This window comes from Pseudomonas sp. Pseusp88, assembly GCF_047303955.1.
Taxonomy (GTDB): Bacteria; Pseudomonadota; Gammaproteobacteria; order Pseudomonadales; family Pseudomonadaceae; genus Aquipseudomonas.
This window is the reverse complement of the sequence record NZ_JBGLYM010000001.1, coordinates 225,868-281,645: the sequence shown is the minus strand read 5'-3', so window position 1 is coordinate 281,645 and position 55,778 is coordinate 225,868. Positions and strand designations below refer to the sequence as shown.

The 55,778-nt window shown below is 59.9% G+C and carries 53 protein-coding genes and 1 other RNA gene (2 of these 54 only partly in view); 25 read left to right on the top strand and 29 right to left on the bottom strand.

Annotation, left to right across the window (positions count from 1 at the left end):
- The 4 genes from ACCD02_RS01350 to ACCD02_RS01335 form a co-directional block, all read right to left on the bottom strand.
- Positions 1-438, bottom strand: partial view of a cytochrome b gene (locus tag ACCD02_RS01350; RefSeq protein ID WP_413298142.1) — the 5' portion only. Its footprint begins 108 nt before the window's first position; 438 of the gene's 546 nt are visible here — the first part of the coding sequence; it begins with the start codon at positions 436-438; the stop codon falls past the left edge of the window.
- A complete protein-coding gene (locus ACCD02_RS01345; RefSeq protein WP_413298141.1) occupies positions 435-1,520 on the bottom strand; it encodes a catalase family peroxidase in 1,086 nt (361 codons plus the stop codon). Before ACCD02_RS01345 ends, ACCD02_RS01350 begins: the two co-directional genes overlap by 4 nt.
- Positions 1,521-1,740: 220 nt before the next feature.
- Positions 1,741-2,484, bottom strand: a complete 744-nt coding sequence (locus ACCD02_RS01340) for a YkgJ family cysteine cluster protein (protein WP_413298318.1) — start codon at positions 2,482-2,484, stop codon at positions 1,741-1,743.
- Positions 2,485-2,717: 233 nt separating this feature from the next.
- The gene (locus ACCD02_RS01335; RefSeq protein WP_413298140.1) at positions 2,718-2,996 is read right to left on the bottom strand and encodes a DUF2790 domain-containing protein; all 279 of its coding nucleotides are present in this window, start codon (positions 2,994-2,996) and stop codon (positions 2,718-2,720) included.
- A gap of 232 nt (positions 2,997-3,228) precedes the next feature.
- Between ACCD02_RS01335 and ACCD02_RS01330 the strand changes: the two genes are divergently transcribed.
- The 3 genes from ACCD02_RS01330 (at position 3,229) to ACCD02_RS01320 (ending at position 5,820) form a co-directional block, all read left to right on the top strand.
- On the top strand, positions 3,229-4,638 hold the full coding sequence (locus tag ACCD02_RS01330) for a coniferyl aldehyde dehydrogenase (protein ID WP_413298138.1): 1,410 nt from the start codon (positions 3,229-3,231) through the stop codon (positions 4,636-4,638).
- A 360-nt stretch (positions 4,639-4,998) separates the two neighbouring features.
- Positions 4,999-5,478 (top strand): pantetheine-phosphate adenylyltransferase, encoded by a 480-nt coding sequence (gene coaD, locus ACCD02_RS01325; protein ID WP_259101130.1) that lies wholly within the window; start codon positions 4,999-5,001, stop codon positions 5,476-5,478.
- Positions 5,479-5,568: 90 nt separating this feature from the next.
- Positions 5,569-5,820, top strand: a complete 252-nt coding sequence (locus tag ACCD02_RS01320; protein WP_413298137.1) for a YfhL family 4Fe-4S dicluster ferredoxin — start codon at positions 5,569-5,571, stop codon at positions 5,818-5,820.
- A gap of 10 nt (positions 5,821-5,830) precedes the next feature.
- Here the strand turns inward: ACCD02_RS01320 and ACCD02_RS01315 are convergent, their stop codons facing one another.
- From ACCD02_RS01315 to ACCD02_RS01305, 3 genes are all read right to left on the bottom strand, one after another.
- The gene (locus ACCD02_RS01315) at positions 5,831-6,187 is read right to left on the bottom strand and encodes a multidrug transporter (protein WP_413298136.1); all 357 of its coding nucleotides are present in this window, start codon (positions 6,185-6,187) and stop codon (positions 5,831-5,833) included.
- Positions 6,188-6,303: 116 nt separating this feature from the next.
- Entirely contained in the window at positions 6,304-7,116 is an 813-nt protein-coding gene (gene mutM, locus ACCD02_RS01310; protein ID WP_413298134.1) for a bifunctional DNA-formamidopyrimidine glycosylase/DNA-(apurinic or apyrimidinic site) lyase, read from the bottom strand.
- Between the two features lie 30 nt (positions 7,117-7,146).
- On the bottom strand, positions 7,147-7,959 hold the full coding sequence (locus ACCD02_RS01305) for an HDOD domain-containing protein (RefSeq protein WP_413298317.1): 813 nt from the start codon (positions 7,957-7,959) through the stop codon (positions 7,147-7,149).
- A 312-nt stretch (positions 7,960-8,271) separates the two neighbouring features.
- Between ACCD02_RS01305 and ACCD02_RS01300 the strand changes: the two genes are divergently transcribed.
- Positions 8,272-9,468, top strand: coding sequence for a class I SAM-dependent rRNA methyltransferase (locus ACCD02_RS01300; protein ID WP_413298133.1), 1,197 nt, complete (start codon positions 8,272-8,274; stop codon positions 9,466-9,468).
- 120 nt (positions 9,469-9,588) lie between these two features.
- On the opposite strand, the gene ACCD02_RS01295 is transcribed toward ACCD02_RS01300, so the two are convergent.
- Positions 9,589-11,271 (bottom strand): DUF4153 domain-containing protein, encoded by a 1,683-nt coding sequence (locus tag ACCD02_RS01295; RefSeq protein ID WP_413298132.1) that lies wholly within the window; start codon positions 11,269-11,271, stop codon positions 9,589-9,591.
- A 323-nt stretch (positions 11,272-11,594) separates the two neighbouring features.
- Here ACCD02_RS01295 and ACCD02_RS01290 point away from each other — a divergent pair, with 323 nt between their 5' ends.
- Positions 11,595-12,110, top strand: a complete 516-nt coding sequence (locus ACCD02_RS01290) for a dermonecrotic toxin domain-containing protein (protein WP_413298131.1) — start codon at positions 11,595-11,597, stop codon at positions 12,108-12,110.
- Between the two features lie 329 nt (positions 12,111-12,439).
- Positions 12,440-14,287: a dihydroxy-acid dehydratase gene (gene ilvD / locus ACCD02_RS01285; RefSeq protein WP_413298130.1), complete on the top strand. Its 1,848-nt coding sequence runs from the start codon at positions 12,440-12,442 to the stop codon at positions 14,285-14,287.
- A 1,095-nt stretch (positions 14,288-15,382) separates the two neighbouring features.
- Here ilvD and ACCD02_RS01280 read toward each other — a convergent pair.
- Together ACCD02_RS01280 and ACCD02_RS01275 are read right to left on the bottom strand one after the other, a co-directional pair.
- Positions 15,383-16,450, bottom strand: a complete 1,068-nt coding sequence (locus tag ACCD02_RS01280; RefSeq protein ID WP_413298129.1) for a haloacid dehalogenase-like hydrolase — start codon at positions 16,448-16,450, stop codon at positions 15,383-15,385.
- A 161-nt stretch (positions 16,451-16,611) separates the two neighbouring features.
- Positions 16,612-17,124 carry a dihydrofolate reductase gene (locus ACCD02_RS01275; RefSeq protein ID WP_413298128.1) on the bottom strand — a complete coding sequence of 171 codons (513 nt, stop codon included), beginning with the start codon at positions 17,122-17,124 and terminating at the stop codon, positions 16,612-16,614.
- Positions 17,125-17,304: 180 nt separating this feature from the next.
- Here ACCD02_RS01275 and ACCD02_RS01270 point away from each other — a divergent pair, with 180 nt between their 5' ends.
- The 3 genes from ACCD02_RS01270 (at position 17,305) to ACCD02_RS01260 (ending at position 20,575) form a co-directional block, all read left to right on the top strand.
- Positions 17,305-18,669, top strand: coding sequence for a DUF2868 domain-containing protein (locus tag ACCD02_RS01270; protein WP_413298316.1), 1,365 nt, complete (start codon positions 17,305-17,307; stop codon positions 18,667-18,669).
- A complete protein-coding gene (locus ACCD02_RS01265; protein WP_413298127.1) occupies positions 18,662-20,038 on the top strand; it encodes a GTPase/DUF3482 domain-containing protein in 1,377 nt (458 codons plus the stop codon). The genes ACCD02_RS01270 and ACCD02_RS01265 overlap by 8 nt, the downstream gene beginning before the upstream one ends.
- An 81-nt stretch (positions 20,039-20,119) precedes the next feature.
- Positions 20,120-20,575, top strand: a complete 456-nt coding sequence (locus ACCD02_RS01260; protein WP_413298126.1) for a YkgJ family cysteine cluster protein — start codon at positions 20,120-20,122, stop codon at positions 20,573-20,575.
- 223 nt (positions 20,576-20,798) lie between these two features.
- Here the strand turns inward: ACCD02_RS01260 and typA are convergent, their stop codons facing one another.
- Positions 20,799-22,619, bottom strand: a complete 1,821-nt coding sequence (typA, locus tag ACCD02_RS01255; protein WP_413298125.1) for a translational GTPase TypA — start codon at positions 22,617-22,619, stop codon at positions 20,799-20,801.
- Positions 22,620-22,762: 143 nt separating this feature from the next.
- Complete coding sequence (gene thiI, locus ACCD02_RS01250; protein WP_413298124.1) at positions 22,763-24,217, bottom strand: tRNA uracil 4-sulfurtransferase ThiI; 1,455 nt, start codon at positions 24,215-24,217, stop codon at positions 22,763-22,765.
- 331 nt (positions 24,218-24,548) lie between these two features.
- Here thiI and glnA point away from each other — a divergent pair, with 331 nt between their 5' ends.
- From glnA to ACCD02_RS01215, 7 genes are all read left to right on the top strand, one after another.
- Positions 24,549-25,955 carry a type I glutamate--ammonia ligase gene (glnA, locus tag ACCD02_RS01245; protein WP_413298123.1) on the top strand — a complete coding sequence of 469 codons (1,407 nt, stop codon included), beginning with the start codon at positions 24,549-24,551 and terminating at the stop codon, positions 25,953-25,955.
- A gap of 143 nt (positions 25,956-26,098) precedes the next feature.
- The gene (locus tag ACCD02_RS01240; protein WP_413298122.1) at positions 26,099-26,653 is read left to right on the top strand and encodes a chorismate mutase; all 555 of its coding nucleotides are present in this window, start codon (positions 26,099-26,101) and stop codon (positions 26,651-26,653) included.
- 205 nt (positions 26,654-26,858) lie between these two features.
- Positions 26,859-27,380: a DUF4124 domain-containing protein gene (locus tag ACCD02_RS01235; protein ID WP_413298121.1), complete on the top strand. Its 522-nt coding sequence runs from the start codon at positions 26,859-26,861 to the stop codon at positions 27,378-27,380.
- Entirely contained in the window at positions 27,364-27,975 is a 612-nt protein-coding gene (locus tag ACCD02_RS01230; RefSeq protein WP_413298120.1) for a DUF4124 domain-containing protein, read from the top strand. Before ACCD02_RS01235 ends, ACCD02_RS01230 begins: the two co-directional genes overlap by 17 nt.
- Before the next feature lie 353 nt (positions 27,976-28,328).
- Positions 28,329-29,414: a nitrogen regulation protein NR(II) gene (gene glnL / locus ACCD02_RS01225; protein ID WP_413298119.1), complete on the top strand. Its 1,086-nt coding sequence runs from the start codon at positions 28,329-28,331 to the stop codon at positions 29,412-29,414.
- Positions 29,411-30,847 (top strand): nitrogen regulation protein NR(I), encoded by a 1,437-nt coding sequence (ntrC, locus tag ACCD02_RS01220; protein WP_413298118.1) that lies wholly within the window; start codon positions 29,411-29,413, stop codon positions 30,845-30,847. Before glnL ends, ntrC begins: the two co-directional genes overlap by 4 nt.
- Positions 30,848-30,992: 145 nt before the next feature.
- Positions 30,993-31,313: a DUF2388 domain-containing protein gene (locus ACCD02_RS01215; RefSeq protein WP_413298117.1), complete on the top strand. Its 321-nt coding sequence runs from the start codon at positions 30,993-30,995 to the stop codon at positions 31,311-31,313.
- A gap of 134 nt (positions 31,314-31,447) precedes the next feature.
- Here ACCD02_RS01215 and gcvH read toward each other — a convergent pair whose 3' ends face one another.
- From gcvH to ACCD02_RS01175, 8 genes are all read right to left on the bottom strand, one after another.
- Positions 31,448-31,831 carry a glycine cleavage system protein GcvH gene (gcvH, locus tag ACCD02_RS01210; protein ID WP_413298115.1) on the bottom strand — a complete coding sequence of 128 codons (384 nt, stop codon included), beginning with the start codon at positions 31,829-31,831 and terminating at the stop codon, positions 31,448-31,450.
- 46 nt (positions 31,832-31,877) lie between these two features.
- Positions 31,878-32,960: a glycine cleavage system aminomethyltransferase GcvT gene (gene gcvT, locus ACCD02_RS01205; RefSeq protein WP_413298114.1), complete on the bottom strand. Its 1,083-nt coding sequence runs from the start codon at positions 32,958-32,960 to the stop codon at positions 31,878-31,880.
- 163 nt (positions 32,961-33,123) lie between these two features.
- The gene (locus ACCD02_RS01200) at positions 33,124-34,740 is read right to left on the bottom strand and encodes an ABC transporter permease (protein WP_413298113.1); all 1,617 of its coding nucleotides are present in this window, start codon (positions 34,738-34,740) and stop codon (positions 33,124-33,126) included.
- 158 nt (positions 34,741-34,898) lie between these two features.
- Positions 34,899-35,897 (bottom strand): extracellular solute-binding protein, encoded by a 999-nt coding sequence (locus ACCD02_RS01195; protein ID WP_413298112.1) that lies wholly within the window; start codon positions 35,895-35,897, stop codon positions 34,899-34,901.
- Between the two features lie 246 nt (positions 35,898-36,143).
- Positions 36,144-37,364, bottom strand: a complete 1,221-nt coding sequence (locus ACCD02_RS01190; protein WP_413298111.1) for a 2-octaprenyl-3-methyl-6-methoxy-1,4-benzoquinol hydroxylase — start codon at positions 37,362-37,364, stop codon at positions 36,144-36,146.
- A gap of 46 nt (positions 37,365-37,410) precedes the next feature.
- Positions 37,411-38,598, bottom strand: a complete 1,188-nt coding sequence (gene ubiH / locus ACCD02_RS01185) for a 2-octaprenyl-6-methoxyphenyl hydroxylase (RefSeq protein WP_413298110.1) — start codon at positions 38,596-38,598, stop codon at positions 37,411-37,413.
- A complete protein-coding gene (gene pepP / locus ACCD02_RS01180) occupies positions 38,595-39,929 on the bottom strand; it encodes a Xaa-Pro aminopeptidase (RefSeq protein ID WP_413298109.1) in 1,335 nt (444 codons plus the stop codon). The genes ubiH and pepP overlap by 4 nt, the downstream gene beginning before the upstream one ends.
- A gap of 80 nt (positions 39,930-40,009) precedes the next feature.
- Positions 40,010-40,564 carry a YecA family protein gene (locus ACCD02_RS01175; RefSeq protein WP_413298108.1) on the bottom strand — a complete coding sequence of 185 codons (555 nt, stop codon included), beginning with the start codon at positions 40,562-40,564 and terminating at the stop codon, positions 40,010-40,012.
- 159 nt (positions 40,565-40,723) lie between these two features.
- Between ACCD02_RS01175 and ACCD02_RS01170 the strand changes: the two genes are divergently transcribed.
- From ACCD02_RS01170 to ACCD02_RS01155, 4 genes are all read left to right on the top strand, one after another.
- Positions 40,724-40,933: a TIGR02449 family protein gene (locus ACCD02_RS01170; RefSeq protein ID WP_259101194.1), complete on the top strand. Its 210-nt coding sequence runs from the start codon at positions 40,724-40,726 to the stop codon at positions 40,931-40,933.
- Positions 40,930-41,259 carry a cell division protein ZapA gene (locus ACCD02_RS01165; RefSeq protein ID WP_413298107.1) on the top strand — a complete coding sequence of 110 codons (330 nt, stop codon included), beginning with the start codon at positions 40,930-40,932 and terminating at the stop codon, positions 41,257-41,259. The genes ACCD02_RS01170 and ACCD02_RS01165 overlap by 4 nt, the downstream gene beginning before the upstream one ends.
- Positions 41,260-41,289: 30 nt before the next feature.
- A non-coding RNA gene (gene ssrS, locus ACCD02_RS01160) (6S RNA) lies at positions 41,290-41,468 on the top strand.
- A 99-nt stretch (positions 41,469-41,567) separates the two neighbouring features.
- Positions 41,568-42,170, top strand: a complete 603-nt coding sequence (locus ACCD02_RS01155) for a 5-formyltetrahydrofolate cyclo-ligase (protein WP_413298106.1) — start codon at positions 41,568-41,570, stop codon at positions 42,168-42,170.
- 25 nt (positions 42,171-42,195) lie between these two features.
- Here the strand turns inward: ACCD02_RS01155 and ACCD02_RS01150 are convergent, their stop codons facing one another.
- Positions 42,196-42,348, bottom strand: coding sequence for a hypothetical protein (locus ACCD02_RS01150; protein ID WP_413298105.1), 153 nt, complete (start codon positions 42,346-42,348; stop codon positions 42,196-42,198).
- 192 nt (positions 42,349-42,540) lie between these two features.
- Between ACCD02_RS01150 and ACCD02_RS01145 the strand changes: the two genes are divergently transcribed.
- Entirely contained in the window at positions 42,541-42,993 is a 453-nt protein-coding gene (locus ACCD02_RS01145; protein ID WP_413298104.1) for an EVE domain-containing protein, read from the top strand.
- 6 nt (positions 42,994-42,999) lie between these two features.
- On the opposite strand, the gene ACCD02_RS01140 is transcribed toward ACCD02_RS01145, so the two are convergent.
- On the bottom strand, positions 43,000-43,407 hold the full coding sequence (locus ACCD02_RS01140) for a flagellar basal body-associated protein FliL (RefSeq protein ID WP_413298103.1): 408 nt from the start codon (positions 43,405-43,407) through the stop codon (positions 43,000-43,002).
- A 134-nt stretch (positions 43,408-43,541) separates the two neighbouring features.
- Between ACCD02_RS01140 and ACCD02_RS01135 the strand changes: the two genes are divergently transcribed.
- Together ACCD02_RS01135 and glpT are read left to right on the top strand one after the other, a co-directional pair.
- Positions 43,542-44,519, top strand: a complete 978-nt coding sequence (locus ACCD02_RS01135; protein ID WP_413298102.1) for an NADPH:quinone oxidoreductase family protein — start codon at positions 43,542-43,544, stop codon at positions 44,517-44,519.
- 186 nt (positions 44,520-44,705) lie between these two features.
- Positions 44,706-46,046 carry a glycerol-3-phosphate transporter gene (glpT, locus tag ACCD02_RS01130; RefSeq protein WP_413298101.1) on the top strand — a complete coding sequence of 447 codons (1,341 nt, stop codon included), beginning with the start codon at positions 44,706-44,708 and terminating at the stop codon, positions 46,044-46,046.
- Between the two features lie 135 nt (positions 46,047-46,181).
- Here glpT and ACCD02_RS01125 read toward each other — a convergent pair whose 3' ends face one another.
- Positions 46,182-46,856 (bottom strand): gamma-glutamylcyclotransferase, encoded by a 675-nt coding sequence (locus tag ACCD02_RS01125; RefSeq protein WP_413298100.1) that lies wholly within the window; start codon positions 46,854-46,856, stop codon positions 46,182-46,184.
- Between the two features lie 285 nt (positions 46,857-47,141).
- Here ACCD02_RS01125 and ACCD02_RS01120 point away from each other — a divergent pair, with 285 nt between their 5' ends.
- Positions 47,142-47,624 (top strand): sn-glycerol-3-phosphate transporter, encoded by a 483-nt coding sequence (locus ACCD02_RS01120; RefSeq protein ID WP_413298099.1) that lies wholly within the window; start codon positions 47,142-47,144, stop codon positions 47,622-47,624.
- Between the two features lie 6 nt (positions 47,625-47,630).
- On the opposite strand, the gene ACCD02_RS01115 is transcribed toward ACCD02_RS01120, so the two are convergent.
- The 6 genes from ACCD02_RS01115 to ACCD02_RS01090 all read right to left on the bottom strand — a co-directional run bounded on the left by ACCD02_RS01115 (position 47,631) and on the right by ACCD02_RS01090 (position 54,825).
- Entirely contained in the window at positions 47,631-48,599 is a 969-nt protein-coding gene (locus ACCD02_RS01115) for a CDP-6-deoxy-delta-3,4-glucoseen reductase (protein WP_413298098.1), read from the bottom strand.
- A complete protein-coding gene (ubiD, locus tag ACCD02_RS01110) occupies positions 48,599-50,065 on the bottom strand; it encodes a 4-hydroxy-3-polyprenylbenzoate decarboxylase (protein WP_413298097.1) in 1,467 nt (488 codons plus the stop codon). The genes ACCD02_RS01115 and ubiD overlap by 1 nt, the downstream gene beginning before the upstream one ends.
- 70 nt (positions 50,066-50,135) lie before the next feature.
- On the bottom strand, positions 50,136-52,091 hold the full coding sequence (locus ACCD02_RS01105) for an acyltransferase family protein (protein ID WP_413298096.1): 1,956 nt from the start codon (positions 52,089-52,091) through the stop codon (positions 50,136-50,138).
- A gap of 85 nt (positions 52,092-52,176) precedes the next feature.
- Complete coding sequence (gene rho, locus ACCD02_RS01100; protein ID WP_259101221.1) at positions 52,177-53,436, bottom strand: transcription termination factor Rho; 1,260 nt, start codon at positions 53,434-53,436, stop codon at positions 52,177-52,179.
- Positions 53,437-53,669: 233 nt separating this feature from the next.
- Positions 53,670-53,999: a thioredoxin TrxA gene (trxA, locus tag ACCD02_RS01095; RefSeq protein WP_081564805.1), complete on the bottom strand. Its 330-nt coding sequence runs from the start codon at positions 53,997-53,999 to the stop codon at positions 53,670-53,672.
- 121 nt (positions 54,000-54,120) lie between these two features.
- Positions 54,121-54,825, bottom strand: a complete 705-nt coding sequence (locus ACCD02_RS01090) for a FadR/GntR family transcriptional regulator (protein ID WP_413298095.1) — start codon at positions 54,823-54,825, stop codon at positions 54,121-54,123.
- 335 nt (positions 54,826-55,160) lie between these two features.
- Between ACCD02_RS01090 and ACCD02_RS01085 the strand changes: the two genes are divergently transcribed.
- Positions 55,161-55,778: the 5' portion of a transporter substrate-binding domain-containing protein gene (locus ACCD02_RS01085; RefSeq protein ID WP_413298094.1), read on the top strand. It continues 168 nt past the right edge of the window; the window shows 618 of its 786 coding nt (coding positions 1-618); it begins with the start codon at positions 55,161-55,163; its stop codon lies beyond the right edge, outside the window.

Sequence of the window (55,778 nt, the reverse complement as noted above, 5' to 3'; positions counted from 1 at the left end):
GTACGCCAGGTAGCGATGGGCCTTGCGCAGAACGGCGAAGGTTTCGGCATTGGCCGCCAGGATCGATGGCAGGCGGATCGAGCTGCTGAGCATCACCGGGTCTCCGGCGGCAGAAATCATCGCCCAGCCAATCAGCGGCATTGCCAGCATCATTGCGTACAGCACGTAGTGGGACAGCTTGGCGGCCAGGGCTTGCCATGCGGGCAGATCTGCAGGCAGCGGTGGCTGAGTGGTCGACAGGCGCACGACGATGCGCACGATCACCAGCAACAGAATGGCGATCCCCAGCGGCTTGTGCAGATGCAGCAGCCATTCATGTCGCTCGGAGACCGAAGCCACCATGCCCGCGCCGATAAATAGCATGGCGATCACCATCACGGCCATCAGCCAGTGCAGCAGGCGCGCCAGTGGCGCGAAATGTGAGGTTGGCTGGTTCATGGCTGTTGCCCCTTGGCGGGTGCCGCCTGCAGTTGATCGACTTCGCTGGTGCGGCGCATATAGGAGGTCGCGTAGGCTGCCGAGCGCGCGGCCAGCAGCGGATCATCCGAGCCTTCTATGCCACCTGGCAGGACCAGCGGATCAAAGTTGATGTCGCGGCAGTCACCACTGAGCTGCGGTGTGGTGCTGTCCACCACCAGGGTGCCGGCGTTCACTGTCTTGCGCTCGGCAGGCCATTGTTTGGTGGCATCGCCGGTAGGATCGCCGGGGTTGGCCAGGGTCAGCACCAGGTCCCAACGTTGCGGGCCGCTGGCCACCTTCTGGGTCAGGTCGCTTTCCAGATAGTCCTTGGCATCAGGCGTTGGTGCAGGGTCTTTGGCCTGCGCTACCAGGCTCCAGCGTACGGCCTGGCGCTGGCCACTGGCATTGACCAGGACGAAGGCGTTGACGCTGTTATAGGTCTCGGTGACGAAGCTGGCGGACGGCTTGGCGGTTTTCACCCAGGCCAGGAACGGCTGGGCTTCCGGGTGCGCGGCAAAGAATGCCGGTGGCTTGGCCGGATCAGGCTTGCCTGTGCTCGGGTCTGGCGCGGTGGCCTTGAGCAGGTCGGTAAACGCCTGGGGGGTGCTGACAGGGAACACCGGCATGCTGTTCATGCCGCTGCGCCATTGTTCGCCATTGGCCTGACGATATTCCACGGCAAAGCTGCGGATCGGCGCGGCGCTGTCCGGCGAGTACGGATTGCCCGTGGGCAAGGCGAAGCGGCCGATGATGGGCGTACGGCCGGTGGCAAAAACCTGGGCTTTTGACAGGGACGCCGCAGCGCCATTGCTTTCGAAGTAACCCGCAACGCATTGGCCTTTCGGGTGATTGCGTCGGTAGCCGGGGAATACGCCGTTGTTGTGCTCGAAGGTGTCGACGATGCGTGCAGGTGTGAGGCGTTCCGGGTCAAGGACGCCGCTGACGTAGGCAAAGGCTGCGACGGCAATGCCGATCACGATGCCGATGCCCGCCAGACGCAGAATGATGGCCGAATTGCTTAGCGGCGGTTTGCGGTGCAAGGGCGGTTCACGGTCACTCATCAGGAAACTCCGGGCCTTCGGCCTCTATAAAAAGTAGGAATAGCATGACGCCGCTCAGGGCGGCTTATTCCGGTATAGAAATATAGTGGCTGACGGCCGGAGTAGCGCTGGTCAGACGCCGCTCGGCTCAACGGTGCCTGAGCGGCAGTTACTGTGCGGGCGAGGAAGGGAGACGGGCTATAACGAATGCGCGCAAATGTCGGGTCTGGCGAATTGCTGGTTATGACTGTTGAGACAATGGAATGAAGGTACAAGGCGCATGGCCCGAATAGCCGATTGCCGCGCCTTGCTGCAGAAGGCTGGCGGCCAGATTCTGATCTGCCAGCAGGAACGTCCATCCATGGTCGCCATCAGCCTCATCGACTTGTGCGGCTGCGGTAAGGAACGCGGATCTGTCCGGCAGGTACGTGGCGAAGCCATCACTCTTCAAGGCGGTGGTGCTGATGCCCAGGCGTGCGCAAATGGCGGCCTTGGCGCGAATGTCCTCGCGGTCTGCCTGGCGCGATTGTTCAATCAGCGCTTGCAGCTCCGTATCGACCAGCAGCCCACCGACAATCAGGTGCGGCCCCTGCTCCCATGATTCGGGTGGGCAGTCCTTGCGTTCAGGTCGCAGGGGGATATGCGGGTTGATTTCCATCGGGTAGATGCGACACACCAGCGGGCGCGACTCGTAAATACCGCAGCGGTTATCGGCATCCAGATTTCGACAGGGACCGGCGTTGTAGGCGGCAAAGGTAATCGCGAGCCAGGCTTGCGCAGTGCCGCTGTTGACCCGCACGGATCGGCGCAGGGCGTGTTCGCGTTGCGTATCGGCAATGCCGAGGCCGCTATCGAGAAAGGCTTCGACCAGTACAATGACCGTGCCGCCATCCCCCGCCCAGCGCCGCGCTTCAGCCAATGTCAGCGGCACATGATGATCGTTACAGCATTTGCCGCAGCCAACGCATGAATAGGTTGTGCTGATCAACTTGTCACCTCTCCGGACTTTTTCTTGGAATGGACCAAGGATGTCGGTTCGGCAGCGTTAAGGTTGTCACATTTAATTTAACTATTCGGGAGGATTTGCGGATAACTCTGCGTTCTCCGTAGTGAAATCGGACCCATTCATAAAACTATTGGATATATTCAAAATAAAAAAACGCCGCATAGAGTGCGGCGTTTTGTTTTTTACATTGAGCATAGTAGCGCCAGAATCAATTAACCGTTTTGACGACCGTAACCCATGGTGGTGTATTCAAGGCTGTGTTTCGCGCCAGTGCTATCAACATAAGTCAACTGGGTTTTAACCAGACCGTCAAATTTTTCAGGGTCCTGGGAGTTGCTAACGCTGGTGACCTTGGCCACGTCCAGGCCTTTATGCTGGTTGTACTGTTGTACCTGAGACAAGGGTTGAGCGCTGGAAGATGTGTCGGCAAGTTCATTGGCCGAGGCAAAAACGCTGAACAACGAGAGTGCGGCAAAGGCTACGGTTTTCATGTGATTCTCCAAAAAATTAGTTTGAGTCTAAAGTGAACCAAGCGTTTGTTCGTTGGCTTCTGGAGCTGATTCTGCGCGGATATTTAATCAAGGGTAAATATTTGCGATCGATAGGTGACATCATCGAGATCGATGTTTGCTTATTTCACTATCGATAGTTTCAACGCGCGCGTTTGACTTCTCTGCGCCAAGGCTCTAAACAGGGGCTGATCCTCTCTATGAGCACCCTGCCATGTCCAGCCCTTCACAACCCGTCAGCGTGCTGGATCATGTGTTCGCCCAGCAGCGTCAGGCCTATGCGGCCAACCCGCTGCCTGCGTTGGGCCAGCGCCTGCAATGGCTCAAGAGCCTCGGCGAGTTGCTGGTCAGGGAGCAGGAGGCGTTGATCGCCGCCATCAGCCAGGACTTCAGCCATCGCAGCGCCGATGAAACCCGTCTGGCCGAGCTGATGCCCAGCTTGCTGGCCATCAAGGATGCGCGTCGGCATCTCAAGCAGTGGATGAAACCTTCGCGCCGTCGCGTTGGCCTGGCTTTTCAGCCGGCGTCAGCCAAGGTCGTGTATCAGCCTTTGGGTGTGGTGGGGATTATCGTGCCGTGGAATTACCCGCTGTTTCTCGCCATCGGCCCGATGATTGGCGCCCTGGCGGCGGGCAACCGGGTGATGCTCAAGCTCAGCGAGGCCACTGCGGCCACCGGTGAGTTGCTCGCGCGCCTGTTCGCCCAGGTATTTCCCGAAGACCTGGTCGCCGTAGTGCTGGGCGAGGCCGAGGTGGGCATGGCGTTCTCCAGTCTGCCTTTCGATCACCTGCTATTTACCGGTTCGACCAGTGTCGGCAGGCATGTCATGCGCGCCGCAGCGCAGAACCTGACCCCGGTCACCCTTGAACTGGGCGGCAAGTCCCCCGCGATTGTCTCCTGCAATGTGCCGCTCAAGGATGCTGCCGAACGCATTGCTTTCGGCAAAACCCTTAATGCCGGGCAGACCTGTGTGGCGCCGGACTACGTACTGGTGCCCCACGATCGGGTCGAGGGTTTCGTCGAGGCCTACACCCAGGCGGTCAGGGCGTTTTATCCGACCCTCGCAGATAATCCGGACTACACCGCCATCATCAATGACCGACAGCTGACCCGGCTCAATAATTATCTGGACGATGCCCGCAGCAAAGGCGCCCGGGTGATATCCCTGTTCGCACAAGGTCAGGGACGTCGGCTGCCATTCAGCCTGTTGCTCAACGTCAGCGACGAGATGAGTGTCATGCAGGATGAAATCTTCGGCCCGCTGCTGCCCATAGTCCCCTACACCGACCTCACTGAGGCATTTGCCTACATCAACAATCGCCCTCGCCCACTGGCGCTGTATTACTTTGGCTACGACAAGGCCGAGCAGAAGCGCGTGCTGGAGCACACTCACTCCGGCGGCGTGTGCCTGAATGACACCTTGCTGCATGTGGCGCAGGATGACTTGCCTTTTGGCGGTGTCGGGCCTTCCGGCATGGGGCATTACCATGGGCGCGAGGGCTTCATGACCTTCAGCAAGGCCAAGGGCGTGTTTATCAAGCAGCGTTTCAATGCCGCCCGGCTGATTTACCCGCCCTATGGCAAGGCGATTCTACGGTGGGTGTATAAGCTGTTTATTCGCTAGACAGGCTTTTTTGGGGGCGAAGTCAGTGGGAGATTCTATGTTTGCTGTAAAGCCGGAGCAGCCCCTTCGCGGATCCGACGGTATGCACGCGCTACCGTGGGAGCGAATTCATTCGCGAAAGCTTTATTCCGGACGCCGCCAATGTGTTGGATGTATTGGCCCCTTCGCGAATGAATTCGCTCCCACAGTAAAATCGCTCCTGTAAACAGTTCTTGGGTGTAGGCCACAGGGCTGATTAAACGTTTGCGCAATGACAGCCACTGCTCTGTTGCGGCGCACTAGACCTTTGCCCGACTTGGCCGACCGGGATTGCTGCGATACCATCCGATTCCCCAACGGACTCCCGATCAGGACGACGCGATGAACCGAGTGTTGTACCCAGGCACCTTCGACCCTATCACCAAGGGCCATGGCGATCTGGTCGAACGCGCCTCGCGCCTGTTCGACCATGTGATCATCGCTGTCGCCGCCAGCCCGAAGAAGAACCCGCTGTTTGCACTGGAACAGCGCGTGGAGCTGGCCCGCGAGGTCACTAAACACCTGCCCAATGTGGAGGTCATGGGGTTTTCCACGTTGCTCGCGCACTTTGCCAAGGAGCAGAACGCTAACGTATTTCTACGTGGCCTGCGGGCGGTTTCCGATTTCGAATATGAATTCCAGCTGGCCAATATGAATCGCCAGTTGGCACCGGACGTCGAAAGTCTGTTCCTCACCCCTTCGGAACGTTATTCGTTCATTTCCTCGACGTTGGTCCGTGAAATCGCGGCTCTTGGCGGCGATATCAGCAAATTCGTGCACCCGGCGGTCGCCGAAGCCCTGACTGAACGCTTCAAGCGATAGCAAGGGCGAGTGCATATGGAGGGCTAATGCGGCACAATTCGCCGCATTGGCTTTTGTATGCCCCGGCGTCGGCCGCGGCTGGAGTGTTTCATGTCCCTGATCATCACTGACGATTGCATTAACTGCGATGTCTGCGAACCCGAGTGCCCGAACGAGGCGATTTCACAAGGCGAAGAGATCTACGTGATCAATCCGAACCTGTGTACCGAGTGCGTGGGTCACTACGACGAACCGCAATGCCAGCAAGTCTGCCCCGTGGACTGCATCCCGTTGGATGAAGCCCATGTCGAGAGCAAAGACGAATTGATGGCCAAATATCTGATTCTGACCAGCAAGGCCTGATCGGCGCCGATCAGCGTTCCAGAGTGCCGCCGGTGTTGTCGCCGTAACCGTCGCCGGAGCAACCCAGGCAGCGCACAAACGCAGCCTTGGCCGGGCCGACTACCAACGCGTTGCCGGTTTCTTTGAGGTTGCCGCCCAGTGCCGCGAACGGCGAGGCGATGATGAACAGGCCGGTGCCGATGATCGTTGCGCCAATCAGCAGCGGACGAGCGATGATCAGGTCGCCAATCATCGCGTAGGTGGGCGGGTTCTGGATGCTGTAGACCGGATCGCCGCTGCCGTGGGCCTCTTTATCAGCCATGGCAGGCATCGCCTGCATGCCCAGAAGCAGCGCCAGCGTGGCAGCAAGAATACGAAACGGGCGCATGGCGTGATCCTTCAGGCTCAACAAAATGGAATGCTGCTCACTATAAACCGGGCGATTGGTTAAGCAAGTGCCGAGGTGTATGGCTTTTGTTACTAATCCACCATTATGGTGATTGCCTACTTCTGGCACTTCGGACAATACACACTGGCCCTCTGCCCCAGCTTGACCTCCCGCAGGGTTGTGCCACACACCTTGCACGGCTCCTCGCCTCGTCCGTAGGCGAACAGCTCCTGCTGAAAGTAGCCCGGTTGACCATCGCCGCCGATGAAGTCGCGCAAGGTCGTGCCGCCGCGCTCGATGGCGTGCGCCAGGATGCGTTTGATTTCCACCGCCAGTTTCACGTAGCGCGCCTTGGAAATACTGCCTGCCTCGCGGCGCGGATCGATGCCCGCAGCGAACAGGGCTTCGGTCGCATAGATATTGCCGACCCCGACCACCACCGCGTTATCCATGATGAATGGTTTGACCGCCATCGATCGCCCTCGGGACAGCTCGAACAGGCGCAGGCCGTCGAACAGATCAGTCAGCGGCTCCGGTCCCAGGCGGATCAGCAACTCATGATTGAGCGGATCCAGGCTCCACAGCATGGCACCGAAGCGCCGCGGGTCGGTGTAGCGCAGGGCGAGGCCCGATTCCAGCTCGATATCGACGTGCTCATGCTTGAGCGCAGGCAGCCCCGCCTCCACCAGGCGCAGATTGCCCGACATGCCCAAGTGGCTGATAAGGGTGCCGACCTCTGCCTCGATCAACAGGTACTTGGCGCGGCGGTTGACCTGCATGATGGTCTGCCCTGACAGGCGCACATCGAGGTCCTCAGGGATAGGCCAGCGCAGACGGCGGTCGCGCACGATCACGCGGCTGACCCGCTGACCCACCAGATGAGGCGCGATGCCCCGGCGCGTGGTTTCGACTTCAGGTAATTCAGGCATGAATGGCTCGACAGGCAGCAGCGCGCAGGATCAGTGCGCGCCGAGTTCTCGGATGCTTTCCTTGAGGTTCTCGAAGTCGTAGTCCGACAGGCCGACATAATCGAGGATCAGATGACCGATGGCGGCCCACTCGCGGTCTTCGGTCTGGTTGCCCAACACCCGGTAAGACTCGCAGATATGCTCGGCCATCTTCAGCACGCCCAGCAGGTTCTTCAGCTGCGCGTTACGGCCAGTGTCATCCTTGAAGATCGCCAGCGCGTTGTGATGGTTGGCGATAGCGTTGCTGACATGCTCCGGTAGCCGCCAGGACTTGGCCGTGAAGTAACCGACCACCGAGTGATTGGTGTTCAGCACCGTGTTTTCGGTGTCGACCACGCGGGTTTCAGGTCCGGCGTTGGCGTAGGCCTCCTCCAGGACATCCATGTAATTGGGGAAGCGTTTGAGCATCAGCGGAATACCGCAATCATGGAACAGACCCAACGCATAGGACTCGTCCACCGTCTGTGAGCCAATGCGCTTGGCCAGCGTGAGGCTGGTATTGGCGACATCCTGAGCGGTGTCCCAGAAGCGATTGAGGGTGACGATGGTCTCGTCGCTCATCTCGCCCTTGATCGACTGGGCGTTGATGATATTGATCACCGAACGACTGCCCAGCAAATTAACCGCGCGTTCGATCGAAGCGATCTTGTTGGACAAGCCATAGTGCGCCGAATTGACGATTTTCAGCAGCGAGCCAGACAGACCGGGGTCTTGCGAAATCAGGCGGGCAATGACGCCGAGATCCGGGTCCGGCATGTACTGTTCCATCTGCAGGTCAACCATGATCTGCGGCTGTGGTGGCACACTGATACCTTGTAAGGCCTCGGTAATTTGCTCGGCTGTCAGCTCTTGGGACATAAGTACACACTCAGGGTCAGGCGGCGATTCTACCCCTTCCCGAGCGCTGAGCCACAGCGCCCAGGCACCATGAAACCCTTCAAAATCGCGCAAGCCTATGTAGACAAAGACATTGGGCGATGAAAAAAAATTCCATAAGGGGTACGAAGTCCTACAACTGCTGGCGCGACGTTGAACATTCGCTGCTTAATTAGCTCGATGGCCGTTGTGATGGGAAATCCCGCGCTATAATCCCGCTCTTTTTTTCGGAGCGACGTCATGTCTCTGCCTAGCTTGCGCCTCAAAGCCAATGCCGACCGTCGCCTGCGCGCCGGCCACCTGTGGGTCTACAGCAATGAAATCGATGTCGCGGCGACTCCGCTTCACGGTTTCGCCGCCGGTGATCAGGCCGTACTGGAAGCGGCGGGCGGCAAGCCGCTGGGCATCGTCGCCATGAGCCCCAACAACCTGATCTGCGCGCGCCTGCTGTCACGTGACGTCAAGCTGCCGTTGGACAAGTCGCTGCTGGTGCACCGTCTCAACGTCGCCCTGTCCCTGCGCGAGCGCCTGTTCGACAAGCCGTTCTACCGCCTGGTCTACGGCGATTCGGACCTGCTGCCGGGCCTGGTTGTGGACCGTTTCGGCGACATCCTCGTGGTGCAACTGGCCTCAGCCACCATGGAAAACCACAAGGAAGACCTGTTGGCCGCACTGGTCCAGGTGCTCAAGCCAAGTGGCATCCTGTTCAAGAACGACTCCGCTGCCCGCGACGCTGAAGGCCTGAATCGTTACGTCGAAACCGCGTTCGGCCTGGTCCCGGAGTGGGTTGCCCTGGAAGAGAACGGCGTGAAGTTCGAAGCGCCGGTCATGGGCGGCCAGAAGACCGGCTGGTTCTACGACCATCGCATGAATCGCGCGCGTCTCGCCCCTTACGTCAAAGGCAAGCGCGTACTGGACCTGTACAGCTATATCGGTGGGTGGGGCATTCAGGCTGCGGCCTTCGGCGCCAGTGACGTGACCTGCGTTGATGCTTCGTCCTTTGCCCTGGACGGCGTTGAGCGCAACGCCGCCCTCAACGGCTTCAGTGAAAAAGTCGCTTGCATCGAAGGTGACGTATTCGAAGCCCTGAAGGAACTGAAAGCCAGCGAAGAGCGCTTTGACGTGATCGTGGCCGACCCGCCCGCATTCATCAAACGCAAGAAAGACCTGAAAAACGGCGAAGGCGCCTACCGCCGTCTCAACGAACAGGCCATGCGCCTGCTCAGCAAGGACGGCATCCTGATCAGCGCTTCGTGCTCCATGCACCTGCCCGAAGACGACCTGCAGAACATCCTGCTGACCAGCGCCCGCCATCTGGACCGCAATATCCAGCTGCTCGAACGCGGCGGCCAGGGCCCGGATCATCCGGTGCATCCGGCAATCGTCGAGACGCGCTACATCAAGAGCATGACGGTGCGGTTGTTGCCCAATAGCTGATCAGACACAGCATGATTGGCTGAATATTTCTCCTGTGGGACCGTCTTTAGCCGGGAAGGCGTATTCCCGGCTAAAGCCGGTCCCACATCAGAATAGTGTTTGCCGGCAAACAGGCTGTGCTTAGCGTTTTTCCGTAGGCTCCGGGGTAAAGCGAATCCCCCCGAAATCCAGATTGTTGAACGCTGGCTTCATCACCTTCCCCTCGCCCTTCTCGATCAGCTCGATGACCTGGAAGGTATTGCGCATCCCGTTGACCAACCCGGCCTGTGTCCATTTGCCTTCGGCGCTGCGAGTGAAGAAGTAGATCGGGTAGACCGAGTCCCTCTTCGAAATCTCCAGCACTTCTGGCTGCCCGTCGTCGTTCAGGTCCACTGCCCAGAGCACGCACCCCGCACCGTCGCAAGGCATTTCGCCGACGTCCTGCTCGGCGAACTGTTCGCTGCCTTCAACCGGCGGGCCGATCCAGGTCAGGTTTTTCGGGCGCTGCCGGTAGCGTTCCCAGTCTGCCGTTGGCTCGTCGGCCAGCAGCAGGTCACGGGAGGTTTTATCGAACAGTTGCTCCTTGGCGATTTTTTCCAGCAGTGCCTGATAGTGGCGGCGACCGATTTCGCCGGTGCCGTTGCGCAGCGTGTCGGCATCAAAGTCCGCGATGGCAGTGCGGCCGTCGAGCAGGCGCTGAACCTGGTTGCGGGCGCTCAGCTCCAGCGGGTTTAACCAAGGGGTATTGGTGGCGATCAGGATCATGAAGGTCAGCATGGCCAGCCACGGGTTGCTGATGCGCAGGCTGCCCAACCAGGTGCTGTGCCGCAGGGTCACCGCCCCGGCCACAGTCAGGCTGTAGAACATGCTCAGGATGACCAGTGTCATTGCCGAAAAGCGTTGGGGCGTCAGGCCATATTGGTCAATGCGCAGCCAGGTGGAGTAAGCCGCCAGCCCGGCGAGGATCGGCAGGCACAGCAGGCTCAGGTTGATCAGCGCCACCATCCAGCGCGGATAGCCGACGGCCTGATGGCCGTCCTGAAATACACCGTTGATCAGGAAGATGCTCACCGCCACCATGCACAGCAGGATCGGCGTCGAGTAGCCGGTCTGCCAGATGGTTGCGAGGCCGGTAAAGGGCAAGGTCGCGGTAAACAGCAGCACAATCAGCGCCGCCAGAGGCATAAGGAAGCGGCACAGAGTCAGCAACACGCCGCGCAACAGGGTGATGACCTGGGCGTTTTCCCGGCCCATGCGCATGCCGAGGGAAAACAGCAGCGCCAGGCTGAAGATGATGAACTCTTTGGAGGAGAACAGTCGGTCGAAAGCATCGATGCCGAGCATGCTGAACAGATGGCTGCACAACCACAGCAGCAACCAGAAAAGGCCGGTCAGCAACAGCGCCAGCAGGACGATAAAGCCATTGTTCCAGGCCTGGCGGAACAGAACCTCATAGGGCGGCAGATAGCTCTGCTGCCCCGGCCAGGCCTGGATCAACGCCGTGGCGATATAACCGGCAGCCACAGCGCTCATGATCCAGCAACCCGCCAGACGCGAATCTGCGGGAATGTCGGCGCCGGTGTAGCCGAATACCCAGGCGCTGACCGCCGCAAACAGCAGCCCCAGGGCTGATACTCCCAGCCAGGTACGCCGCTGCCCGGCCTGTTCGCCGAGCAATTGCAGGTTGGTCCCCACCACCAGCACCAGTGCTATCACCGCCGCGACTAGCGCGGGGTGCTCCAGGTCGACTAACGCGAGCACCACCAGTGCCTGGACCACGGCGATGGTCAGGTAAAAATACAGCGAGCCTTTCAGGGCGGGCATTGCAATTCCCTTTGAGATATTAATGAGGGCAAGTCTAACCAGATAGCCTGGATCGGGCTGTGATATTGGCCACAGACGGGGCATTAAGTTTCACTGCTTCATGCATAGTTACTCATTTGTAGGATGCGTGAACGTCTGGTCTGTGAAATAGGCATAAGATTGCCGGTGATACATGACAATGTTTGCCGTGAAACATCGAACCGTGCATTTATCTAAATAAATATCCCGCGCCATTGAAGAAGGATTGTTATTTTTCTCGTATCTTGATGGCAGACACCTATAAACGTCGTCAGGAAGATTTTTAACTTAAATGGACTTTAAAAATGATTGACGAAAAAACTGTAGATTATATACGCGATAACATGGCCCGCATGGTGGCTGACCAACAATCCCGTGGCTTGCTCAGCCAGGCCGGTGCTGCGTTGATTAATCAGGTCATCTACGCCGAGCAGGCATCCGATGAGGACGGTCTGGAGGTTGGCTGCATCCAGATGCCGCAGCATGGTGGCATTAGTCTCAAGCGTCTCTTCGTGATTCACGGTGCATCTGGCCAGTACATTCTTTATGTGCCCGAACAGCCTCAATCGCCGGGTGATCGTATTTTCTATGAAAACCATGATTGGAAACGTACGGGTTTTGTCCTGGGTGAGTTCCTGGGCAGGCCGGGCGGGCTGGATTACATGATGAATCTGGTGCCGGAAGATAACGCTGATCAGGTGGCTGGTTATTTTGAGGAAGTCAGCCGACTGCCTTCGAGCTGGAGCGAAAGTGCACTTCTGTTTGCGCCGGTGCAGGGGCAGACCTATCTGCACAAGATCCAGAGTATTGTAAGGCTTTGAGTGAATTGGCATAACGCAACTACTTGAGTTGAAATCAGAATTTGTAGGAACTGTCGAAGGCTGCGAAAGCGTTGTCAGGCGAACCAGAAAGCCGCTGTTGATGAATGACCGCTCTACGTCGCTCAGGCGCCATGTCAAGCGCGCCTGAGAGGTGTAGAATCGCCGCTATTCATCGCCAGTCATCCCCGGCGGGTTTATGAGCTCAAGCCGAGCGCCCGGTGATCCCGTTGCGTGCGGTTCCTTCGTTGCAGCGTTGACTGACGCATGCGTATGAAGCCTACAGAAGCTCACTCCCTGTTCTGATTAGCCTTTTTTGCCGGAGTGCTCCAATGCCTGATTACCGCTCGAAAACGTCCACCCACGGCCGCAACATGGCCGGCGCACGTGCCTTGTGGCGCGCCACGGGCATGAAGGACGAAGACTTCAAGAAACCGATCATCGCCATCGCCAACTCCTTCACCCAGTTCGTACCGGGTCACGTGCACCTCAAGGACCTTGGCCAACTGGTCGCCCGTGAGATCGAGCGCGCCGGTGGTGTGGCGAAGGAATTCAACACCATCGCGGTCGACGACGGCATCGCCATGGGCCATGACGGCATGCTGTATTCCCTGCCGAGCCGCGAAATCATCGCCGACTCCGTGGAATACATGGTCAACGCCCATTGCGCCGACGCCATCGTCTGTATCTCCAACTGCGACAAGATCACCCCCGGCATGCTCATGGCCGCCCTGCGCCTGAACATCCCGGTGGTGTTCGTCTCCGGCGGGCCGATGGAAGCGGGCAAGACCAAGCTGGCCAGCCACGGCCTGGACCTGGTCGACGCCATGGTCATCGCCGCCGACTCCAGTGCCAGCGACGAAAAAGTCGCCGAATACGAGCGCAGCGCCTGCCCGACCTGCGGTTCGTGCTCCGGCATGTTTACCGCCAACTCGATGAACTGCCTGACCGAAGCCTTGGGCCTGGCCCTGCCGGGCAACGGTTCGGTACTGGCGACCCACAGTGATCGCGAACAACTGTTCCTGCGCGCCGGCCGCACCATCGTCGATCTGTGCAAACAGTACTACCGCGATAACGATGATTCGGTCCTGCCGCGCAACATCGCCAACTTCAAGGCATTTGAAAATGCCATGACGCTGGACATCGCCATGGGCGGCTCGACCAACACTATCCTGCACCTGCTGGCCGCCGCCCAGGAAGCCGAGATCCCGTTCGATCTGCGCGATATCGATCGCCTGTCGCGCAAAGTGCCGCAGCTGTGCAAGGTCGCGCCGAACATCCAGAAGTACCACATGGAAGACGTGCACCGCGCCGGTGGCATCATCAGCATCCTCGGCGAACTGGCCCGTGGCGGCCTGCTGCACACCGAAATGCCGACCGTGCACAGCAAGACCATGAGCGAAGCCATCGCCAAGTGGGACATCACCCAGACCACCGACGAAGAGGTGCACACCTTCTTCAAGGCAGGCCCGGCCGGTATCCCGACCCAGGTGGCGTTCAGCCAGTCAACCCGTTGGGACACCCTGGACGACGACCGTGAAAACGGCTGCATCCGCAGTGTCGAGCACGCCTACTCGCAAGAAGGCGGCCTGGCCGTGCTGTACGGCAATATCGCCCTGGACGGCTGCGTGGTGAAAACCGCCGGTGTCGATGAGTCGATCCATGTCTTTGAAGGCAACGCCAAGATCTTCGAAAGCCAGGACAGCGCCGTACGCGGCATCCTCGCTGACGAGGTCAAAGCGGGCGACATCGTGATCATCCGTTACGAAGGCCCGAAAGGCGGCCCGGGCATGCAGGAAATGCTCTATCCGACGTCCTACCTGAAGTCCAAGGGCCTGGGCAAAGCCTGTGCGCTGCTGACTGACGGTCGTTTCTCGGGCGGTACCTCGGGCCTGTCCATCGGCCACGCCTCGCCGGAAGCGGCAGCGGGCGGCGCCATCGGTTTGGTGCGCGATGGCGACAAAGTGCTGATCGACATCCCGAACCGCTCGATCAACCTGATGATCGACGACGCCGAGATGGCCCGACGCCGTGCCGAGCAGGACGAGAAAGGCTGGAAACCGGTGGAAGCGCGCCCACGCAAAGTCACCACGGCCCTGAAAGCCTACGCCCTGCTGGCCACCAGCGCCGATAAGGGTGCAGTTCGGGACAAGGCGATGCTGGATAAGTTGGTGCCGTAAGCGACCTCTGTTGAACTAAAAAGCCGCCTGCATGCAGGCGGCTTTTTTATGTCTGTGACGGGATTAACCCTTGAGAATTGAGTGAAACAGGTACAACTCAATGTCAATCAGGTTGACATCAGCGACGCATGTTTTGATAAACCGCATGAGTCGGCACAGACTGGAACCTTGAGAAAGGGGTGTCGATCCGGAGGCATAAACGCCTCTCCGAGCCTTGGCTGGATAAGCGTGTGATACGCGAAAAGGTAGACCTTTAACTGGCTTTCTGCTTTGCGGATAAGAGGGTAATGCCCTTGGCCCGTTGGCTGAGCACCCAGGATAAATTGTGGCTTCGTCCCTTGGGCATGCTTGAGCGTCCCCATTGATCTAGTGGGTAGGCTGATATGACGAATCGGTCATATTTATCTCGCTTCAAATAACCAGCCCTTCGTTGTTTCTCACGCGACAAAGGGGGTGGCGGCTGTGAAACGGGGTGAGAAACCGGGCGACCGACAAGCAAAGAACCCGGCCAGACCGAAGTCTGCCCGTCACAGCCGCCATAAAGCATCTGCCAATAAAGCACTTGGCAAATCAACTTGATGACGCTTCTTGCTTGCTGGTCGAACCGGGTTCTCACGCCCGACCACCGAATTTTTCAGTGGCGGGACGCAGGCTAGTCCCGGAAATTCGCAGAAACAAGCGGCCGGGATTGTTTCGGAAATTTCACTCAAGAGATAGAGAGCGGTCCTTCATATTCGTCACATTTCTTGTGTGGGCGGCGTCCGAAATAAAGCTTTCGCGAATGAATTCGCTCTCACAGTAGCGCGTGAATGTCATCGGTTCTGTGGGAGCGGATTCATCCGCGAAGGGGCCAGTACATCCAACACATTGGCGGCGTCCGGAATAAAGCTTTCGCGAATGAATTCGCTCCCACAGTAGTGCGTGAATATCATCGGTTCTGTGGGAGCGGATTCATCCGCGAAGGGGCCAGGATATCCAACACATTGGCGACGTCCGGAATAAAGCTTTCGCGAATGAATTCGCTCCCACAATTTGCCCCCAGAGCTAGCTTCGACCATTACTCGGAAGCCATCGCTGCCCTGGGGAAATCTGGCCTTATTGGATTTCGTCAGGCTTGACGATGACCCAGTTCTTGTCAGCCGTCACTGGCAGCCCTTCCTTGGCTTGCGCCTCGGCGTTGGACTTCATCATGCCGTCGAGCTGCTTCATGTATTTGTCTTTGCGGTTGACCCACAGGTGTACGCCGCCTTTGCTGACGTCGACGCTGTGGAACAGCATGTAGCCGTCGCTGCTCGGGGTGTCGCCGCCGACCAGGACCGGTTTCTTCCATTGGTCGATGTAGGTCAGGATCGCTGCCTGCTTGCCGGCCATCCAGGTTGCCGGGGTCCACAGGTAAGGCGTCAGTTCCAGGCCCATATTGGCTTTCGGGTCGTATTTGCCAGCGCTGATCTGCTTGCGCGCGGTGGTCAGCTCGCCGGTCTTGCGATCCTTGAGCAGGGTGGTCACGCCAATCACGTTTTGCGGTTTGACGTTGTAGCCGTATTTCGGGTCGGCGGCGACCATGCGCACCAGCTCTTCGGAAGCGGCGGTCATGACGTAGACCTCGATGCCGTTCTCCATCAGCTTGTTGTACAGCTCGGCTTGCCCTGTGAAGACTTTCGGCGGCTCAACGTTGATCTGCTTGACCACGTCGCCTTCGTAATAGGTGCTCGGCACCGGCTTGCCGGAAGCCATCAGCTCGTCCACGTAACCTTTGAGCTCCTGCAGGGTGAAGCCGGAGAACACTTGCGCGACCCATGGGTAGCAAACCATGTCATCGATTTCGCACAGGCGGTAGTAGTAGCTGAACAGGCTTTCCTTGTGGTCAGCCGTGTCTTTGAAGGGGATCAGTTTCAGCGACGGGTCGAGTTTTTCCCGGGTCAGCACGCCTTTGTTTTCCAGGAACGGCAGCAGGGACTCTTCCAGGTCGTAGCGATAGCTGGTGTTGTCCATGTCGAAAACCGCGAAATTGCCCTTGTTGGCATTGGCGGCAATCATGGCGTCGAGCTGCTTGGCGGCAGCTTCGGGCCAGTGCTTCAACTCGGTGGCACCGGCCTGGCCGACAAGGCCCAGACCCAGGCCCAAAGTGAGTGCGGCGGCTAGCAGTGTTGGCGCGAATTTCATATCCGTATCCCCTCCGACAAATAAAGGAGACCGACCGTAACAAAATCCTGTGACAGTTCAGGCACGTCAACGACTGCATGCGTTCTGGGTGCGTCATGGCGAGAACGATTCGCGACACGCGAGTCAAAAGCGACACTTTTGTTACAGTTTGAATGACCGGATTAGACGCGTTCCCAGACTTCAAAACTGTACGCTGGCTTGCCCTCGGCAGCAGCATTCTCGGTACTGGAGACTAATTGCCATTGCTGTGGATCGAACTCAGGGAACCAGGCGTCGCCTTCGGGACTCAATGCCACGCGGGTCAGGTACAGGCGGTCGGCTTCGGGCAGGCCCTGGGCGTATAACTGTGCACCACCAATCAGCATCACTTCGTCGGCACCCTGCTCCTGTGCCCAGGCTTCGGCACGGGCAACGGCGGATTGCAGGGAAGTGAAGACTTCGGCGCCCTCCAGTTGCAGATCGGTCTGGCGGGTGACCACCAGATTCAGCCGACCGGGCAGCGGGCGACCGAGGGAATCCCAGGTCTTGCGGCCCATGATGATCGGCTTGCCGAGGGTCGTGGCCTTGAAATATTTGAAATCCCCCGGCAAATGCCAGGGCATGGAATTGTCGACGCCGATCACCCGGTTTTCACCGAGGGCGGCTATCAGGCTGAGGGGGAGATGTTTTTTCATGGCGGCGAGAATAACACCGCGCGGGTATGCAGCGGGTATGCTCCAGTTTAAGAGATCTGTTGGAGCGAGGCTTGCCCGCGAACCAGGCGGCGCGGAGTGTCGGGAGCACCGCGTTGAGTCCTTCGCGGGCAAGCCCGGCTCCTACGAAACCGTATTGATTAGAGGATTTGTGTGACTGCTTTGACCCCACTCGACACTCTCTGGCTCACAGAAACCCTTCGCCTGCGTGAAGAGCAGGCCGGTGCGCTGGAGGATCAGGAAGCCAATCGCCGCGCCCGTGCCGAGGGCGGTGACTTGCGTACGCGGATCATCCGCCGCGCGCTGTGGCTGGCCGAACGTGACGGCTTGACCGAGGCCCTTCGGCACTGGAAGCAGGGCGCACGCCTGGCGTTGCTGGCGCTGATGCTCGTCGCGCTTTTCAGCGGCGCGGGCCTGGCGTTGGCGGCCATGGGCGACGGCCTGCATCCGGTCAATGTGTTCTGGGCCCTGGGCAGCCTGTTGGGGTTGAACCTGATTCTGCTGCTGGGCTGGTTGGCGGGCCTGCTCCTGGCCGGTGAGCACGGCGCCAGTCTTGGGCGCCTGTGGTTGTGGCTCAGTGACAAACTCGCTCGTGACGCCAGGGCCGCGCAACTGGCTCCGGCGCTATTGGTGCTGCTGCAGCGCCAGCGCCTGAATCGTTGGGCCTTGGGTCTGCTGGTCAACAGCCTGTGGACGGTGACGCTGCTCTGCGCCCTGGCGCTGATGCTGCTGTTGATGGCGACGCGGCGCTATGGCTTCGTCTGGGAAACCACCATCCTTGGCAGCGAGACCTTCGTTCATCTGACTCAGGCCCTTGGTGCACTTCCCGCACTGCTGGGCTTTGGCGTACCCGATGAAAGCCTGATCCGCGCCAGCGGTGACGGCAGCATCGAAGCAGCCCGTCAGCTCTGGGCGACCTGGCTGGTGGGTGTGTTGCTGGTCTACGGCATCCTGCCGCGCTTGCTCTTGTCGTTGCTCTGCCTGTGGCGTTGGCGTCGAGGGCGCGATCAGTTGACCCTGGACCTTAATCTGCCCGGCTACGGCACGTTGCGTGAACGGTTGATGCCCAGCAGCGAGCGCCTGGGTGTGAATGACCCGGCACCGTCTGCCTTGCATCAGGTGCCCAGCGGTGTGTCGGCGCAGGACAGCGATGGCGCCGTGCTCGTCGCCATCGAACTGGACGAACAACGCAGCTGGCCGCCCGTTCTACCCAAAACAGTCGCCGACGCCGGGATTCTCGATAGCCGCGAGTCGCGCAAGAAACTCCTCGATCAGTTGACCCGCTTCCCCCCTGCCCGTCTGGCCATCGCCTGCGACCCGCGGCGCTCGCCGGATCGCGGCAGCCTGGCGCTGATCGCCGAACTGGCCCGCTGTGCCACGGCTACCCGCGTCTGGCTACTGCCCGCGCCCACCGGGCAGGCACTGGACTCGGCGCGCCTTGGAGACTGGCACGAAGCCCTGCAACACCTGCAATTGCCCTGGGCCGACAGTGCACCGCTGAGCTGGCTGGAGAAGGGTCATGACTAAAGCTCTGAAGCTCGCCGTGGTCGGCCATACCAATGTTGGCAAGACCTCGCTGCTGCGAACCCTGACTCGCGATGTCGGTTTTGGCGAAGTCTCCCACCGGCCCAGTACTACGCGCCACGTCGAAGGCGCGCGGCTGTCGGTGGACGGCGAAGCGCTGTTGGAGCTGTACGACACCCCCGGCCTGGAAGACGCCATCGCCCTGCTCGACTACCTGGAAAGCCTCGACCGCCCCGGCGAACGCCTGGATGGCCCGGCGCGTCTGGCGCGGTTTCTTGAAGGCAGCGAAGCCCGGCAACGCTTCGAGCAGGAGGCCAAGGTGCTGCGCCAGCTGCTGACCTGCGACGCCGGGCTTTATGTGATCGACGCCCGTGAGCCGGTGCTGGCCAAGTATCGCGACGAGCTGGCAGTGCTGGCCGGGTGCGGCAAGCCGCTATTGCCGGTGCTGAATTTCGTCAGTGGCGCCGGGCACCGCGAGTCGCAATGGCGTGAGGCGTTGGCCCGGCTCGGTCTGCATGCGCTGGTGCGTTTCGATAGCGTGGCGCCGCCTGAGGATGGCGAGCGGCGTTTGTATGAAAACCTGATGTTACTGCTCGAACATGGCCGGGATCAGTTGCAGCGCCTGATCGTCGATATTGAAGCTCAACGCCAGGCCCGTTGGCAAAGCGCAAACCATCTGATCGCCGAGCTGCTGATCGACTGCGCGGCCTGCCGCCGCAGCGTGGCGACCGAGGCGGGCCAGGTGCAACAGGCCATCGATGAGCTGCGCAAGAGCATTCGCCAGCGCGAGCAACGCTGCGTGGAGGCCTTGCTGACGCTATACGCCTTCCGCACCCAGGACGCCGCAGCGGCGGACTTGCCTTTGCTCGACGGCCGCTGGGGCGATGATTTGTTCAACCCGGAAACCCTCAAGCAGCTCGGGGTGCGGGTCGGCGGCGGTATCGCTGCGGGTGCAGCGGCCGGGGCCGGGGTTGATCTGCTGGTCGGTGGCATCACCCTGGGCGCGGCGGCACTGGTCGGCGCCTTGGCCGGTGGCGCCCTGCAAACGGCGCGCAGTTACGGCTCGCGGCTGTTGGGCAAGCTCAAGGGCCAGCGCGAACTGACGGTGGATGATGCGGTGCTGCGCCTGTTGGCCTTGCGTCAGCGGCAATTGCTGCAGGCGCTCAACGCCCGCGGTCATGCCGCGATGGAACGCATCCAGCTCGACAGCCTGCAGGATAAAACCTGGCGCGAAGGCAAGCTGCCCGAGGCTCTGCGCAAGGCACGTGCACATCCACAATGGTCGTCGCTCAACCCTCAGGCGAAGTTGCGCCAGGCCGAGCGTCAGGAGCAGATTGCCGAGCTTGCCCGGCATATCACCCCCGACCGATAGTCGCGTGAGATATTTTGCAGTATTGCAAATGCCCGGCTCCCGGTATGATCGCGCGCCCTGATACACCCGGAACCGGACCTGATGAAACCCACCCTGATCGCCGCCGCAGAGCTCGACCGTCTTGAGACCTGGCAGAAATACTCCAGCTACATGTGCGGAGGCTGCGTTTCCAGCTGCTGCACCTTGCCCGTGGAAGCGAAGATCAAGGACCTGATCAGGATCGGTATCGTCGACGAGTTCGAACAGGGCGATAACCCGAAGAACATCGCCAAGCGCCTGCAAAAGGAAGGCGTCGTCGAGCGCTTCAATCAGAAGACGGGGATCTTCACCTTGCAGCGCATGAGCAACAACGATTGCTTGTACCTGGACCGCAAGAGCCGCCTGTGCACCATCTACGACAAGCGTCCGGACACCTGCCGCAACCACCCCAGGATCGGCCCGCGCCCCGGCTATTGCGCCTACAAGCCCAAGGAAGTGGTACGCCAGGACCATGGCACCCTGAATGCCAATTCGGGGCGGGTGCCGATCAAGTTCTGATCTCGTTGTGACACTGGCGCGGCGCTGTCGCCCGGTAAACACGGTTTTGTAGGAGCTGCCGAAGGCTGCGAATGGGTCTATCAGATAAACCGCTTTCGCAGCCTTCGGCAGCTCCTACATTCATATCGCATTGCAAAATCATGGTCTGGGCATGAATCCCAGACATAAAAAAACGCCCCCGGTCTTGCGACCGGGGGCGTTTTTGTTCCGCCGGGGCTAATTATCAAGCCTTGGCTTTCTTGGCGGCGCGGGTACGCTCGCTTTCGTCGAGGATCTTCTTGCGCAGACGGATCGACTTAGGCGTGACTTCGCACAGCTCGTCTTCCTGGATGTATTCCAGAGCCTGTTCCAGAGTGAACTTCACTGGTGGAACCAGAGCGATGGTTTCGTCTTTACCCGAAGCACGCATGTTGTCGAGCTTCTTGCCCTTGGTAGGGTTGACGCCCAGGTCGTTGTCACGGCTGTTCTGGCCAACGATCTGGCCGTTGTAGATTTCCTGACCGTGTTCAACGAACAGCTTGCCACGCGCCTGCAGGGTTTCCAGGGAGTAGGTCAGTGCCTTGCCGGTCTCAACCGATACCAGTACGCCGTTCTGACGGCCGGACATGTGGCCCGACTTCACGGTGTCGTAGCGATCGAAGATCGAGGTCAGGATGCCAGCACCGTTGGTCAGGGTCAGGAACTGGTTACGGAAACCGATCAGACCACGAGCAGGGATGTTGTATTCCAGACGAACACGGCCCTTGCCATCCGGCACCATGTTGCTCAGGTCGCCTTTACGCAGACCCATCTCTTCCATGACCTTGCCCTGCGCTTCTTCAGGGATGTCGATGGTCACGTTTTCGTACGGTTCTTGCTTGACGCCGTCGACTTCACGAATGATCACTTCAGGACGGCCCAGGGCCAGTTCGAAGCCTTCGCGACGCATGGTTTCGATCAGTACCGAGAGGTGCAGCTCACCACGGCCGGAAACCTTGAACTTGTCGGCCGAGTCGCCTTCTTCAACGCGCAGTGCAACGTTGTACAGCAGCTCTTTGTCCAGACGGTCCTTGATGTTACGGGACGTCACGAACTTGCCTTCTTTACCGCAGAATGGCGAGTCGTTGACCTGGAAGGTCATGGAAACGGTTGGCTCGTCAACGGTCAGCGGCTTCATCGCTTCGACGGTCAGTGGGTCGCACAGGGTGTCGGAGATGAACAGCTCTTCGAAGCCGCTGATGCAGACGATGTCGCCGGCAGCTGCTTCTTCAACGTCGATGCGGTGCAGACCGTGGTGACCCATCAGCTTGAGGATACGACCGTTGCGACGCTTGCCGTCAGCGCTGATCGCCACAACCGGGGTATTAGGCTTGACGCGACCGCGAGCGATACGGCCAACACCGATGACGCCCAGGAAGCTGTTGTAGTCCAGTGCCGAGATCTGCATCTGGAAAGGACCATCACGGTCAACTTTCGGTGCAGGTACGTGGTCGACGACCGCCTGGTACAGCGGGGTCATGTCTTCGGCCATGTCGGTGTGGTCCAGGCCGGCGATGCCGTTGATGGCCGAGGCGTAGACGACTTGGAAGTCCAACTGTTCTTCGGTAGCACCCAGGTTGTCGAACAGGTCGAAGATCTGGTCCAGAACCCAGTCCGGACGCGCGCCTGGACGGTCAACCTTGTTGATGACCACGATTGGACGCAGGCCGGCTTCGAAAGCCTTCTTGGTCACGAAACGGGTTTGCGGCATAGGGCCGTCTTGAGCGTCGACCAGCAGCAGAACGGAGTCGACCATCGACATCACGCGCTCTACTTCACCACCGAAGTCGGCGTGGCCCGGGGTGTCGACGATGTTGATGTGGTAGCCATTCCAGTTGATCGCGGTGTTCTTCGCGAGAATGGTAATACCGCGCTCTTTTTCCTGGTCGTTGGAGTCCATCACGCGCTCGTCGTTGAGCTCGTTGCGCTCAAGGGTACCGGACTGGCGCAGCAGCTTGTCGACGAGGGTGGTTTTACCATGGTCAACGTGAGCAATGATGGCGATGTTGCGTAGATTTTCGATCACTTGTGTATCTCGATCAGAGGATTCGGTCAGCTGTCAGCAAGGCGGGCAGCGATTAACAGGTAGAGTCGGCCAAGGCCGTTACGGCTTGACGACAAGCGTCGGGGGGCCGGTGACGCAAGCCACAGGCAAACAGCCCCGGGCACTTAGCTCGGTCGATAAACGCGCACATTGGCATGCCCCTCACTGAGCAAATGGTGAGCATGCAGGCGGCTCATGACGCCTTTGTCGCAATACAACAGGTACTGGCGAGTCTCATCCAGTTCCTTGAAACGGCTGTTCAGTGCGTAGAACGGCAGTGTCTGTATCTCAATGCCGGGCAGTTGCAGCGGCTGGTCTTCCTGGGCATCCGGATGACGGATGTCGAGAATCACCTGGCCGGCCAGCGCCTGACTGACTTCTTCAATTTCGACATCCTTGCTCAGATCGTCGATGACGCGATCGATCGTGACCAGTCTGGCGCGTTCGAGCGCACGCTCGAGAATCGCCATGTCGAATTGTTTTTCTTCGTACTCAACGCGGTTGCGCTTGGCGTTGGTCTTGGGGTTGACCGAAATCACCCCGCAATACTCAGGCATGTGTCGGGCGAAGTCGGCGGTGCCGATCTCGATCGCCTGATCGATGATGTCCTGCTTGTGGCTGGTGACCAGAGGCCGCAGCACCAGCTTGTCGGTCGCTGAGTCGATCAGCGACAGATTGGGCAGCGTCTGGCTGGACACCTGGGAAATCGCTTCGCCGGTCACCAGTACGTCGATTTCCAGGCGATCGGCAACAGACGAAGCTGCGCGCAACATCATACGCTTCAAAACCACGCCCATATGACTGTTGTCGACTTTTTCGAGAATTTCTCCAAGAACTTCCTCGAACGGTACGCTGACAAACAGCACGCGCTGGGAGCTGCCGAACTTTTTCCAGATGAAATGGGCCACTTCCATCACACCCAGTTCATGGGCGCGGCCACCGAGGTTGAAGAAGCAGAAATGCGCCATAAGCCCACGGCGCATGACCTGGTAGGCCGCCACCGTGGAATCGAAACCGCCGGACATCAGGACCAGGGTCTGTTCCAGCGCGCCGAGCGGGTAGCCGCCCAGGCCGTTGTGCTGGCTGTGGACGACGAACAACCGTTGGTCGCGAATTTCCATGCGCACTTCGATTTGCGGCTTTCTCAACTCGATTCCGGCGGCCCCGCACTGACGGCGCAACTGGCTGCCGACGTACTTTTCCACATCCATCGAGCTGAAAGCATGCTTGCCCGCACGCTTGCAGCGCACGGAAAACATCTTGCCCGGCAGCAGGTCACCGTAGTGCAGCTTGCACTTGGCAACGACGTCGTCCATGTCGCCCAGCGGGTATTCGGCGACCTGAAGGAAATTGGCGATGCCCGGCATGCAGCGCAGGCACTCGTTTATTTCCTCAAGCTTCTTCGGCTCGGTGAGCTGGGTCTCGACTTCGAGGTTGTCCCAAACGCCACCCACCACCACGTCCGGGTCTACTTCACGCAGGACCGTACGGATGTTCTTGGCCAGCTGGCGGATGAACTTCTTGCGCACCGGCGGGCTTTTGATAGTGATTTCTGGGAAAACTTTAACGATTAGTTTCATGGAAACAGCGCGCGAGATGCCAGCCGAAAAAGAGGGGGCGGGATTATAGCGGAAATTGCTCAAGGTTTAACCAGTTATCGTGCGACCAATCATCGACGCACCAAAATGGATCTGTCGCGCAATATTTAGGTCTATTTTGGTGCGTGTATTTTCATAAAAAACTGATTTAAGGGTGAAAACACCAGCGTTTCAGGTAAAAAACCCATCTCGGGGCACTGGCATGCAATTTGCTCCCTTGTGAGGCAGGTTGCCTTGGTCGACTATCGCGCCCGGCATCACCCAAATTAAAGGGCTCACTACTACCCAGCCCTCATTCACCCCGGAGGACAGCATGTCGAAGTCGGTTCAACTCATCAAAGATCATGACGTTAAGTGGATTGATCTGCGCTTCACGGACACCAAAGGCACTCAGCACCACGTGACCATGCCGGCTCGCGATGCGCTGGAAGACGACTTCTTCGAAGTCGGCAAGATGTTCGACGGCTCCTCCATCTCCGGCTGGAAAGGCATCGAAGCTTCCGACATGATCCTGCTGCCAGACGACGACACTGCCGTTCTGGACCCGTTCACCGAAGAGCCGACCCTGATCCTGGTTTGCGACATCATCGAACCTTCGACCATGCAAGGTTACGATCGCGACCCGCGCGCCATCGCTCACCGCGCCGAGGAATACCTGAAGTCCACCGGTATCGGTGACACCGTATTCGCAGGTCCTGAGCCAGAATTCTTCATCTTCGACGAAGTGAAATTCAAATCCGACATCTCCGGTTCCATGTTCAAGATCTACTCCGAACAAGGTTCCTGGATGTCCGACGCGGACATCGAAGGCGGTAACAAGGGCCACCGTCCAGGTATCAAAGGCGGTTACTTCCCGGTTCCACCGTTCGACCACGACCACGAAATCCGCACCGCAATGTGCAACGCTCTGGAAGAAATGGGCCAGACCGTAGAAGTTCACCACCACGAAGTGGCGACTGCTGGTCAGAACGAAATCGGCGTGAAGTTCAACACTCTGGTTAAGAAAGCTGACGAAGTTCAGACCCTCAAGTACGTTGTTCACAACGTTGCTGACGCCTACGGCCGTACCGCTACCTTCATGCCTAAGCCTCTGTACGGCGATAACGGTTCGGGTATGCACGTTCACATGTCCATCGCCAAAGATGGCAAGAACACCTTCGCTGGCGAAGGCTATGCCGGCCTGTCCGACACCGCTCTGTACTTCATCGGCGGCATCATCAAGCACGGTAAGGCGCTGAACGGCTTCACCAACCCTGCGACCAACTCCTACAAGCGTCTGGTTCCAGGTTTCGAAGCTCCAGTCATGCTGGCCTACTCGGCCCGCAACCGCTCCGCTTCGATCCGTATTCCTTACGTCTCCAGCCCACGTGGCCGTCGTATCGAAGCACGTTTCCCGGATCCGGCAGCCAACCCGTACCTGGCTTTCGCTGCTCTGTTGATGGCTGGCCTGGACGGCATCCAGAACAAGATCCACCCTGGCGATGCAGCTGACAAAAACCTGTACGACCTGCCGCCAGAAGAAGCAGCAGAGATCCCGCAAGTTTGCGGCAGCCTGAAAGAAGCCCTGGAAGAGCTGGACAAAGGTCGTGCGTTCCTGACCAAAGGCGGCGTTTTCAGCGACGACTTCATCGACGCTTACATCGCTCTGAAAAGCGAAGAAGAAATCAAGGTACGTACCTTCGTACACCCACTGGAATACGAGCTGTACTACAGCTGCTGATCCGGTCGGGCCAGCGCAAGCGGCTTGAACAAGAGGCCTCCTTCGGGAGGCCTTTTTTGTGGGTGCGGTAAATAGGTATAGGCTTTTTCCGGGTTTCTTTGGCACCCTTGTGTTCTGCATTCCGGCACAGGATGAAACCCACCATGCGTTCGCTTTTTCTGGCTGTCTCCCTCTCCACTCTCGCCTGCCTGTCCTTGACCGGCTGCGCCACCCAAAAGAGCCCGGCTGAGCTGGACTCCCTGCTCGGCGTGATCGGCGAGCGCCTGACCATTGCCGACCCGGTGGCCCTGAGCAAGTGGGACAGCGGCAAGCCGGTGGAGGATTTGCCTCGTGAGCAGCAGGTCATTGACGGCGCCGGAGCGCGTGCCGCCGAGTTCGAGCTGGATCGTAATGATGTGCAGCAGCTGTTCCGCGCCCAGATCGAAGCCAACAAGCTGGTGCAGAACGCCCTGCTCGCTCAGTGGCATGCGGCGGGTACCGCTCCAGCCTTGCCACGACGCAGCCTGACCGAGGACATCCGCCCGCAGCTCGATATCCTGCAAACCCGCCTGCTGCAGACCTACAGCGCCTTCGCGCCAATGCGCAAAGACCCGCAGTGCCAAGCCTGGTTGAGTGCCGCGCGGCAACGGCATGCCAGTGATGCGATTCATGATCAGGGGCTGGTGCGGGCGACCCTGGGGTTGTGTGCGGGTAGCTGAGGCGTTTCTGTGGGGACGGCTTTAGTCGGGAAGGCGCCGGCAGGATCGATACATTTGTGTCGCCTTTCATATTCTCTTCCCGGCTAAAGCCGGTCCCACAACGATCTTGTGTTGTTTGTGTGATGGCACAGTATGTCTGCCACTGATGTGTTCTATGCTGGCGCCTCGAAGCTAGCAGCCCGTACTACCGTTTTCCGGAGACCCCATGCGTCGAAGTCTTGTCTGGCTGTTGTTACTGGTCGCCCTGCCTGCGGCTGCGCAGATCTACAAATACACCGATGCCGAAGGCAATACCGCGTACAGCAACCAGCCGCCTGCTGGCACCAAGGCTCAGGAAGTCGACCTGCCGCCGCTGCCGAGCATCAACACGGTCAAGCCCGCACCTGTGGCGCCCGCTGCGCCGACGACTCCGGCGGCTGCTCAGGGGCAGCAATACAGCGTCCTCGAGCTGACCGACCTGCCCGACGATGAAGCCCTGCGCGCCAATAACGGCAACTTCACCGTGGGTGTGAAGATTCGACCCAGGCTGGACCCCGGCTTCATGTTCCAGCTGCTGGTGGACGGCAAGCCTTATGGCCAGCCGACCAACGTGCCGCGCCTGCAGGTGATCAATATCGACCGTGGTGAGCACAGTCTTGCGGTGCAGGTACTCGACAGCAAGCGGGTGGTCCAGCAGAGCCCGACGGTCACCCTCAGCGTGCAGCGAGTCCATGTCGGCAAACCTTGAAGTGCGCGCCCTGTTGCTCTGCCTGCTGTTGTCCTGGATGTTGCCCGCGACGGCCGATGTTTTTACCTACATCGACGCCAACGGCAACCGGGTGTTTACCGACCAGCCGAAGAAAGGCGCCAAGCGCGTAGAGATCCCGCCAACCAATAATCTGACGGGAACTGCGCCCGCGCAAAAGCCGTCCGCACCGACAAAGGCGGCCAAGCCCAAGGCCATGTTTCACTACCAGTTGCTGCGTATTCTGGTGCCTGAGCCGGATGCGACGATCCGCAGCATGGAAGGCAATCTGATTGTCAGCGTGACCAGTGAGCCAGCCCTGCAGGATGGCCATGTCTATCGCTTGCTGCTCGATGGCCAACCCGTGAGTGATAGCGGACGCAGTCCGGTGTTTCCGTTGAATAACATCGATCGCGGTACCCACCGGCTGTCAGTGGAAATAGTCGACGAGCTGGGGCGGGTCGTCGAGCGAACACCCAACCAGGCGTTCCATATGCAACGCACTAGTCTGGCGCAAAAACGCCAGGCCCATCCCTGCAAGGAGGGCGACTACGGTGTGCGCCCCGAATGCCCGCTGGTGCTCAAGCCCGCAGAATAAAGCGGTGAGCAGCATGCACTGTCGCCCGGGAGGTCCTGCGAAGGCGGGAGTGCCTCGGCTCTTCGTGTGCGCATAAATGGTGCATTATTTTCCCGTTCCTGAACGAGTGCAGCCCATTTTGGTTCGAAAAGAACCAGTGCTAGCTGCGTAATGTTGCACGCTGTCCAAAAAATGCCCGATTTTCCGGCTTTAGCGCTTCTTTTCGGAGCCTTGGTTTGGTTTTTGCAACTTCAGTGTATTAACGCCCCGTCGGTACTGTAACAACTGCGTGCCAAAGCTGGCGAAGGCCAACCAGCATCAGCACTCCGGGGCTGCCTGAAATTGCAATGTGCCAAAAGAGGTCAACGATATTCATGACTATCAGCGACACGCTGCACCGACTGTTACTCGACAACCTGACCACTGCCACCATTCTGCTCAATGCCGATCTGCGCCTTGAGTACATGAATCCGGCGGCTGAGATGCTGTTGGCGATCAGCGGTCAGCGTAGCCACGGGCAATTTATCAGCGAACTGTTCACTGAGTCCGCCGAGGCCCTGAGTTCGCTGCGTCAGGCGGTCGAGCAAGCGCACCCGTTCACCAAGCGCGAAGCGATGCTCACGGCCCTCACTGGCCAGACCATCACCGTCGACTACGCCGTTACGCCGATTCTCAGTCAGGGTCAGACCATGCTGTTGCTTGAGGTGCACCCTCGCGACCGGCTGTTGCGTATCACCAAGGAAGAGGCCCAGCTGTCCAAGCAGGAAACCACCAAGATGCTGGTGCGCGGCCTGGCCCACGAGATCAAGAACCCTCTGGGCGGGATTCGCGGAGCCGCGCAGTTGCTGGCCCGGGAGCTGCCGGAAGAAAGCCTCAAGGACTACACCAACGTCATCATCGAAGAAGCCGACCGCCTGCGTAACCTGGTGGATCGCATGCTCGGCTCGAACAAGCTGCCGTCCCTGGCCATGACCAACGTGCACGAGGTGCTCGAGCGCGTATGCAGTCTGGTTGAAGCCGAAAGCCAGGGCTGCATCACTCTGGTGCGCGACTATGATCCAAGTATTCCGGATGTCTTGATCGATCGCGAACAAATGATCCAGGCCGTACTCAACATTGTGCGTAATGCCATGCAGGCCATCAGCGGCCAGAACGAGTTGCGTCTGGGTCGGATCAGCCTGCGCACCCGGGCGATGCGCCAGTTCACCATCGGGCATGTGCGCCATCGCCTGGTGAGCAAGATTGAAATCATCGACAACGGCCCCGGTATTCCGGCCGAACTTCAGGAAACCATTTTTTACCCGATGGTCAGTGGGCGCCCGGACGGCACAGGGCTCGGTCTTGCCATTACCCAGAACATAATCAGTCAGCATCAGGGCCTGATCGAATGTGACAGCCATCCTGGCCATACCACTTTCTCGATCTTCCTGCCGCTGGAACAAGGAGCAGCTTCGACATGAGCCGTAGTGAAACTGTCTGGATCGTAGATGACGATCGCTCGATTCGCTGGGTACTGGAAAAGGCCTTGCAGCAGGAAGGCATGACCACGCAAAGCTTTGACAGTGCCGATGGCGTCATGAGCCGCCTGGCGCGTCAGCAGCCGGACGTGATCATTTCCGATATCCGCATGCCCGGTGCCAGTGGTCTGGACCTGCTGGCGCGAATTCGCGAGCAGCATCCGCGCCTGCCGGTGATCATCATGACTGCCCATTCCGACCTCGATAGCGCCGTGGCGTCCTATCAGGGCGGGGCTTTCGAATACCTGCCCAAGCCGTTCGACGTCGACGAGGCGGTTTCCCTGGTCAAGCGCGCCAATCAGCACGCTCAGGAACAACAGGGCATGGACGTTGCGCCAACCCTGACCCGTACCCCGGAAATCATCGGTGAAGCGCCGGCGATGCAGGAAGTGTTTCGCGCCATCGGGCGTTTGAGCCACTCCAACATCACGGTGCTGATCAATGGCGAGTCGGGCACCGGTAAAGAACTGGTCGCCCACGCTCTGCATCGTCACAGCCCGCGTGCTGCGGCGCCGTTCATTGCCTTGAACATGGCGGCGATTCCCAAGGACCTGATGGAATCCGAGCTGTTTGGCCACGAAAAAGGCGCCTTTACCGGTGCGGCCAACCTGCGTCGCGGCCGTTTCGAACAAGCTGATGGCGGCACCCTGTTTCTCGATGAAATCGGTGACATGCCCGCCGACACTCAGACTCGCCTGCTGCGCGTACTGGCTGACGGCGAGTTCTACAGGGTTGGTGGGCACACACCGGTCAAGGTCGACGTGCGCATCATCGCCGCGACCCACCAGAATCTGGAAACCCTGGTACAGGCCGGCAAGTTCCGTGAGGACTTGTTCCACCGCCTGAACGTGATCCGCATCCACATTCCACGCATGTCCGACCGTCGTGAAGACATCCCGACCCTGGCCAAACACTTCCTCAGCCGCGCCGCTCAGGAACTGGCCGTGGAGCCGAAGCTGCTCAAGGCCGAGACCGAGGAATACCTCAAGCACCTGCCATGGCCGGGTAACGTTCGCCAGCTGGAGAACACTTGCCGCTGGATCACCGTAATGGCCTCCGGTCGTGAAGTGCATATCAGCGACCTGCCGCCCGAGCTGCTGAGCCTGCCGCAGGATGCCGCGCCAGTGACCAACTGGGAGCAGGCCCTGCGCCAATGGGCCGATCAGGCTCTGGCCCGTGGTCAGTCCAGTCTGCTCGACAGCGCCGTGCCGACCTTTGAACGCATCATGATCGAAACCGCCCTCAAACATACCGCCGGTCGCCGTCGCGACGCTGCCGTGTTGTTGGGCTGGGGCCGTAATACCTTGACTCGCAAGATCAAGGAGTTGGGCATGAAGATCGATGGCGGCGACGATGACGAGGGTGACGAAGCCTGAGCAACTGCTTGAGCGACTGTGGGACTGTCTTTAGCCGGGAAGGCGCCTTCCCGGCTAAAGACGGTCCCACATTGGAAAGCGGGTATGGAACTACCAACCTGTCGCAGCTATCCAACGCTCACAATCAATGCAGGAGTGCTTCACCATGCGTCTCAAGTTCGCGGTCGCCACGTTAGCGTTGCTTTCCCTGCCGGTCGGTTCAGCGATGGCTGATGGCTTCTGGCGCGATGTCATTTCTTCCGGTGCTACCACCGGTTCTACCTACCTGACCTTCAAGGACCACAAGCTGATCGTCGCCGCTCAGGACGACGCTGGCAGCTTCGTCGCGAGCGACGGCGGCATTCGCGGGCCGTTTCTGGAGGCGGCCATCGAGCAGGTGCGTCGCGACAACCCTGGCCTGAAGGCCACTGACATGGGTCTGGCCAACGCCATCCTGGCGAAGAATCTGGTCGCGCAAAACCAATAAATTTTGCGCTGAATGACACTGTGGGAGCGGATTCATCCGCGAAGAGGCCGCGTTGATCGATAGATCTCTATCAATCAAACGCCTCATTCGCGAATGAGTTCGCTCCCACAGTTTTTGTGCCGGGTGGTGCAGGTTTACTCGCCGATAGCTGCCTTGTAACCAGCAGCATCCAGCAGCTTGGCCAGATCGCCTGTGGCGTCGCTTGGCTTGACCTTGAAGATCCATGAGCCGTAAGCATCACTGTTCAGCGACTCAGGGCTGTCACCCAGGGACTCATTGACTTCGACCACTTCACCGCCAACCGGGGAGTAGATGTCCGAAGCGGCCTTGACTGACTCAACCACGCCCGCCGTGTCGCCAGCGGCGAAAACCTTGCCGATTTCCGGCAGCTCGACGAATACCACGTCACCCAGTGCTTCCTGGGCATGGTCGGAAATACCGACGACGATCACATCGCCCTCTTGCCTGGCCCATTCGTGGCTGTCGGCAAAACGCAGTTCGGCGGGAATATTGCTCATTTATTCGTCCTCGGATCGGGTCAGCGGAAGTCCGCAAAAAATATTGTTAAATCAGGGTTTTGCCATGCCGTACGAAGGTAGGTTGTACCACTCGCACTGGATACCACTTGCCGCGAATCTCTACTTCGGCGCGGTCGGCTGTCGCCATGGGGACCCGAGCCAGAGCAATCGATTTGCTTAGCGTAGGAGAGAAACTACCACTGGTGATCTCTCCTTCGCCAATTTCTGCGATGCGCACCACCTGATGGGCGCGCAGTACGCCGCGCTCCTCCAGGACCAGGCCGACCAGACGCGATGAAACGCCCGCCGCGTGTTCGGCGGCCAAGGCGGCTCGGCCAATGAAGTCGCGATCGGCCGGTTCCCAGGCGATGGTCCAGGCCATGTTCGCGACCAGTGGCGAAACCTGCTCATCAATGTCCTGGCCGTAAAGGTTCATGCCGGCTTCCAGGCGCAGTGTGTCGCGGGCGCCCAGGCCGATAGGGGAAATACCCGCTCCTACCAGGTCATTGAAGAAGCCGGGCGCCTGTGCGGCGGGCAGGATGATTTCCAGGCCGTCTTCGCCTGTATAGCCGGTGCGAGCGATGAACCAGTCGCCCTCCTCGTGACCTTCGAAAGGCTTGAGGCGATGGATCAGTTCGGCACGTTGGGCCGAGACCAGTTCGGCGATCTTGCGCCGGGCGTGAGGGCCTTGAATGGCCAGCATTGCCAGGTCCGGACGCTCGATCAGTTGCACATCGAAGCCTTTGAGCTGGCGCTCCATCCAGGCCAGGTCCTTGGCGCCGGTAGCGGCGTTGACCACCAGGCGATAACCGTTATCGGTGAGGTAGACGATCATGTCATCGATCACCCCGCCTTCGGCGTTGAGCATGGCGCTGTACAGGGCCTGGCCAATATTCCTCAGGCGGCCGACATCGTTGGCCAGCAGGTGTTGCAACCAGGCCCTGGCCTGACTGCCGGTGACATCGATCACATGCATGTGCGAGACGTCGAACACGCCGCAATCGCGTCGCACCTGATGGTGCTCCTCGACTTGCGAGCCGTAATGCAGCGGCATGTCCCAACCACCAAAATCGACCATCTTCGCGCCTAGAGCGAGGTGCAGGTCAAAGAGGGGCGTACGCTGTCCCATGGGTTTCTCCTTCCGGGCGTGGCGAAGGTGTGGGCTGCTTGCTATGGCTCAGGCAGGTATCGACCCCCAAGGACAGGGGGCGAAACCGTGATTGGCACGTAGAATTGTCTGACAGACCACACCGATTGCGGCGCATTGTAGCCGCAAGGCGAGAGACCCGCACCTAAGCGATCTGTCGCGCCGAACGTCGGATCAAACCAATGACCGGCAGCAGGCCGACCAGTACCAGCGTCAGTGCAGGCAGAGCGGCCCGTGCCCACTCGCCTTCGCTGGTCATCTCAAAAATCTTCACGGCCAGGGTGTCCCAGCCGAAAGGCCGCATCAGTAGGGTCGCGGGCATTTCTTTGAGTACATCGACGAAGACCAGCAAGGCGGCACTCAGGGCTCCGGGCACCAATAACGGCAGATACACCTTGAAAAACAATCGTGGCCCACTGACACCCAGGCTGCGGGCGGCTTCAGGCAGCGAAGGGCGGATACGCGACAGACTGTTTTCCAGCGGCCCGTAAGCGACCGCAATGAAGCGCACCAGATAGGCCAGCAACAGTGCCGCAAGGCTGCCCAGCAGCAAAGGCTTGCCCGCGCCACCGAGCCAGTTGGAAAGCGGGATGACCCATTCGCGGTCCAGATAACTGAATGCCAGCATGATCGACACAGCCAGCACCGAGCCCGGCAGGGCGTAGCCCAGATTGGCCAGACTCACACCGGCGCGTATGCCCCGGGTCGGTGCCAGACGGCGGGCGAACGCCAGGATCAGAGCGACGCAAACAGTGAGCAGCGCTGCCGTACCGCCCAGATACAGGGTGTGCAGGATCAGGTCGAGATAGCGCTCGTCCAGATCGAAGCGCCCGCGCTGCCAGACCCACACCACCAGTTGCAGCACCGGCACCACGAACGCACAGGCGAATACCAGCCCGCACCAGGTGCTTGCGGCCAACGCCTTGATGCCGCGCAGGTGATACAACGCGTGACTTCGCGGTCGCTCGTTGGCTGCGCGATTGGCGCCCCTCGCGCGATGCTCGCCGTACAGCACCAGCATCACCGCCAGCAACAGCAGGCTGGCAAGCTGTGCCGCGCTGGACAGGCTGAAGAAGCCATACCAGGTCTTGTAGATGGCCGTAGTGAAGGTGTCGAAGTTGAACACCGAGACGGCGCCAAAGTCCGCCAGGGTCTCCATCAGGGCCAGGGCTACACCTGCCCCGATGGCAGGTCGTGCAATCGGCAGGGCGACCCGCCAGAAGGCCTGCAAGGGCGATTGCCCGAGTATCCGCGCCGCTTCCATCAGGCCCTTGCCCTGGGCAAGGAAGGCAGTGCGCGCCAACAGGTAGACGTAGGGGTAAAACACCAGCACCAGAACAAAAATCACCCCGCCGGTAGAGCGTACCCGTGGCAGGCGCATACCGTTGCCGAACCATTCGCGCAGCAGGCTTTGCACCGGGCCGGAGAAATCCAGCAGGCCGACGAAGACAAACGCCAATACATAGGCCGGAATCGCAAACGGCAGCATCAATGCCCAATCCAGCCAGCGGCGACCGGGAAACTCACAGAGACTGGTCAGCCACGCCAGGCTCACCCCAAGCAGGGTCACACCGACGCCGACACCCAGCAACAGGGTGGCGGTATTGCCCAGCAGGCGAGTCATCTGGGTTTCCCAGAGGTGCGACCAGATCTGCTGATCGATGGTCTGCCAGGACAACAGCAGGACACTCAATGGCAGCAGGACCAACGCGGCGATGGCGTAGACCAGGGGGTACCAGCGGCGTTGGGCGGGATGGGCCAAGGGGAAGGATTCCACAAACCTATGATTTGGAATGAGATCTCGTAGGAGCCGACTTGCTGGCGAAAGCGGTTTGACAGGCGAAAGCTTCATCGACTGATCCAACGCCATCGCCAGCAAGCCGGCTCCTACGGATCGGTTTTTGCTGCCCGGCACATGACCTAGTTCCAGCCAACCCGATCCATCATGCGAATGGCCTCGGCCTGGCGCTTGCCAGCGACCTCTACCGGCAAGGCATCAGGCTTGAAGCTGCCCCAGCTCGCCACCTCTTCGGATGGCGCTACCGCCGGGTTGGCCGGGAACTCCTGATTGATGCCGGAGAAGATGGTTTGCGCTTCGGTGCCGGTCATCCATTCGACCAAAGCCTTGGCGGCTTCCGGGTGCGGTGCGTATTTGGTCAGGCCGATGCCCGACAGGTTGACGTGCACGCCACGGTCGTTCTGATTCGGCCAGAACAGTTTCACCGCCAGCTTGGGGTTCTGCTTGTGCAGGCGGCCGTAATAGTAGGTGTTGACGATGCCGACGTCGCATTGGCCGGCGTTGATCGCTTCGAGCACGGCGATGTCATCGGAGAATACGTCGGTGGACAGGTTGTTGACCCAACCCTTGAGGATCTTCTCCGAAGCTTCGGCGCCATGGGTCTCGATCAGCGTGGCGGTCAGGGACTGGTTGTAGACCTTCTTCGCCGTCCGCAGGCACAGGCGGCCTTCCCAGTTCTTGTCGGCCAGGGCTTCGTAGGTGGACAGTTCTTCCGGTTTGACCCGGTCGGTGGAGTAGGCAATGGTCCGGGCGCGCAGGCTCAGGCCGGTCCAGGCATGGGTGGACGAGCGGTACTGAGCGGGAATATTGGCATCGATCAGCGGCGTGGTGAAGGGCTGCAGAATACCCATCTGCTCAGCTTGCCAGAGGTTGCCGGCATCGACAGTCAGCAGCAGGTCGGCGGTGGCGTTCTGGCCCTCCGCCTTGATGCGCTGCATCAGCGGCGCTTCCTTGTCGGTGATGAACTTGACCTTGACCCCGGTCTTGGCGGTGTAAGCGTCGAATACCGGTTTGATCAGCTCGTCGATCCGCGATGAATACACCACCACTTCATCGGCGGCCTGGGCGCTGCCCAGCACGGTCAGTGTCAGGGCGGCGAGAAGAGCCTTGCTTGCCTTCATGGGAATGTCTCGTATGCGCAAAATGAGGCGAAATGGTAGTGAATCCCATTTGTCATCACAATCTAACAGAGGATGGAGGAGTTACTGGATGTTGCAGGCAGGAGGCGAGGAATTGATCCTGAACCTTTGTGGGAGCGGATTTATCCGCGAATAGGCCGGTGCATTCGACATTTTCGTATTGTCAGTGCTGCCGCCGTCGCGGATGAATCTGCTCCCACAATGTTTCCATTCCAGGATTTTCAGATGTTACAACCTCGCCAACTCCGGCAAATCCCCGGTCAGGCCCAGGGCCTGGCGGACGAACAGGGCCTTGGCTTCGGGCAGTTGATCGACCACTTTCAGGCCTGCGTTGCGCAGCCAGCGCAGGGGCAGGCGGTCGGTCTGGAACAGGCGCTCGAAACCTTCCATGGCCGCCATCAGCGCGAGATTGTGCGGCATGCGCCGACGTTCGAAGCGGCTGAGTACGCGCACGTCGGCCAGGCGCTCTTCGCGTTCGCTGGCGTGCAGCAGCACTTCGGCCAGGACCGCTGCGTCGAGGAAACCGAGGTTGACGCCCTGCCCGGCCAGCGGGTGAATGACGTGGGCGGCGTCGCCGATCAGCGCCAGGCCCTCGGCGACGTAGCGCTTGGCGTGGCGCTGACGCAGCGGCACGCACAGGCGCGGATCGGCGGCCAATACCGAGCCGAGGCGGCCTTCGAAAGCGCGCTCCAGCTCGCGGCAGAACATTTCGTCATCAAGCGCCATCAGGCGTTCGGCTTCACTCGGGGTCACCGACCAGACGATGGAGCACCAGTTTTCGCCCTCGCGCTGCAACGGTAGGAAGGCCAGCGGCCCGTCGTCGGTGAAGCGCTGCCAGGCAGTCTTGTGATGGCCGTCGACGGTGCGCACGCTGGTGACAATGGCGTGGTGCAGATAATCCCATTCACGGGTCGCCGTGCCGGTCAGGCGCCGTACCGCCGAGTTGGCGCCGTCGGCTGCGATCACCAGGGGCGCGCGCAGACGGCGGCCATCGGCCAGAGTCAGCAGCCAGTCGTCGCCGGAGCGGCGCATCTGCTCGAGACGAGCGTTGGCCAGCAGGCCGATATCACTGTCGTGCAGCTGTTCAAGCAGGGCGTCCTGCACCACCTTGTTCTCGACGATATGGCCAAGCACTTCGGCATGCACGCTGGACGCGGAAAAATGGATCTGCCCGGTGCCGCTGCCGTCCCAGACCTGCATCTCGCCATACGGGCTGATGCGGCGGGCAGCAATGCCGTCCCAGACGTTCAGGCGTTGCAGAATGCGCTGGCTGGCCGCTGACAAGGCGCTGACCCGCGGCTCGAACGCCGCCTTTGGGTCGAACGGCTTGACGCTCAGGGGGCCGCCGTCGAGCACGAGAATATCCAGGCCACTGCCACGTAACGCCAGGGCAAGGGCACTGCCGACCATTCCGGCCCCGACAATCAGCACATCTGCGCGGGTTTCCATGTGTTAAATCGCTCTTGCTTGCGGCGGCTGCCGGGTTTGGAAAAAGTCATGCATCTGGACGTGTCCCCAGGCCCATGGCCTGACGGGCGAACCAGCGCTTGGCCGGTGGCAGCAGGTCGAGACCGAGCAAGCCGAGATTGCGTCCGGTAGTTACCAACGGCTGGGTGCTGCCGAACAGGCGGGTTACCTTGTCGGAAAACCCCACGGTCAGCTGCTGATCAAGGCGTTGGCGTTCGCGGTAGGCCAGCAGGGTTGCCAGGTCCCCGGGCTGCTTGTCGCTGGTCAGCAAGGCGTCGGCCAACGCCTGGGTATCGCGCAGGGACAGGTTGAAGCCCTGCCCGGCAATCGGATGCAGGCTGTGGGCGGCGTTGCCGAGCACCACCAGATGCGAGCGCACCTGCTCGTCTGCTTCGATCAGGTTCAGCGGATAGACGTGGCGCACGCCAACTTGACGCAGGGTGCCGAGGCGGTAGCCAAAGGTGTTCTGCAATTCGTTGAGAAATGCGCGGTCATCCAGTTCGACCAGGCGCTGGGTGTCTTTGCCGGTGCGGGTCCAGACCAGGGCGCAGCGGTTTTCCGGCAATGGCAGCAGCGCCATCGGGCCTTCGTCGGTGAAACGCTCGAATGCCTGGCCCAGATGCGCCTCGCTGGGGGTGATATTGGCGATCAGCGCACTCTGGTTGTACGGCCGCTGACGCACGCCGATGCCCAGTTGCTCGCGCAGGCTGGAGCGGCCGCCGTCAGCCAGTACGGCCAGGTCGCACTGGATTTCGCTGTCATCATCCAGGGTCAGACGGTAGCCATCGGCTTCAGGCTGCATGCGCTTGACCTCGGCCGGCACGCGCCAGGTGACTACGTCCTTGTCCAGGCCCTGCCACAGGCATTGGCCGAGCCAGGCGTTTTCCACCACATAGCCCAGTGCCGGCACGCCCTCTTCCAGGGCGGACAGGCGGGTCGCGCCGAAACGGCCACGATCGGACACTTGAATATGCAGGATCGGCTCGGCGCGTCGGGCAATCTGCTGCCACAGGCCCAGGCGCTCGTAGATCTGCCGGGCACCGAAGGACAACGCCGAAGAACGTGCGTCGTAGCTTGGCTGATAACTGTCGCCGGGGGCGAATGGCTCGATCATGACGATCTTCCAGCCGCGCTCTTTAGCACCCGCCTGCAGGGCCAGGGCCAGGCTGGCGCCGACCAGGCCGCCACCGATAATTGCCAGATTGAAACGGCTCATGCTGCTTGACTACGGGCAGCGGCCATCAGGGCCTCGATGTCGGCGACGGTCTTGGGCACGCCGCCGGAAAGAATTTCACAGCCTTGTCGGGTCACTACGACGTCATCCTCGATTCGCACGCCAATTCCTCTCCATTTCTTCGCCACGTTCTGATTATCGGGCGAAATGTAGATTCCCGGTTCCACGGTCAGGGCCATGCCGACCTCCAGCACGCGCCACTCACCGCCGACCTTGTATTCACCGACGTCATGCACGTCCATGCCCAGCCAGTGCCCGGCGCGATGCATGTAGAACGCCTTGTATGCTTCGGTGGCGATCAGAGTATCAACCTCGCCCTGCAACAGCCCCAGTTCCACCAGCCCGCTGGTAATCACCCGCACGGTCGCTTCATGTGCCTGATTCCAGTGCTTGCCCGGACCAATGGCGGCAAAGGCTGCTTCCTGGGACGCCAGCACCAGCTCATAAATCGCCTTCTGTTCCGGCGAAAATCTGCCATTGACCGGAAAGGTCCGGGTGATATCACTGGCGTAGCAGTCGATCTCGCAACCGGCGTCGATCAGCACCAGATCACCATCCTTGAGCGGTGCGTCGTTTTCCTGGTAATGCAGGATGCAGCTATTGCGGCCCGAGGCGACGATAGAGCCGTAGGCCGGCATCTTCGCCCCGCCCTTGCGGAATTCGTAGTCCAGTTCGGCTTCCAGGCTGAATTCGTGCAACCCGGCGCGGCTGGCCTGCATCGCTCGAACGTGGGCGCGTGCGGAAATCTCGGCGGCTTCGCGCATGACCTTCACTTCTGCCGCCGATTTATACAGGCGCATATCGTGCAGCAGGTGATCCAGGGCAACGAATTCGTTCGGCGGCTGCGCGCCCAGATGTGCCTTGGATCGAATCACGTTGATCCAGTCCATCAGATGGCGATCGAACTCAGGATGGCTGCCCATGGCCGAGTACACCCGGTCACGGCCTTCGATCAGGCCCGGCAGGATGTCGTCGATATCGGTGATCGGGAAGGCATCGTCCGCGCCATAGTCGCGAATCGCCCCTTCCTGCCCGGCACGCAGGCCGTCCCACAATTCGCGCTCGGCATTTCGTTCGCGGCAGAACAGCACGTACTCGCCATATTCACGGCCGGGAATCAGTACCACCACGGCTTCCGGCTCGGGGAAGCCGCTGAGGTACTGGAAGTCGCTGTCCTGGCGGTAGACATGCTCGACGTCGCGGTTGCGAATGGCGACGGCGGCGGCGGGCAGGATGGCAATGCTGTTGGGTTCCATCTGCGCCATCAGGGCCTTGCGTCGACGGGCGTATTCCGACTTGGGGATATGGATCATGGGCAGGTGGTGTTCCTCTGTCGAACGAGCCGGTCAGAGCTGCACGCGCAGGCGCCGACCGGACTCGCGGGGATGGGCAATCAATGCAGCGAAGGCTTGGCCTCGGCAGGCGCAGGCTTGTTGCATTCGGTGAACAGCAGCAACGGCGCGACACGCAGGTATTCCATGACTTCCATGTAGTCGCTTTCGCCGTCTTCGGACTCTTCCAGAGCGTCCTGTACCTGGGCAATGGCGGCCAGGTCCTGAAGCACTTCGGTCGCTTCCAGGCTCAGGGTGCGGCCACCGGCGCTCATGCCGAAACCGGAGAGAAAGCCTTGGCACCATTGGCCCAGGGCGATGGCTCGCTCGGTGAGCGGATCATCATCGCCGGGCAGCAACAGCACCACGGTCATGTCGTCGCTGGTCAGCTCACCTTTTACCATCTCTTGCAGGCCGATCAGGGCCTGGCGCACGGTGTCTTCCGGCTCGGTTTCCAGCAGTACCGAAGCGTCGGCGAACCAACCCTCGTTATCGAAACCGGCACCGGCGCAACTGCGGCCGAGCAACAGGCCATGCAGCTCGGCGGGGGACACAGGATGACCGCTGTTATTAAGCAGGGTGGCGAAGGCGTTATACGGGGAATTCTGAGTGGGCATGGGCAGCTAGTCGCCAAAGGGCGCAATGTCTAGAATGAAGGTCTTGTATCGTAGGGTTACTGGACTATCCGCGCAACAAGATCACCAAAGCGGCGGTCAATGGTATTGGCGCAAAGCCAGCTCGTGCACCACTCATCAGAAAGTATTCAGTGGAAAACAATGGAAGACACCGACCTGCAAGCGCTGATGACCCGACTGGAGTTGTTGATCAATCGTGTCGAGCAACTAAAAAGCCAAAACGGACTCTTATTAGCTCAGGAAAAATCCTGGCGCGAGGAACGCGCTCACCTCATTGAAAAGAACGAAATCGCCCGGCAGAAGGTCGAGTCCATGATTTCGCGCCTCAAGGCCCTGGAGCAAGACTCATGAGTAATGGCAACAGCGTCACCGTTCAGATCCTCGACAAAGAATATTCGATCATTTGTCCGCAGGAAGAACGTACCAATCTGGTCACCGCCGCCCGTTACCTGGACGGCAAGATGCGCGAAATCCGCAGCAGCGGCAAAGTTATCGGCGCCGACCGCATCGCTGTCATGGCCGCGTTGAACATCACTCACGATCTGCTGCACAAGCAGAGCCTGCCTGACGTACAGGTCAGTGGCTCGACCCGTGAGCAGGTGCGCGACCTGGTCGAACGCATCGATCTGGCCCTGGCCACCGACGCTGAATCCAAGCCGGGAACACCCCAAAGCTGATTCTTGCGAGATGTTTCGGTATACTGGCGCCGCTCCCTGGAGTGCTTGCCAGTCGGTCATGTCCCTGAGCCGATACGCACAACCACGGGGGTTGCACGTTGGGGTCGGTGTGCATGTCCGCTTGACGGAAAGCCTTAAGACCTCCTGCAATCTCCACCTTGAACTTTCGGGTTCAAGGGCTACACCGACAGCGGTTCGTCGGGGAGTCTCACATTTATGTTCATTGCCTGCGTAGCGGGCGATGGGCAGCATGAAGTCATTGTCCTGATGGCTTTGTTCCCGGTTCGACCATCGATGGATCAGCCCGCATGACCGATGCCGCTCCGCTCTCGCGCCAGCAATTGCGTCGCCAGTTGCGCAAGGCGCGCCGCTCACTGAGCCCCAGTCAACAACGCCAGGCTGCTCGCGGGCTGTATCGCCAACTAGCCCAGCACCCGCTATTTCGTCGTGCCCGGCATGTCTCGCTGTACTTGCCGATGGACGGTGAAATTGACCCGCGCCTGCTACTGCGCGCTGCCCAGCGTCGGGGCAAGGCCACCTACCTGCCGGTGCTCAATGCCTGGCCGCGAACCAAGATGGTTTTCCAGCGGGTAAGGCCGGGGGAGAAATTCCGCCCCAATCGCTTTCACATCCCTGAGCCGCGGATCAATACGGGTCGGCAACGCAAGATCTGGGCGCTGGATCTGGTCCTGATGCCCCTGGTGGGCTTCGATGACGAGGGCGGGCGACTGGGGATGGGCGGCGGCTTCTATGACCGCAGCCTGGCGTACCGGGCGCGGCGCAAGACCTGGAAAAAACCGACGCTGCTGGGGTTGGCCCATGAATGCCAGAAAGTCCAGCGACTGGCCCAGGCCAGCTGGGATGTGCCGCTGGCAGGGACAGTGTCGGATAAGCGCTGGTATCTGGTGTAAGCCGGCAGGAGCGAGCGATGCGGCGTTAGTGTTTACCGGGTTTTTTCTGCTGCTGGGTGATTTCCATAGGGGTCGCATCTGACTTGTTGGCCCACAGGCTTTGGGCATAGCCCGTCGTCACGATGCCCAAGCCGAACAAAATGACCAGAATCCACAGTAAATCCGGCTTGCGTTTCATTGATTGCCCCCCTTCGGCAAATCAATACGATGTCAGCATCGGTTTTTATATAGGCCGCGCAACAGCGTGAAGCTTAAAATGGCGGCATTCTCCGACAACATGACGCAGTTCGCAAATACTGGCGTCAGCCGACTGTCGGTTTATCATCAAACTGTCCAACAACCTGCCCATTCCCCTGCTTGAGGAGTCTCGATGATGGCTTATTGGCTGATGAAATCCGAACCCGATGAGTTGTCGATCAGTGACCTGCAAGGCCTGGGCAAGGCCCGCTGGGACGGGGTGCGCAACTATCAGGCGCGCAATTTCCTGCGCGCGATGGCGGTGGGGGATGAGTTTTTCTTTTATCACTCCAGCTGCCCGGAGCCGGGTATCGCCGGAGTCGCCCGCATCAGCACGGCGGCTTATCCGGACCCGACGGCGCTGGACCCGCAAAGTCACTACTTCGATGCCAAGGCCAGCGCCGAAAAGAACCCGTGGAGTGCCGTCGAGGTGGAATTCGTCGAAGCGTTCCCGAAAGTCATGGCTCTGGGCTATCTGAAGCTGCAAAGCGCGCTGGAGCAACTGCCCCTTGTGCAAAAGGGCAGCCGTTTGTCAGTGATGCCGGTCACCGCCGAGCAATGGGCGGCGATCCTGGCGCTGCGCTGAACGCGCTTACTGAACGATCAGGTTGTTGAACAGCAGGTCTTCGACGATAGGCTTGCCCTCTTCGTCAGTCATCACCTGTTGCACCTGTTTAAGGGCTTCCTGACGCAGTTTTTCCTTGGCGTCGGCGCTGCTCATGCTGTCGACGGTCTGCTGCGAGAACAGCGCGACCAACTGGTTGCGGATCAGCGGGTCATTGCGCTTTACCGCAGTTTGCGCGTCAGCCCCGGTCACGCGCAGGGCGATGTCGGCCTTGTACACGCGCAGCTTGGGGCCGCCATCCAGCGCATAGTTGCCCACGAACGGAGGGGTCAGGGACACATAGATAGCCTTGGGCGCGCCTTCCTCCTTGGCTTCTTCGTTAGCCAGAGCAGGCAGTGAGAAGGCCACCATCATCATCAGAATCCACGCTTTCACAGTCCACTCCTCAATACTATTTGTTGGCTAGCATACGTCAGCTTATAGAAAGCCATCATGGCCGGGCATGCTGATTGACCGAAAAAACCCGCCACCTACACTTATCGGCCATCACCGCGAAAGGAATAGCCCCGATGAAAGCCGTGCTGTGCAAAGCTTTCGGCCCTGCCGAAAATCTGGTGCTCGAAGAAGTGGCCAGTCCTGAAGCCAAGAAGAACGAGATCCTGTTGAACGTTCATGCCGCCGGGGTCAACTTTCCCGACACTCTGATCATCGAAGGTAAATACCAGTTCAAGCCCCCCTTCCCGTTCTCGCCGGGTGGTGAGGCGGCGGGCGTCGTGGCTGCGGTGGGCGAAAAGATCAGCCATCTGAAGGTCGGTGACCGGGTCATGGCTCTGACCGGCTGGGGCAGCTTCGCCGAGCAGATCGCGGTGCCGGGCTACAACGTCCTGCCGATGCCCGCGACGATGGACTTCACCACCGCCGCCGCCTTCAGCATGACCTATGGCACCTCCATGCACGCCCTCAAGCAGCGCGCACAGCTGCAACCCGGTGAAACCCTGCTGGTCCTTGGCGCTTCCGGTGGCGTCGGCCTGGCCGCCGTGGAGATTGGCAAGGCCATGGGTGCTCGGGTCATCGCCGCCGCCAGCTCCGCAGAAAAGCTGGAAGTGGCGAAGAATGCCGGTGCCGACGAGTTGATCAACTACAGCGAAAGCAACCTCAAGGAAGAGCTCAAGCGCCTGACCCAGGGCAATGGCGTCGACGTCATCTACGACCCGGTCGGCGGCGACCTCTTCGACCAGGCCATCCGTTCCATCGCCTGGAATGGGCGGCTGCTGGTGGTGGGCTTTGCCAGCGGGCGCATCCCTGAGTTGCCGGTCAACCTGGCTTTGCTCAAGGGCGCGGCGGTGCTGGGCGTATTCTGGGGCTCCTTTGCCCAGCGTCAGCCCCAGGACAATGCGGCAAACTTTCAGCAGCTGTTTGCCTGGTATGCCGAGGGCAAATTGAAACCTCTGGTGTCGCAGGTCTATCCGCTGGAAAAGGCAGGCGAAGCGATTGATTCGTTGGTCAGCCGCAAGGCGGTTGGCAAAGTGGTGGTTGCGGTTCGTTGAGTCTTACGGTTGCCCCGTTTTCAAGCGGGGCAGACTGTCTCGTTACACTTGCTAACAATGTTCATAAGTGAACATGCCAATTCAGACATTTCCTACGAATTACTAGACGAGAAACACTCCTTTTTTCTGTAACGAAAATGTAACATTCACTTTCGCGCTGAAAAAAACAAAAAATGGAGATTCTCGATGTTTGCTTTTTTTCGTCCTGCTCCTCACCGGGCGCCCTTGCCCGAAGAAAAGATCGATAGCACTTACCGCCGCCTTCGCTGGCAGATTTTCGCAGGCATTTTCTTCGGTTATGCCGGGTACTACCTGCTGCGCAAGAACTTCTCCCTGGCCATGCCGTACCTGATCGACGAGGGTTACACCCGAGGACAGTTGGGTGTGGCCATGTCGGCCATTGCGATTGCCTATGGCTTGTCGAAATTCCTCATGGGCATTGTTTCTGACCGGTCCAATCCGCGCTATTTCCTGGCGTTCGGACTGTTGGTGTCGGCGGCGGTGATGTTCGTGTTCGGCTTCGTGCCTTGGGCCACTTCCAGTGTCGCGATCATGTTTATCCTGCTGTTTATCAACGGCTGGGCCCAAGGTATGGGCTGGCCACCGAGCGGGCGGACCATGGTGCACTGGTGGTCGCAGAAAGAGCGCGGCGGCGTGGTGTCGGTGTGGAACGTGGCGCACAACGTCGGGGGTGGTCTGATTGGTCCGCTGTTCCTGCTGGGCATGGGCTGGACCAATGATTGGCACGCGGCATTCTATGTCCCCGCCGCCGTGGCGCTGCTGGTTGCGCTGTTCGCCTTCGCGACCATGCGTGACACTCCGCAATCGGTAGGCTTGCCGCCCATCGAGCACTACAAGAATGACTATCCAGAAGGCTACGACGAGAGCCACGAAGAGGAGTTCAGCGCCAAGGAAATCTTCGTCAAATACGTGCTGCGCAACAAAATGCTCTGGTACATCGCCATGGCCAACGTTTTCGTTTACCTGCTGCGTTATGGCGTGCTGGATTGGGCGCCGACCTACCTGAAAGAAGCCAAGCACTTCACGGTCGACAAGACTTCCTGGGCCTACTTCTTCTACGAGTGGGCGGGTATTCCCGGCACGCTGCTGTGCGGCTGGATGTCCGACAAGCTGTTCCGGGGCAATCGCGGGCTGACCGGCGTGGTATTCATGGTCATGGTGACCATTGCCACCCTGGTGTACTGGCTCAATCCGCCGGGCAACCCGACCATCGACATGATCGCGCTGATCTCCATCGGCTTCCTGATCTACGGCCCGGTCATGCTGATCGGCTTGCAGGCACTGGAGCTGGCGCCGAAGAAAGCGGCAGGTACGGCTGCCGGGTTTACCGGTCTGTTCGGTTATCTGGGCGGTTCGGTCGCGGCCAGTGCCGCGATGGGCTACACGGTGGATCACTTCGGCTGGGACGGTGGTTTTGTCCTGCTGCTGATTGCCTGTGTACTGTCGATTGTCTTCCTGCTGCCCACGCTTTGGCATAAGCAGGTCGCGAGTGTGAGTCGCAAGTAACACATGGCTGAAGTATGGCTGGCCTTTGTGGGACCGGCTTTAGCCGGGAAGACCGTATGGCAGACGATAGAAATGTATCGATCATGCCGTCGCATTCCCGGCTAAGCCGGTCCCATATGAGGTTCTGTGTTTGCATTACACCGTCTGGCAATCAACCCGGCAGCGCTTGAGCCGGGCTTCCAGATTCAGATCCGGCATGGCGTGGCTGCGCAGAGCGCTGGCGGTCTGTTCGACGTAGTCGCGAGTGGTGCCGTAACGGCCACTGGCACTGGCCAGCACCTGACTGAGTACGCTGTCGGGCAGGTTGCCAGCATAGCTGGGCAGGTGCCGTTCCAGAACAAAGCCCAATGCCTGAACACGGCGGCCGTCTTCCAGGCGGCAGCTGAGCCAGTGCGGGCGATAGGATGGATAGGGCATTTCCCGTTGCCACAGCGCGAGCAGCGACTCCTTGAGGTTTTCTTCCGGCAGGCGGTAAGCGAAGCCGCTGCATGAGCCGCCCCGATCAAGGCCGAAGACCAGCCCCGGTTGTTCCGGCGTGCCGCGATGTTCGTGGGACCACAGGTACAGACCGCGATGGTAGCCGTGCACGCGACCGCGTTGGCGCTCTACGGCAGAGCACTCGGGGCGCCAGATCAGTGAGCCGTAGGCGAACAGCCAGACCGGGCCACCATGATGGCGCTGCAGGGTGGTTTCCATCGAATGGATCAATTGCTCGTGGGTCAGCTGCGGGCCGAGGTCGATGACCGGCGGATAAGTCAAACCCAGGCCGTCGTGCACAGCCGTTGCCAAGCTATTGATTTGGTTATTCATTGGGCTCCTCCTGATCAAGCGTGACCAGTTGTAGCGTTCCATGCGCTAGAAAAACGGGCGTTGCGGCAGCCAGGAAGTTTGCTGGCTATGTGACTATCAGACAGCCTCAAAAAGCCATCAGTCACGCTTTGACGCTGAATCGATTCAAAAATGCATGATGCAATTAGTAATCCAGTAAATCTCCCGCTTGGCGCAAATTTGGGAAATTTCCTACGCATTTAGATGAGTTGTCAGCTTTCGAGTTAATAAACGGTTTGTTTATAAAGCCGCCCTTTTGCAATCGATATGCGGGGTGGAGAGATGAAAGCTGTGCTCGTTGTGGCACTGATACTGTTATGTGGTGTGGCGCAGAAGGCCCATGCCAACAAAGACAGCGCGTTCTGGCAGGTGCAGACCAGCGTTTATACCCGTCATTTCAGCCCTGATTCCGAACACAACAATCGACAGAACCTGATCGGCCTGGAACGCAACGAGGCATCGGGTTTACTGTATGGCGCGGCGACCTTCCGCAACTCGTTCGATCAGCGCTCGTTCTACGCCTACGGCGGCATGCGCTTCGACAGCGCTGGTTATCCGGTTTACCTGAAGGTCAGTGGCGGCTTGCTGCACGGCTATAAAGGCAAGCATCGCGACAAGATACCCTTGAACCGCCTTGGCGTGGCGCCGGTAGTGATTCCGGCGTTGGGCTTGACGCTGGGCCCCGTCACGGCAGAAGCGGCGCTGTTGGGTACTTCTGCCGCGATCATCAACCTGGGTCTGCGTTTCTAGAGGTGCTTAGCCGCGTGGTGCATAGGCGAACACATCAGCGCGCATCTGGTGCGCATCCATGCCCGCTGCCACCAGCGCGTCGAGGGTGGCGTAGATCATCGCCGGTGAGCCGCTGCCATAGACGTGGACCCCGGACAGATCGGCCAGGTCTTCGCAGACGGCCTCGTGAAGCATGCCGCAGCGCCCTTCCCAGCCGCACAGGTCGCTGACGATTTTGTGCAGGTAAAGATTGGGCAGGGTTTTCCATTCGTCCCAGTGACGGATCTCGTAGAAATCCTCCGGGCGACGAACACCCCAGTACAAATGTACCGGATGCTTGAAGCCCTTGGCGCGGCAGTGTTCGATCAGGCTGTGCATCTGCGCCATGCCGGTTCCGGCGGCGATCAGCACCAGCGGCCCGTCGGGCAACTCGGCCAGATGGGTGTCGCCGAAGGGCAGATCGACCTTGGCGATACCGGTGCGCTGCAGCTGTTCGATCAGGCTCTGGGCGCTGGCTTCGCGCACCAGTACGTGCATTTCCAGGTCGCGACCGCTGTGAGGTGCACTGGCCAGGGAGAACGCTGACTTCTCGCCGTTCTCGCGATGGATCATCAGGTACTGGCCGGCGTGATAGCGCGGTGCCTTGCCCGCGGGCGCACGCAGTCCGACGCGCCAGACGTCGCCGCCGACCTCCAGGCACTCGCTCACCTGGCAGGCAAAGGTGCGCACGGGCAGTTCGCCCGGCGCAAGAATGCCGTCCCACAGCAGCTCACAATCTTGCAGCGGCTCGGAGACGCAGGTGTAGATCTCGCCATGGGTAAGCGTCTCGCCGTTCTGGCTGACCTGGCCCGAGACCAGCAGTGCCGCGCAGACATGGCAATTGCCATTGCGACAGCTCTGTGGGCATTCGTAGCCCAGACGCTGGGCGGCATCGAGAATCCGCTCACCCGGCAAGGTTTCCAGCACTGCGCCCGATGGCTGCAAGGTTACGCGCATCAATCTATTCCCAACTGATTCCAGATGTCGTCGATCCGGCGGGTTACGGCCTCGTCCTTGACGATAGCCCGACCCCATTCGCGAGTCGTTTCACCCGGCCATTTATGCGTTGCGTCCAGCCCCATCTTCGACCCCAGCCCCGATACCGGGGACGCGAAGTCCAGGTAGTCGATGGGCGTGTTATCGATCATCACCGTATCGCGCTTGGGGTCCATGCGTGTGGTGATGGCCCAGATGACGTCGTTCCAGTCCCGGGCATTGATGTCGTCGTCGGTGACAATAACGAACTTGGTGTACATGAACTGTCGCAAAAACGACCACACACCCAGCATCACACGCTTGGCGTGACCGGGGTACTGCTTCTTCATGGTCACGACGGCCATGCGGTAGGAGCAGCCTTCGGGCGGCAGGTAGAAGTCAGTGATCTCCGGAAACTGCTTTTGCAGGATCGGCACGAACACTTCGTTCAGCGCTACCCCGAGAATCGCCGGCTCATCCGGCGGCCGACCGGTGTAGGTGCTGTGGTAGATCGGCTTGATGCGATGAGTGATGCGCTGCACGGTGAACACCGGGAAGCTGTCGACTTCGTTGTAATAGCCGGTGTGGTCGCCGTACGGACCTTCGTCGGCCATTTCGCCGGGATAAATCACACCTTCCAGGACGATTTCGGCACTGGCCGGAACCTGCAGGTCGTTGCCACGGCATTTGATCAGTTCGGTGCGATTACCCCGCAGCAGCCCGGCGAAAGCGTATTCGGAGAGGCTGTCCGGCACTGGCGTCACAGCGCCGAGAATGGTCGCCGGGTCAGCGCCCAGTGCCACGGCCACCGGGAATGGCTGGCCAGGATGCTTGTCCTTCCATTCCTTGAAGTCCAGCGCGCCGCCGCGATGGCTGAGCCAACGCATGATGACCTTGTTGCGGCCGATGACCTGCTGGCGATAGATGCCCAGGTTCTGCCGTTCCTTGTTCGGCCCGCGAGTGACGGTCAGGCCCCAGGTGATCAGCGGGCCGACATCACCAGGCCAGCAAGTCTGCACCGGCAGCATGCCCAGGTCGACGTCGTCGCCTTCGATGACGATTTCCTGGCAAGGCGCGTCCTTGACCACTTTCGGGGCCATGGCGATGACTTTCTTGAAAATCGGCAGCTTGGACCAGGCGTCCTTCAAGCCCTTGGGCGGTTCGGGCTCCTTGAGAAAGGCCAGCAGCTTGCCGATCTCGCGCAGTTCGTCGGTCGACTCGGCGCCCATGCCCATGGCCACGCGCTCGGGGGTGCCGAACAGGTTGCCGAGTACAGGGATGTCGAAGCCTGTGGGGTTTTCAAAGAGCAGTGCCGGGCCCTTGGCGCGCAGGGTCCGGTCACAGACTTCGGTCATTTCCAGCACAGGGGAAATGGGCATTTGGATGCGTTTCAGCTCTCCGCGCTGCTCTAGCTGCTGCACGAAATCGCGTAGGTCGTTGAATTTCATTAACCCGGCCACTCATAAAATAGACGCACATCCTACCTGCTCTGAAGCATGGCGCCAGCCTTCACGCGTGCTAACGGGCGTTTTCACTCAAGAAGATCGGGGCCAAAAGCGGCTTCATGCGCTCGCCGCCCTTGTCCGAGAGGTGATTTTCATCCATGTACTGTGAATAACCGTCGAACTCGGCCCGGCAGACGCCCGATTGGCACAGCAGGGACGCGGGGTCGAGCACATGCACTTGCGGATCCTGCACGCTCAGGCGATTGAACAGCGGGGCGAGAAAGTGTTGGCGCTGCTGATGCTCGGCCAGAGGTCGCCCGACCGCTTCGGCGGACCGCCCGACCATGGCCAGGCTGCTCAGGCGGGCCACGGTGCCCTGGCGTTGCAGCGGCACCTCCTTGAATATCCACACCCGCGCGCCGGCGGCACGCAGGCTGGCAATCATGCGTGTCAGGTCGCGTGCCACCTGTTGTTCCGCATCAGGCACGCTGTCGCGGTGATACAGCACGTGCTCGCGATCGCCATCTTCTTCGCCATAGAGGTACAGGCTCCAGCGCGCGGCGAGGATCACGTCATGAATCTTGTGTTGCTTGACGGCTTCCAGGGTACGGGCGTTGAAGTCCTGGCACTGGTCACGGGTTTCACTGCTCTGGATCGGCGGGCAGCCGGACAGGCTCGCCAGCCAGACTGTAATGCCATAGCGCCGAGCGTCAGCCTGAATGGCCGGTAATAGCGCAGCAGCATGGCTATCGCCCCAGACCAGTTGCACGGGCGGCGTGTTTTCGTCGCCGCCCAGGCGGCAGATTTTGCCCAGATCCGGGCTGTCCTTCTGCAACAGGCAATCCATTTGCCCTTGCTGCCAGTCCCGAGCCTCGGCGTAGCGCATGGCCTGGCCTGACAAGCGTGCGGGCACGCCATCGACGGAGCGAATCCATTGGCCCGCCAAACCCACCCCCAACAGGCAAACCAGACCTGCCGAAAGCATCGAACGCTGGCTGACAAAAAACTGCTTCTCGCGAAACGGCAGCTCGATGAAGCGCCAGCTAAGGCAGGCCAGAACCACGCTGAGAATGATCCAGGCCCAGGCCTCGAGTGGCTGCATGCCGTCGACCGAAATGGCATTGGCGTAAACGAAGATCGGCCAATGCCACAGATACAGGGAATAGGAGATCAACCCGACCGCCACCAGCCAGCGCAGGCTGAGCAGGCGGCCGATGACGGTCGACGCCTGGCCGTTGGCCCAGATCATCGCGGTGGCGCCTGACACAGGAAATAGCGCAGCCCAGCCGGGAAACCGCGTGTCCCTGTCGAAAAAGAACAGGGCGTACAATACTGCCAGCAGGCCGGTCAGGCTGACGGCCTCAAAGACCCAGGGCCTGGGTCTTTGCGTTAGCGGCGGCAACACGGCCAGCATCGCTCCGCACAGCAGTTCCCAGGCGCGCATGGGCAACAGGAAGAACGCTGCGTCCGGTTCGCGTTTGATCACCCAGACGTTAAGCCCGAACGACACCAGCAACAGCCCGAACAGCAGCCAGCGCCAATGGCGCATATAGCGGCTGAGCAGCACCAGCAGCAGCGGGAAGAAAATGTAGTACTGCTCTTCCACCGACAGCGACCAGGTGTGCAGCAGCGGTTTGAAGTCCGAAGCGGGGTTGAAATAGCTGTCCTGGCGCATGAACAGGATGTTGGAGATAAACATGGCCTGGTAGCGCACGGCGCGGCCCAGCTGCGAATAATCGTGGGGCGTCAGCAACAGCCAGCCCACGGCCAGGACCGCGAGCATGACCACGCTCAAGGCCGGGATGATGCGCCGGGCCCGGCGCGCCCAGAAGTCGACGAAGCTGAAGCGGCCTGCCGCTATCTCACGACAGATCACAGCGGTGATCAGATAGCCGGAAATGACAAAGAATACGTCGACGCCGACAAAGCCGCCGCTCACCCCGCCCAAGCCGAAATGAAACAGCACCACGGGAATGACCGCCAGCGCCCGCAGGCCGTCGATGTCGCGTCGATTGCCAAAGGTATGCATAGAGGACTCCCTGTCGCCGCTGCCAAAAAAAAGCAAAAAAAATGGTGTCCCTAAGGACACCATTTTTATCGAGCCGTTCAGCCGATTACTTACGTTTCATCGACAGGAAGAACTCGTCGTTGGTCTTGGTCTGCTTGAGCTTATCGATCAGGAACTCGATGGCTGCGACTTCGTCCATTGGGTGCAGCAGTTTGCGCAGGATCCACATGCGCTGCAGCTCGTCATCGGCAGTCAGCAACTCTTCGCGGCGGGTGCCGGAGCGGTTGATGTTGATGGCCGGGAAAACGCGCTTCTCGGCGATCTTGCGATCCAGAGGCAGCTCCATGTTGCCGGTACCCTTGAACTCTTCGTAGATCACTTCGTCCATCTTCGAGCCGGTTTCAACCAGCGCGGTGGCGATAATGGTCAGCGAGCCGCCTTCTTCGATGTTCCGTGCTGCACCGAAGAACCGCTTTGGTTTTTCCAGGGCGTGAGCATCGACACCACCGGTCAGAACCTTGCCGGAGCTCGGGATGACGGTGTTGTAGGCGCGGGCCAGACGGGTGATGGAGTCAAGCAGGATGACGACGTCTTTCTTGTGCTCGACCAGGCGCTTGGCCTTCTCGATCACCATCTCGGCAACCTGTACGTGACGGGTTGGCGGCTCGTCGAAAGTCGAGGCAACCACTTCGCCGCGCACGGTGCGCTGCATTTCGGTCACTTCTTCCGGACGTTCATCGATCAGCAGCACGATCAGGTGAACTTCCGGGTTGTTGCGCGTGATATTGGCCGCGATGTTCTGCAGCATGATGGTCTTGCCCGCTTTTGGCGGAGCAACGATCAGGCCGCGCTGGCCCTTGCCGATCGGGGCGCACAGGTCGATGACTCGACCGGTGAGGTCCTCGGTGGAACCGTTGCCGGCTTCCATCTTCATGCGCACGTTGGGGAACAGTGGCGTGAGGTTTTCAAACAGAATCTTGTTCTTCGCGTTTTCCGGACGGTCGAAGTTGATCGTGTCGACCTTCAACAGTGCGAAGTAACGCTCGCCTTCCTTCGGAGGGCGGATCTTGCCAACGATGGTGTCGCCCGTACGCAGGTTGAAGCGACGGATCTGGCTTGGCGAGACGTAGATATCGTCAGGGCCGGCCAGATAGGAAGCGTCTGCGGAGCGCAGGAAACCGAAGCCGTCCTGGAGGATCTCCAGCACGCCATCACCGGAAATTTCCTCGCCGCTTTTGGCGTGCTTTTTCAGCAGGGAGAAAATCACATCCTGCTTGCGCGAACGGGCCATATTTTCTATGCCCATCTGTTCGGCCATTTCGAGCAGATCGGTAATCGGCTTTTGCTTGAGTTCAGTCAGATTCATATGGGAATGACGTAATCATGTATGGAGGGAGAAATTAAGCTTTTGGGAGCTTAAAGAGGCTGCGCCGCAGAGAAGGCGAAAGGATCGCGAACAAGCATCGAAAGGAGAGCGTCGGCGACGGCTAGCAGGGGGCAGCGGAGAAACCGTTGCGGGGCCGAATTTAACACTTGATTTTCAGGACGTCTAGTGCGAATCCCGAAAAAACCCCGCTATTTGCGGGGCTTTAGGCATCATCAGATGTTTGCATCCAGGAATGCTTGCAGCTGCGATTTCGACAGGGCGCCGACCTTGGTCGCCGCGACTTCGCCGTCCTTGAACAACATCAGGGTCGGGATACCACGCACGCCGTGCTTTGCCGGGGTTTCCTGGTTCTCGTCAATGTTCAGCTTGGCGATGGTCAATTTGCCTTCGTAAGTACCGGCAATATCGTCCAGCACGGGAGCGATCATTTTGCATGGACCGCACCACTCAGCCCAGTAATCCACCAGCACGGGGCCGGAAGCCTTGAGGACGTCGGCTTCGAAGCTCGCATCGCTAACGTGTTTGATCAGGTCGCTACTCATGAAATTCTCCGAGGTCGTAGGCTAAAAAACGTGCACCATCATAGCGGGCCTCGTCCTGTACAGGAAGCCGATGATCATTGAGCCTTACTATGGCTATGCATGAGTGGCGTTATGGCGCTGTTCAGCCAGTGGGTGCCGTGAAGACAATCCCGGTGCGTAGCGCCGCGCCACGGATATGCTCCTGCATGGCTTTTTGCGCGGGCCCGGAGGCATGGCGGCTGAGCGAACGAAGGATCTTGCGGTGCTCCTGCCAGGTTTCCATGGCCCTGCCGGCACGGATGAACGGTAGCTTCTGGCTCTCCAGAAAAATGTCCGCGCCTGCCGTGATGATCCCCAGAATGGCCTGATTGCCACTGGCAACGAGAATATGTCGGTGGAATTCGAAGTCGAGCCTGGCCGCGGCATCGAAATCACCGGCGCGCAGCTCCAGGCGCATGGCTTCGACATTGTCCTCGAGCACGTCGTGTTCATCGGCAGTGAGAGTCACTGCGGCCAGGCCGGCAGCGAAGCCTTCCAGGGCGTAACGCAGTTGAAACGTGTCAGAAGGCGAGGCCTGGGCGGCGAACGGCCAGGAAAAACCGCTGCTGCGCTGTTCTGGTTCAGAAAGCGACTGGACGAATACGCCTTTGCCCGGCTGCACGCTGACCAGGCCCAGGGCGCTCAGCGACGACAATGCTTCGCGCAATGAAGCACGGCTGACACCCAGCAACAGCGCCAGGTCCCGCTGTGAGGGCAGGCTGTCGCCGGGTTGATAGCCATGCTCGGCAATCAGTTTGCGGATTGCCCGGAAGGCTGTTTCGGGTACTGCGATCGGATTCTGATGCATAACTGTTCAGGCTGGTCAGTCCGGGAAAACCCCCTTTTATAGATATCCGGGTCATCCGGCAAGTGACGCCCAAGCGTGGCGCGCCGGGGCTTTAAGGTGCCTCAAAGCAGTGCGTAGATGGCCTGACTGGTCTGACCTGTAGGAGCTGCCCTAGGCTTCGATGGCGCGCGCAGCGTGTCTGTTGCATGGCTTTCGTGACGGCCTTGCGGGCCTGATCGCAGCCTTCGGCAGCTCCTACGGAAAACAGATCATGGCAAAAGCGCATGAATGGCATGGGCTGTGCACTGCACTGGTTATTGCAACGAACCCTCTTTCGCACGAACCGGAGATTTCCTATGACCAAGCGTTACAGCGCCCTGCTCTCTGCTCTGTTTGCCAGCCTGATGCTCAGCCAGGCCCCTGCCCACGCCAATGGCCTGGACGACATCACGGCACGTGGCACCTTGAAGGTCGCCGTACCTCAGGACTTCCCGCCATTCGGTTCGGTCGGCCCGGACATGAAGCCGCGCGGTCTGGATATCGATACTGCCCAGCTGCTGGCTGATCAGCTCAAGGTCAAGCTGGAGCTCACCCCGGTCAACAGCACCAACCGCATTCCTTACCTGACTACCGGCAAGGTCGATCTGGTCATCTCCAGCCTGGGCAAGAACCCTGATCGTGAGAAGGTCATCGACTTCTCCCGCGCCTACGCGCCTTTCTACCTGGCCGTGTTCGGCCCGCCCGAGGCGGCCATTGCCGGTGTTGATGACCTCAAAGGCAAGACCATCAGCGTGACCCGTGGTGCTATCGAAGATATCGAGCTGACCGCCGTTGCGCCGAAAGAAGCGACCATCAAGCGCTTCGAAGACAACAATTCCACCATCGCGGCCTACCTGGCCAACCAGACCGATCTGATCGCCAGCGGCAACGTGGTGATGGTCGCCATCAGCGAGAAGAACCCCAAGCGCATTCCG

What these genes read in the sequence shown, in the direction of transcription:
- ACCD02_RS01345 (WP_413298141.1), bottom strand. Translation starts at nt 1,520, where the DNA reads ATGAGTGACCGTGAACCGCCCTTGCACCGCAAACCGCCGCTAAGCAAT.
- ACCD02_RS01335 (WP_413298140.1), bottom strand. Translation starts at nt 2,996, where the DNA reads ATGAAAACCGTAGCCTTTGCCGCACTCTCGTTGTTCAGCGTTTTTGCC.
- ACCD02_RS01330 (WP_413298138.1), top strand. Translation starts at nt 3,229, where the DNA reads ATGTCCAGCCCTTCACAACCCGTCAGCGTGCTGGATCATGTGTTCGCC.
- coaD (WP_259101130.1), top strand. Translation starts at nt 4,999, where the DNA reads ATGAACCGAGTGTTGTACCCAGGCACCTTCGACCCTATCACCAAGGGC.
- ACCD02_RS01320 (WP_413298137.1), top strand. Translation starts at nt 5,569, where the DNA reads ATGTCCCTGATCATCACTGACGATTGCATTAACTGCGATGTCTGCGAA.
- ACCD02_RS01315 (WP_413298136.1), bottom strand. Translation starts at nt 6,187, where the DNA reads ATGCGCCCGTTTCGTATTCTTGCTGCCACGCTGGCGCTGCTTCTGGGC.
- mutM (WP_413298134.1), bottom strand. Translation starts at nt 7,116, where the DNA reads ATGCCTGAATTACCTGAAGTCGAAACCACGCGCCGGGGCATCGCGCCT.
- ACCD02_RS01300 (WP_413298133.1), top strand. Translation starts at nt 8,272, where the DNA reads ATGTCTCTGCCTAGCTTGCGCCTCAAAGCCAATGCCGACCGTCGCCTG.
- ACCD02_RS01295 (WP_413298132.1), bottom strand. Translation starts at nt 11,271, where the DNA reads ATGCCCGCCCTGAAAGGCTCGCTGTATTTTTACCTGACCATCGCCGTG.
- ACCD02_RS01290 (WP_413298131.1), top strand. Translation starts at nt 11,595, where the DNA reads ATGATTGACGAAAAAACTGTAGATTATATACGCGATAACATGGCCCGC.
- ilvD (WP_413298130.1), top strand. Translation starts at nt 12,440, where the DNA reads ATGCCTGATTACCGCTCGAAAACGTCCACCCACGGCCGCAACATGGCC.
- ACCD02_RS01280 (WP_413298129.1), bottom strand. Translation starts at nt 16,450, where the DNA reads ATGAAATTCGCGCCAACACTGCTAGCCGCCGCACTCACTTTGGGCCTG.
- ACCD02_RS01275 (WP_413298128.1), bottom strand. Translation starts at nt 17,124, where the DNA reads ATGAAAAAACATCTCCCCCTCAGCCTGATAGCCGCCCTCGGTGAAAAC.
- ACCD02_RS01265 (WP_413298127.1), top strand. Translation starts at nt 18,662, where the DNA reads ATGACTAAAGCTCTGAAGCTCGCCGTGGTCGGCCATACCAATGTTGGC.
- ACCD02_RS01260 (WP_413298126.1), top strand. Translation starts at nt 20,120, where the DNA reads ATGAAACCCACCCTGATCGCCGCCGCAGAGCTCGACCGTCTTGAGACC.
- thiI (WP_413298124.1), bottom strand. Translation starts at nt 24,217, where the DNA reads ATGAAACTAATCGTTAAAGTTTTCCCAGAAATCACTATCAAAAGCCCG.
- glnA (WP_413298123.1), top strand. Translation starts at nt 24,549, where the DNA reads ATGTCGAAGTCGGTTCAACTCATCAAAGATCATGACGTTAAGTGGATT.
- ACCD02_RS01240 (WP_413298122.1), top strand. Translation starts at nt 26,099, where the DNA reads ATGCGTTCGCTTTTTCTGGCTGTCTCCCTCTCCACTCTCGCCTGCCTG.
- ACCD02_RS01235 (WP_413298121.1), top strand. Translation starts at nt 26,859, where the DNA reads ATGCGTCGAAGTCTTGTCTGGCTGTTGTTACTGGTCGCCCTGCCTGCG.
- ACCD02_RS01230 (WP_413298120.1), top strand. Translation starts at nt 27,364, where the DNA reads ATGTCGGCAAACCTTGAAGTGCGCGCCCTGTTGCTCTGCCTGCTGTTG.
- glnL (WP_413298119.1), top strand. Translation starts at nt 28,329, where the DNA reads ATGACTATCAGCGACACGCTGCACCGACTGTTACTCGACAACCTGACC.
- ntrC (WP_413298118.1), top strand. Translation starts at nt 29,411, where the DNA reads ATGAGCCGTAGTGAAACTGTCTGGATCGTAGATGACGATCGCTCGATT.
- ACCD02_RS01215 (WP_413298117.1), top strand. Translation starts at nt 30,993, where the DNA reads ATGCGTCTCAAGTTCGCGGTCGCCACGTTAGCGTTGCTTTCCCTGCCG.
- gcvH (WP_413298115.1), bottom strand. Translation starts at nt 31,831, where the DNA reads ATGAGCAATATTCCCGCCGAACTGCGTTTTGCCGACAGCCACGAATGG.
- gcvT (WP_413298114.1), bottom strand. Translation starts at nt 32,960, where the DNA reads ATGGGACAGCGTACGCCCCTCTTTGACCTGCACCTCGCTCTAGGCGCG.
- ACCD02_RS01195 (WP_413298112.1), bottom strand. Translation starts at nt 35,897, where the DNA reads ATGAAGGCAAGCAAGGCTCTTCTCGCCGCCCTGACACTGACCGTGCTG.
- ACCD02_RS01190 (WP_413298111.1), bottom strand. Translation starts at nt 37,364, where the DNA reads ATGGAAACCCGCGCAGATGTGCTGATTGTCGGGGCCGGAATGGTCGGC.
- ubiH (WP_413298110.1), bottom strand. Translation starts at nt 38,598, where the DNA reads ATGAGCCGTTTCAATCTGGCAATTATCGGTGGCGGCCTGGTCGGCGCC.
- pepP (WP_413298109.1), bottom strand. Translation starts at nt 39,929, where the DNA reads ATGATCCATATCCCCAAGTCGGAATACGCCCGTCGACGCAAGGCCCTG.
- ACCD02_RS01175 (WP_413298108.1), bottom strand. Translation starts at nt 40,564, where the DNA reads ATGCCCACTCAGAATTCCCCGTATAACGCCTTCGCCACCCTGCTTAAT.
- ACCD02_RS01170 (WP_259101194.1), top strand. Translation starts at nt 40,724, where the DNA reads ATGGAAGACACCGACCTGCAAGCGCTGATGACCCGACTGGAGTTGTTG.
- ACCD02_RS01165 (WP_413298107.1), top strand. Translation starts at nt 40,930, where the DNA reads ATGAGTAATGGCAACAGCGTCACCGTTCAGATCCTCGACAAAGAATAT.
- ACCD02_RS01155 (WP_413298106.1), top strand. Translation starts at nt 41,568, where the DNA reads ATGACCGATGCCGCTCCGCTCTCGCGCCAGCAATTGCGTCGCCAGTTG.
- ACCD02_RS01150 (WP_413298105.1), bottom strand. Translation starts at nt 42,348, where the DNA reads ATGAAACGCAAGCCGGATTTACTGTGGATTCTGGTCATTTTGTTCGGC.
- ACCD02_RS01145 (WP_413298104.1), top strand. Translation starts at nt 42,541, where the DNA reads ATGATGGCTTATTGGCTGATGAAATCCGAACCCGATGAGTTGTCGATC.
- ACCD02_RS01135 (WP_413298102.1), top strand. Translation starts at nt 43,542, where the DNA reads ATGAAAGCCGTGCTGTGCAAAGCTTTCGGCCCTGCCGAAAATCTGGTG.
- glpT (WP_413298101.1), top strand. Translation starts at nt 44,706, where the DNA reads ATGTTTGCTTTTTTTCGTCCTGCTCCTCACCGGGCGCCCTTGCCCGAA.
- ACCD02_RS01125 (WP_413298100.1), bottom strand. Translation starts at nt 46,856, where the DNA reads ATGAATAACCAAATCAATAGCTTGGCAACGGCTGTGCACGACGGCCTG.
- ACCD02_RS01120 (WP_413298099.1), top strand. Translation starts at nt 47,142, where the DNA reads ATGCGGGGTGGAGAGATGAAAGCTGTGCTCGTTGTGGCACTGATACTG.
- ACCD02_RS01115 (WP_413298098.1), bottom strand. Translation starts at nt 48,599, where the DNA reads ATGCGCGTAACCTTGCAGCCATCGGGCGCAGTGCTGGAAACCTTGCCG.
- ubiD (WP_413298097.1), bottom strand. Translation starts at nt 50,065, where the DNA reads ATGAAATTCAACGACCTACGCGATTTCGTGCAGCAGCTAGAGCAGCGC.
- ACCD02_RS01105 (WP_413298096.1), bottom strand. Translation starts at nt 52,091, where the DNA reads ATGCATACCTTTGGCAATCGACGCGACATCGACGGCCTGCGGGCGCTG.
- rho (WP_259101221.1), bottom strand. Translation starts at nt 53,436, where the DNA reads ATGAATCTGACTGAACTCAAGCAAAAGCCGATTACCGATCTGCTCGAA.
- trxA (WP_081564805.1), bottom strand. Translation starts at nt 53,999, where the DNA reads ATGAGTAGCGACCTGATCAAACACGTTAGCGATGCGAGCTTCGAAGCC.
- ACCD02_RS01090 (WP_413298095.1), bottom strand. Translation starts at nt 54,825, where the DNA reads ATGCATCAGAATCCGATCGCAGTACCCGAAACAGCCTTCCGGGCAATC.